Below are 57,671 nucleotides of genomic sequence, written 5' to 3'. Positions count from 1 at the left end.
CGAGAATAGCGGAGAGTGGAGGAGGCCATAGCATTTGCCTCCATCATTTATTATAAAATCTTGGCCAGTTTAAAGGACAATTAGCGTCATGTTACCTTTCACCTTCTTAGGGCACTGCTTACCAACATGTAGCTGTCAAACAGCAGGGCTGGTCTTCGACACGCCTTTTCTATTTAATACACACCTGTGCAGGTGTGTATTCCACCTGCTTTTCTTGAGCAATATATAGCCCCTCTTCATCTAATGGAGTAAATTCCCGAAATTTTTTCAATTGTTTTCCGTAAACATGGATAGTGATAGCAGGTTTATTCCCTATCCCTTCTAAGATGTGACAGTCTGCTGGGGGCAATAATTTTCCTGTCCCCCGCTCACCTACAATTGTAGTATCTACATGCTTTAACTGAACAATTTTGCCCCCTGATAATTCCTTTAATCGTATATAATTAGTCACTTTGATCTGACCCTCGATGACTCCTTCTGCTCCCCATGTATTATCGTGATCATGTAGAGTGGTCTTCTGACCGGGTTTCCAGACTAGCGCTATCACTTCGAAACGATCCTCTGGATCACAGTACAGCAGATGTCGTGCGTATCCCTTGTCACTGGGTATTTTCTTCTCGGAAGAAAGCCACGAACTTGACTGGATTAGTTTACCAACCAATCTTTCTGCTTCAATAACACATTCATTATCATTATGACACCGTTCAACCATAACGGTCATCTCACGAACAAAATCTGTGAAATCATATTCATTAGTTTGATTCATCATTCATTCCTCCTCAATGTTATTATGTTTTACTTTTCTATATGGGAAAGTTGCTTGACCGCTTGCTCTAATTGGCGTAGAGCTTTGTTTAACGTAGAACGGGGACATGCGATATTCATTCGCATAAAGCCTTCTCCCCCTTGACCAAAAATGTGCCCTTCATTTAAGGCCAATCTTGCTTTATGCAGCATAAATTGGTCTAATTCCTTCACATCAAATCCGAATTCTCGACAGTCGAGCCATAGCAAGTAAGTCCCCTCCGGTTCGATAAGTTTGATTTGAGGGATATGATTTTTCAAATAGCTCTGAAGAAAATCAACATTTCCCTTTAAATAATCAATCAGTTGTTCTAGCCATTCTTCTCCGAATCGATAGGAACTTTCCAAAGCAGTTATACCAAATGGGGTCGCCCATCCAATTGCCATACTGTTGATTTCACGATTATAGAGTTCTCTCAGATCACTATTTGGAATAACAACAACAGATGTTTGCACTCCCCAAATATTAAATGTCTTACTTGGCGAGAAGCACGTGATGGTCTGTTTAGCTAGCGCTTCTGAAATCGAGGCGATTGGGACATGTTTATACTTTTTGTACACAAGATCAAAATGAATTTCGTCGGAAACAATCAATATATTGTTTGCTAGACAGATTTCCCCAAGACGTGTGAGCTCTTCTCGTGTCCATACCCTTCCCACTGGATTATGCGGGCTACAAAGGATTAACATTTTAACTGACGAATCAATCTGAGCCTCTAAATCTGCAAAATCCATGGTGTATCGTCCTTCCTCAAAACAAAGAGGGTTGTTCACAACCGTTCTTCCTTGAGATTCAATCACTCGGAAGAAGTGATGGTAGACTGGTGATTGAACGATAATCTTATCACCTGGCTGGGTTAATGAACGTAAGATAAATGCCAAAGCCGGGATAACACCCGGGCTATGGGTAATCCATTCTTTCTCAATTGACCATTGATGTCTTCGTGACACCCATTCCATAATGGCTTCAAAATACGTGTCTGGGCGATAGGTATAACCGAGTATCCCATGCTCTACCCTTTCCTTTAAGGCTTCGATAACAGCAGGCGGTGCCATAAAATCCATATCAGCCACCCACATTGGCAGGACATTATTCACACCAAAGCGCGTCTCTAGATCATCCCACTTTTCGCAAGCCGTTTTCATCCGGTTAATTTCCTGATCAAAGTTGTATTTCATTTTATTCCTCCTTTTAAACTCCTTCGTCAAACTACATTGCAAAAATCGTGCCAATTTAAAAAGACCCCCTTAAGCAATTAGAATAAGAATGTCTTTTGTTGATACAACAATATTTGATCATGTGAATCCAATCGGAATTGCTCTTTGCTCTTGAGCAATTTTTTAGCAAATGTGAGAAATTTATCGCACATCCGAAAATGGAAGTATGAAATCTTCAATCCTTAAAAATCTGAGTTTATAGACGAAGCTAAAAGTTTATTAAAATATAGGGAGATATTAATAAATTACTTCATCCCTATTTCAGCTAAGATTTGAGATTTGTCCTTCCCTAATAACGAACTCGTCTAGTAAAGGAAGAAAATTGAATTTATCAGATCAGAACTCAGTTCTATATAAATCAAATTCCACTACAGGACAACTTAATGAAAAAATTAAAGAATAGAGATTCGATAATCGCTTGGGATAATAAAATGAGATAAAAATAAGGAGAAAATAAAATAACTACTAGAGGAAATTTTTGAAGTCGGGGTTAAATAGAAAAAGATAAATGAAAACAAAAAGCTATCTTGACAATTCCACACCTAAATGAAGTTACTTGCTAGCCTAAAATTAATCCTTCCTTTTTACTTAAAATAAAGGAAGGATTAATACATTCTAATAACGCAGCATGAATTAACCTACTCTCGATTCTCAAAATCACATTCTGTAAGAGGAACAACTTTTGTTTTATGAATAATTTTATAACCAAGCCAAAGAATTAAAAAAAGAATAATGCCGCTATAATTGGCTATTGTCATTCCCCAATCAATCTTCCCGTTTGTAAACAAATTTTGACCAAGGACTAAAACAATAAGAAATACAAACGTGATAATGGGACCTAATGGAAATAATTTAGCTTTAAACGGCAGTTCATTAAGATCTCTTCCTTGAGCAACATAGGCCTTTCGAAAGCGATAATGACTAAACGCTATTCCGAACCACTTAATAAATCCAGTCATTGCGGAAGTGGCCACTAGCCACATAAAAAAGGAACCGCTTCCAAATATAGAGGATAAAAATGAAATAAATCCAAAAATTACTGATACCCATAATGCAGCCATTGGAATACCACGGGAATTAATCTTCGCAAATATGCGGGGAGCTTTTCCTTCTTTTGCCAATGCCCAAAGCATCCGTGAAGATGCATACATTGCGGTATTTGCTGCCGATAAAATAGAGGTGAGAAGAACTGCATTCATAGCCGAAGCAGCAAACGCTAATCCTGCCCGTTCAAAAACAAGGGTAAATGGACTTACAGAAACATTATCAATACCCGTTTTGAGAAGTTTGGGATCAGTATAAGGAATAAGCAGGCCGATAATCAATATCGTAAATACATAGAAAATAAGAATTCGCCAGAAAATTGTACGAATGGCCTTAGGCACGCTCTTAGATGGGTTATTCGTTTCACCAGCTGCAGTTGCGATCACTTCAGTCCCCTGAAATGCAAAACCGGCAACAAGTAAAACACTAAAGATCGTTAAAAATCCACCGTGAAAAGGGGCATCCCCTTTTGTAAAATTACTAAAACCTCCAGCATGTCCTGTCATAATTCCAAAAATCATTGCCGTTCCGATAACTAAAAATAAAATAATCGAAACTACCTTAATACCCGCAAACCAATATTCACTTTCTCCATACCCCTTAACTGATAATAAATTAAGAGCTAGTAAAAATACCAAAAAGATAGTACTCCATAAGAGTGCAGATGAGTTTGGAAACCAATATTGCATAATAAGAACAGCAGCTGATAAATCGGCCGGAATTGTAATGGCATTTGTGTACCAATAATTCCATCCTAAAGCAAATCCGAATGCAGGATCAACATACCTTGTAGCATATGTTTCAAATGACCCCGGTACAGGTAAAAATGATGCTAGCTCCCCTAAGCTATTCATTACAAAATAAATCATTATTCCTACCAAAACATAAGCAACTAGTGCTCCACCAGGTCCTGCCGTACTAATAGCTGATCCACTTGATACAAACAATCCCGTTCCAATTGCACCACCTATAGCCATCATTGTTAAATGTCTAGACTGTAGACTTCGATGCAACTTTCCGTTTGGTTTCTCCTTGTTTGGAATAATATCTAATTTAGATGCCGGTTTCCCCATAAAAATTACCTCCAATTTTAAAGAATTTTTTGTTAATGATCAAAATGTTCGAAAAATTCTTCTGCCATTTAGCGATTTAAAAAAATGAAATTATTCAAGTTGAATTAAACTCCATTTCGCGAAACTATTAGTCTATTAATATCCATAATAATCCCAATTACTGTCTTGTTTAACAACCTTTTATTTTTATTAGTACATTGTTAACCTCCATCGGTAGGTAAGAAAGCACAATCCGGAACCAGGAACTAAGAAAACGAAAATCAGAACTCTGTCTTTACTGCACCTGGTATCACAAACATTATTGCCGGTCTCCATAGAATATAGCCTGTAAGTACATGAGGTGTAAAATTCAAGAAAGTGTTGTTTGAAACGGCAAGGGCAGTACTACCAATAACCATATGCAAATCTTATACTTCCACTACATAAAGCATAGAAGGTACAGCTAAGATTGAAAAGCTGCCAACGAGACCAAAAGTGACGCCGACAATTCCGACTGAGGTAACAGCAGGAATCCCCTGTTCAATCGGCATTTATGTTATTACCACCTTTGAGTTTTTACAATGTATGGAAGTACACTTCTTTACTAAGTTACAAACATCAGTACTATTCAAATTACTCCACCTCCCGCTTTCGCTTATCGTTTTTAATATTGCAAGAGTTGTGCCAACTTTAAAACCTTGTTAATTCAACATTTCTCTTTCCTTCCAAGTTCAAAATTTATCAACTTTGCAATCGTGATGATAAAGACTTATTAATAGGGCTTTTTTCATTCCTAAATTCGATAATTTTTTTCCTACTTATCAGACGAAATGTTGTAAAACAATCTAAAATGCACAATTTGTATTTAATTGTCTAACGTGTTCAGAACCAGTCCGCCTAGAAGCTTTCTTCATCCATAAGACTAAGTGTTCTACAAATAGACTGGTAAAGTTCTTTATGACCCTCTCCGCTACTCATAAATAGTTTTACAGCATTTAATTAGAGAGAATATGGCAACAGGAAAAACTACATAATGGGTCAAAATATAACATTTGTTGTAAAAGTTAGCGACAAGGTTGTTAGCTTTAGCGATTTAACACATAATGGGCACTTAGATAAGCTGTATGTTCACAAAAATTATCAAAGTTAAGGTATCGTCACATCTTTGGTTGATACATTTAAATCCAAGGCAAAGAAATTACATCTTTTAGCATTTGATAAAAAAGCAAGTATTACAGCTGAGTCATTTTTTAACATCGGGACTATAATATTGTTTATTCAAAAACTGCAAAGAGTAAGGAGGTAAAACTAATCCTAAAATAATAACTTTGATGATTCTGACTAGGACACTAGCGAAATAAAGGATAGCAAAATAATCAAACTTTACTTTAAAGCTTCACTGAAAAAGAACGAAACTCCACTTATTAATTTGCCCTAAAAAGGACGTACAGAGATTCTCTGCACGTCAGATAATATCGATCTTTATATTTAATGTATTTTTTACGTTGTGCTCATAACCTTACTCGCAGATGGTTGATTTACGGGTTTCTTTTTTTGTTTTTCCATTTCAACCAGCAAATCTCCTGTCAAAATAGCTTCACCGTTTTGAACATAAATATTTGCTACAGTACCGGAAAACGGCGCTTGGACCGTTGTTTCCATTTTCATCGCTTCGGTAATCATCAAATGATCTCCCTGGACGACTTTCTCTCCTTTTTCAACGAGCACTTTAATGACTGTTCCTGGCATTGTGGCGGCCAAGTGGCTTTCATTTTTCGGATCCGCTTTGATTTTAGACGCCACGGAAGATTTGATGCTTTCATCTTTAATCACCACTTCACGCGGCTGCCCGTTTAATTCAAAATAGACTACCCGGGTGCCGTCTGTTTGGGCCTGTCCGATCGATACCAACTTCACAATCAGTGTTTTTCCTGTCTCAATCTCAATTTCGATTTCTTCGCCCAGTCTCATGCCGTATAGGAATGTTGGTGTATCCAGAACAGAGACATCGCCAAATTGATCAATCGTTTTCATATAGTCGGTAAATACTTTTGGATATAAAGCATAGGCAATGATGTCCTGTTCGGTCACTTCGCCTTTCAGCTCCTGCTGGAGCTCTTCACGCAGCGCCTGGAAATCTACGTCTTTCAACAGCTCTCCCGGACGAACCGTCAGCGGCTCTTTCCCTTTTAAGATCACTTTCTGCAACTGTTTCGGGAAGCCGCCATATGGCTGGCCTAAATACCCTTCAAACAGCTCGATGACGGAATCCGGGAAGTCGATTTTATCGCCTCTTTCCAGCACCTCTTCTTCCGTCAGATCATTTTGTACCATAAAGAGCGCCATGTCGCCCACGACTTTAGAAGACGGCGTCACTTTCACAATATCGCCGAACATTAAATTGACGCGGCTGTACATGTCTTTGACTTCTTCCCATCGTTCGCCAAGCCCAACGGCTTTCGCCTGCTGCTGGAGATTGCTGTACTGCCCACCCGGCATTTCATGCTCGTAAATTTCAGTATGCGGTGCCTTCATGCCGCTTTCAAAGTCCTGATAATAGTGGCGAATTCCTTCCCAATAACGGGATAGCTGTTCCATTGCTTCTACGCGGACGGATGGTTCGCGCTCTGTGCCTTTTAAGGCATAACAAAGGGCATTCGCACTCGGCTGGGAAGTGAGGCCCCCCATGGAACTGACCGCCACATCGACGATATCCACCCCTGCTTCAATCGCTTTCGCATACATGTAAATACCATTGCCACTCGTGTCATGCGTATGCAGATGGATCGGCAGATCCACAGTGGCTTTTAATTCCGAGATTAAACGGTACGCCGATTGCGGCTTTAACAAGCCGGCCATGTCTTTAATGCCAAGAATGTGCGCCCCCTGCTGTTTCAGTTCTTTCGCCATATCTTTATAATATTGAATGTTGTATTTCGGACGGGCCGGATCGTCAATGTCTCCTGTATAACAAATAGAGGCCTCAGCAATTTTTCCTGTCTGGCGAACCGCATCAATCGCCGTTTCCATCCCTTTAATCCAGTTCAAGCTGTCAAAAATCCGGTACACATCGATGCCGGCAGCGGCTGATTGATCCACGAACTCCCGGATCACATTATCCGGATAGTTGGTGTACCCAACGGCATTGGAAGCCCGAAGCAGCATTTGGAACAAGACATTCGGCACTTTTTCTCTTAATGCAGTCAAACGCTTCCACGGATCTTCTTTTAAGAAACGGTACGAGACATCAAAGGTTGCGCCGCCCCACATTTCCAAAGAGAAAGCCTCTGGCAGCAGCTTTGCGGTTGGTTCGGCAATCCGAAGCAAATCATGAGTCCGCACACGGGTAGCGAGCAAGGACTGATGAGCGTCCCGGAATGTCGTATCGGTTAACAGCACTTCTGAGCGAGATTTCACCCAATCGACTAAACCATCGGCGCCTCTTTCGTCTAAAATTTGTTTGGTGCCGACGGCAGCTGGCTCTAGACTGCTCACTTTCGGAACCGGCGGCTGGTCAAAAAGAGGTTTTTTCTTTTTCTCAATTCCTGGAAACCCGTTGATCGTCACATTGCCGATATAATTGAGCATTTTCGTTCCGCGGTCTTTGCTTTTCGGAAAGACGAATAGTTCCGGCGTCGTATCAATAAACGATGTATCGTAGTTCCCTGTAATAAAGTTTTCATGCCGCATCACGTTCTCAAGAAACGGAATATTTGTCTTAATGCCGCGAATCCGGAACTCCTTCAAATTCCGCAGCATCTTCGAGGCCGCCTGCTCAAAAGTCAGCGCCTGTGTGGACACCTTCACAAGCAACGAGTCATAATAAGGCGTAATGATCGATCCTTGGAAACCGTTTCCTGCATCCAAGCGAACGCCAAAGCCGCCACCGGAGCGGTACGCCATAATTTTGCCTGTATCCGGCATAAAGTCATTCAGCGGATCTTCTGTCGTAACGCGTGATTGAATCGCATAGCCATGGATCGTAATGTCTTTCTGCTCCGGAATTCCCACTATTTCGCTGTGTAAAGAATGGTATTCTGCAATCAAGATTTGCGACTGAACAATATCAATACCGGTCACCATCTCCGTAATCGTATGTTCCACCTGAACACGCGGGTTTACTTCAATGAAATAAAACTTGCCTTCAGCAACAAGAAATTCAACTGTCCCTGCGTTTAAATAGTCAACATTTTTCATCAGTTTGACCGCTGCTTCGCAAATCTCATTTCGCAAATCCTCAGGTAACGAGACACACGGCGCCACTTCTACCACTTTCTGATGACGGCGCTGTACGGAACAATCCCGTTCATAAAGATGAATAATATTCCCTTGGTGATCCCCAAGGATCTGCACTTCAATATGTTTCGGGTTTTGGACAAACTTCTCTACATATACTTCGCTGTTGCCAAAAGCCGCTTTTGCTTCAGACTTTGCTCTCTCATAGGCTTCTTTTACCTCTTCAATACTATGAACAATCCGCATGCCGCGTCCGCCGCCACCGAGCGCTGCTTTAATCATAATCGGAAAACCGTGCTCCCTCCCGAAAGCTACTACTTCTTCGAGATCAGAGACAGGACCGTCTGTCCCTGGGATAACCGGTATACCCGCCCGCTGAGCTTGAATTCTCGCTTTGACTTTATCGCCAAACATATCTAAATGCTGGGATTTTGGGCCAATAAAAATAAGTCCTTCCTCCTCGCAGCGTTTAGAAAATTCAATATTTTCTGACAAGAAACCATACCCCGGGTGAATGGCATCTACTTCTGCCTGTTTGGCAATCTCAATAATGTTTTCAATATCAAGATAGGCCTCAATGGGTTTTTTGTCTTTCCCAACAAGGTAGGCCTCGTCCGCTTTGTAACGGTGATAAGAGCCTGAATCTTCCTTTGAGTAAATGGCCACTGTACGAATCTGAAGTTCTGTACAAGCACGAAAAACGCGAATAGCAATTTCTCCTCTATTTGCAACCAGCATTTTACTAATCTTTCTCATGTTTTTCTCCTTTGCTACATATAAGATAAATTATCATAAAAGGATCAACTCTACCGATAGTAGAGTAAATAAAGACTTTCCAATATTAATAGGGTTTTATATATATTGCTCAAGTTATTCAAAGTTTTTACGCTGACACCTTTGAAAAATCCGTTATTATTACATGCCATATAAGCTAATTAAATTGCTGACGAAACATCGCTTTTAATTTCGCTTTTATATACTGATGTATTTAATTGTTTTGTTACTTTACTCGTCACTACCCCTGCTGTCATGCTACCGCTTACATTTACCGCTGTGCGTGCCATATCAATAAGCGGCTCTATAGAGATAAGCAACCCAACTATGCCAACCGGTAAATTCATTGTAGATAAAACAATAAGCGCGGCAAAAGTAGCCCCTCCACCTACACCTGCAACACCAAATGAACTTATTGCGACAACAGCAATTAAATTCAAAATGAAAGAGACAGATAAGGGATCAATTCCTACAGATGGTGCAACCATTACAGCAAGCATCGCAGGATAAATACCTGCACATCCATTCTGTCCGATAGTTATACCAAAAGAGCCTGCAAAGTTAGCAATCCCTTCTGGAACTCCTAAGCCTTCCTGTTGTGTTTTGACATTCAATGGCAATGTTCCAGCACTGGAACGGGATGAAAAGGCAAATACCAAGACAGGCATAATTTTTCTTATATATGTGAGAGGATTTAATCCAGTCAGTGAAATAATAAGTAAGTGGATACCGAACATGACAAGCAAGGCTAGATAAGAAGCAACAACAAATTCGCCTAAATTCCATATCGCATTTAAATCACTGGTCGCAGTCACCTTTGTCATTAATGCCAGAACCCCGTATGGAGTAAGACGTAAAACCAGCGTGACAACCCTCATGATGACGACATGAATCGCATCAGTTAATTTGGAAAACATTTCACCTTGTTCAGGATTTTTCCTTTTTACCCCCAAATAGGCCATCCCCAAGAAGGCAGCGAAAATGACTACCGCAATCGTTGAAGTAGGTCGTGCTCCTGTTAAATCCAAGAATGGATTGCCTGGAAGAAGCTCTAATATTTTTTGTGGCATTGGTAAGTTTTCAAGATCCCCCATAGTCTGTTCTAACTCGGCAATTTTTGTATTTTCTGCTTCACCCTTTGGCATTTCGATTGATTGCAAGTCAAAGGACAAGGAGGCGATAATACCGACTGAAGCAGCTATGGCAGTTGTTCCAACTAACATTGCAATGATAAATCCACCGATTTTTCCAAAGTCATTTGTTATTTTCGCTTTTGTGAAGGCTGAAAGAATTGAAACAAATACTAGCGGCATTACGACCATCTGTAACAGCTTAATGTATCCATTTCCAGCTAAATTGAACCATGCTATTGATTGAGTCACCACTTCGGATTCTGGACCGTATATGAATTGCAATGCAAGCCCGAAAACAATCCCAACGCCTAAACCTAAAAATACTCGCTTAGAAAATGAAACAAACTTTTTTTGCATGTAGAACAAAACTGAAAAGAATACTAATATAATTAATATGTTTAATATGGTCTGAAATGTAGTCAATGAAATTCCTCCATCCCACTAATATTAATTTTTAATCACATTTTGATTAACTGCCTTCTCAATTCTATTTAAGCCTTCTTCCAATAAAGCGCGGGGGCATGCCATATTCACTCTGGTAAACCCTTCTCCCCCCAGACCAAATTTATATCCTTCATCAAATGCTACTTTGGCTTCCTTTTGAAAGAATTTCTCAAGAGCCCCCGCATTCATTTCCAATTCCCGACAGTCTAACCAGGCAAGATACGTTCCTTCTGGTTTGATTACTTTAATTTTACTTAATTTGGTTTCAATAAATTTTATTAAATAATCTAAATTTCCCTCGACATATTCTATTAGAGCATCCAGCCATTCATCTCCAAATCTATAAGCACTTTCTGCTGCCGTTAAACTAAGTGTGTTTGATGATCCCAAGTGAAGGGCATCCACTGCCTCTGTAAACGCTTCCCTTAATGGAGCATTAGAAATAACGACATTGGAAATTTGTAGACCCGCGATATTAAATGGCTTACTTGGGGCTGTACATGTGATGGAATTTTCCGAAAATTCATTTGATATACTTGCAAAAGGAATATGTGTATGACCTTTATAAACAAGATCACAGTGTGCTTCATCCGATAAGACAAGAACATTGTATCGCATACAAATTTCACCTAACTTAACGAGTTCTTCTCGCGTCCACACTCTTCCCACAGGATTATGCGGATTACAAAGAAGTAGCATTTTTACACCGGAATCTATTTTTCTCTCTAAATCTTCGTAATCCATTTCATATTTTCCATTTTTCATTATCAGCGAACTATTGACTGTTTCTCGTCTATTGTTCTTCACTATATGAGGGTAGGGATGATACACTGGCGTTTGTATCAATATCTTATCCTCCGGTTCTGTGAATTTTTGTATTGCTAAGCTAATTGCAGGCATAATCCCTGGCGTACAACGAATCCATCTTTTATTAATTGTCCAATTATGCCGCCTTTCCATCCAATTAATGAATGCTTCAAAATAGCTATTTGATCTCACTGTATATCCAAAAGCTCCGTGATCCACTCTCCTTTTTAAAGCATCAATGACAGGAGGTGGGCTTGTAAAATCCATATCTGCTACCCACATTGGAAGAATATTTTCGTCTCCAAACAGCCTTTTTGTTTTGTCCCATTTTAATGAATCTGTATCATATCGGTTAATCTTCTGGTCAAAATTATATTTCACTATTAAAACCTCCAAAAAGTTATCATAGCTCCTACCATACTGTTTTCTTCCTTAAGTAACCGATCTTGGCTTTGTAAAAGCAAACTTGACAAGAGGTTGCAAGTGTTATGCAAACCGATTAATTTTTTCTGCAGCAAATAAACTAGCGAAAGTTTGCACACCACTAAGTGGAGGAGAATAAACATGGAAAGTAATCAATTTCTCCTCAGTATTATTTGCCATCGTATGAATATGCTGCTCAGGTATTAAAAAAGAATTTCTTTCAGCCACTTTAGCTTCTTTAAACTTTTCAGGGGCTTCTTCTTCTTTTAGTTTATATGAGGTTTCTGTTAATTCTCCTGAAATCACCTTGCCGCACCCAATTGATTGGCCGTGATCGTGAATAGCAGTTTTTGATTGTGCAGGAAAACAAAGGACAAGAACTTCAATTACATCGGATTGAAAAATTACGTTTCTACCATATGGCAAGCCGTTCGGTTCTGTAATATAAGGGGAAACATCCTCTAAAGATAAAGCAAGTGATTCCATTTCTTCTTGAAGCTCTGATAATGATAGATTATGTTTGTGGTTAAATTGTGTTTTAATTCTTTCTAAAAGATCCAATTCATCTCACCTCATATTTATTGGTATTATTACCAAAAATTTTTAAAGATAAGTCTTCTTGCAGTTCTAAGCATGATATACAGTCCCGGCTTACATGTTAGCAATCACTCTAGAAAAGTAGACATGTATTATTTACTAACCACCCACTGATATTTTAATTCCCCCTCCCTTTTACTCTTTCATAGCAAGTAGTGTGCCAATAGCAAACCCTTATTAAATAAGGGTTCTCCATCGCTGTTTTTCTAAAAATTATTAGTGTTGCGAATCAACTTTCAATCAACTTGATGATATAGACATCTTCTCCTTTTGCATTAACGCTACTTTTTTTTCGGATATGACAAATTTTCTGTTATCTCATTTGGAATCTATTGCTATATTAAAAATTATAGTTATAAACTTTTTATCAAACGGAATTAATACAAAAATAATACCGGCCTTCCATATCGATAGATAGAAAGCCGGTATTATTTAATTATACTTTTTCTTAAAAATATGATTTATCCAAATTAAAGTTGTAACATGTCCAGCAGTCATTCTTAAAAATCAATGTTTATTTTTTAGCAATGGCCTCTATTTCTATCATTACGTCTTTAGGGAGACGACTTACCTCTACAGTAGAACGTGCAGGGTTATGCTCCCCCATAAACTGGGCATACTCTTCGTTTACATGAGAGAAGTTATTCATATCATTTATAAAAATAGTAGTTTTAACAATATTGGTAAGTGAATAGCTCTCCGTTTCCAAAATGGCTCGAATATTCTTTAAAACTTGTTGTGTTTGCAGTCTAATGTCATTTTCAATTACCTCTCCTGTTTCGGGATCAATCGGTATCTGTCCTGAAAGAAAAAGAAAACCATCTACACTAATAGCTTGTGAATATGGGCCAATTGCTTTTGGTGCTTTATTTGTTGATATAGTTTTAAACATAATCATCATTCCACCTTACATGTATTTTCTTATTAAGTTTGGTTTGAAACTCTAAAGCGTACTAGCTTTTTACTGTCATAAATTTCTCTTGCGACCATTTATCAAACCCGCCTGTTAAATTAAGGATTTGTTTAAAACCATTTGCTTGTAATATACTGGCAGCAATAGCCGATCTAGCACCTGATTTACAATTTACGAGAATTGGCTTATTGTGCGGAATTTCCTTTATTCTATCTTCTAAAGTTCCCAGCATAACATGATTGGCCTGGGGAATATGTCCTTCCTTCCATTCACTATCGGTGCGAACATCCAGAATATAAAAATCATCTATCTTATCAATGATCTCTTTTGGTTCTACTGATCCGTAATCCAACACATCAACAGCATTCATTTCGAGTTGATTAATAAAACTGTCATCCATTATAGCACTGACTTGATCAAGCCCGATTGATTGTAAAGCTTTCAATATTTCAGACTCTTTTTCTTCACTGACCAACAAATATATAGGCCGATCATAATCAAGCAGCCATCCAGCCCAGGTGACAAATGATTTATTGTATGGAATATTGATGGTTTCTGCTATATGTTTCTTCGCGAAGACCTTTGCTGGTCGTGTATCTACCACAATGCCTTTTTTGGTCCACTCTCGAACTAGCGTTAAGGAAGGCTTTCTATGAATTACAGGCTCAATTTTTTCGAGTAAGCCAGCCCCTTGCTTATTTACTTTTTTCATTATTTTAAAATACTTGGGAGGTTCAGGCTGTCCGGCAAGTAATTCCTCTATAAATTGATCTTCCTGATTATGTTGAAATGCCCAGTTAGCTAGCTTTTCATAACCAACCGTAGTAGAAGGCACTGCTCCCAGTGATTTACCGCACGCGCTGCCTGCTCCGTGTGCTGGCCAGACTTGTAAAAAGTCCGGAAGTTGTTTAAATCGCTGCAAGGACTTAAACATACTCTTTGCCATGTGATAAGAGGAACCGCTTACACCCACAGCTTTTTCCAACAAATCTGGACGACCCACATCTCCGGCAAAAACAAAGTCACCAGTAAATATGCCAAAAGGGGCTTGAACTGCTGATACCCCGTCAGTCAATAAAAAGGAAATGTGTTCGGGTGTGTGCCCTGGAGTATGAATAACTTTAAATTGTAAATTTCCAATAAAGAAATCATCTCCATCCTTCAGCAGTTGATGATCAAACTTATCTGCAAACTGATACTTCCATTCATCATCTCCCTCATCTGACAGGTAAAGTTTTGCCCCTGTTTTTGAAGCCAACTCCCGTGAACCAGAAATATAATCTGCATGAATATGTGTCTCCGCAACACTAGTAATCCATACCCCTTGTGCCTTCGCCGCTTTTAAGTAGGGAGTAATATTACGAGAAGGATCAATGACAATGGCCTCTCCCTTAGCCTGACAGCCTACTAAATAAGACGCATGGGCCAATTTGTCATCATAAAAATATTTAATTATCATGTGTGAACGCCCCTTTAGCAACTAATAAGCTATAAATTATTTTTGTTCATGTTTAGATATACTCGTTAACAAGGCCTTGACAAAATGAATATTTCGCTGAATAGCAGGTTCTTTTATTAATCTGATCAATGTAAAGATCGTTACTTGTGAACGGTCTCTTTCCGTTTCTTTCCGTGCCTTCTGCAACATAGTCTAGCCATTTTGAACCTTTTGCTGAATCGGCTCTACAACTTCGTGAGCACCTTCAAATAAATAATCGACTGCTTCCTTGTCACTAGATACTGATAATAGAAGATCAATTATTAGTTCTGCCAAAGACAAATATTTAACATACTTAGGCAGATTCATAAATTCAAGGCTTCAGCATTTATAATAATCATATAAATGGCCACAGTTATGACAATCGCAGAAAACGTATAATTGAGAGCTTTTCGTTGCTTACTTAAACTCTTTGCCGCCAATGTGCCAAATATGCCTCCTATAAACCCACCGCCCACAAGCGCCAGTACTACCAACCAATTTACTAAACCTGAGATACTGTAATTTATTGCCGTTGTAAGTCCAAAAGTTCCTACGGAAAACAAAGAAGAACCTATTGCTTCAATCATTAACATATTTGTGGTTGCCATAAGAGATGGAACAATTAAAAACCCGCCACCGATGCCAAAAAAGCCAGATGCTAAACCCGTCAGTCCACCAGTGATCGTTAATTTTCTTCCATTGTATTTATCCATTTAAATCAGATCCTTGCATTTCAAAGTTTGCTTTTTGTTTTATATTTCTTTTAGGCAAAATCATTTTAATGGCCATAATAATCATAAGTAAAGCAAAGAGGAATAGCAGTTGTTTACTCGGAATAAGCTTCCCAAGGGTCGATCCCCAGAAAGCGCCTATTGCACCAGGTATAGCAAATATAATTGCCGGTTTCCAGTGGACATGACCAGCACGCGCATGAGGTATGAGATTTACAAAGGCATTAATTGAAACAGCGAGGGCAGTACTGCCAATGATCATATGCGGATCTTTCACTCCAACTAAGTAAAGCATAAGAGGTACCGCTAAAATTGAACCGCCGCCGCCAATCAGGCCCAAAGTGAAACCGACAATTCCGCCTGAGGCAACAGTGAGAATCCATTGTTCAATTGTCATTTCATATCATTACTCCCTTTTAAATTCTGTGACACATATGCGGGTGCTTCTTTAATAAATTACAAACATCAAAACCATTCAAATTGCTTCACCTCCCATTTTTCTGTGTCGTTTTCTAATATTGCAAGAGTTGTGCCAACTTAAAACCCTTGTTAATTCAACATTCCTTTTTCCTTCTAGGTTCAAAATTTATCAACTTCGCGATCGTGAGGATGAAAGCCTATCGTCATGGCTTTTTTTCGTTCCTAGATCCGATAATGATTTTCTCAATTTTTAAATACATGACCTCCCACAATTCCAATAAACAAAAAAAAGATTGCAAATTAAAATTTGCAATCTCAAAATACTATTTATAAAACTTTTAGATTGTATTTTTCCATCTTGCGATAAAGAGTTGATAAACTAATTTTCAATTCATCAGCAACTTTTTCTTTATCTATTCTATTCTTTTCAATTAGAAAGAAGCTTTGTATAACCGATTTTTCATATTCAGCAACCATCTCTTCCAAACTTAATCCTCGGGTATTTATAGGTGTTTGCTTTTTTTGGTAGAGATAATCTGGAAGGTCTTGAAAGCCAATCACTTCAGATTCTGCCATATTTACCATGTATTCAACAACATTTTCTAACTGTCTAATATTACCTGGCCAATCATATTGTATTAACCATTGTTCTAATAGCGGATCAATGCTTAAGTATGGACGGTTTAAAGTTGAGCAATGTTTACAAATAAAATACTGAAGAAAAAACGGAATTTCATCCCGACGGTCTTTCAATAACTTTGTATGAAGCGGAATAACATTTATCCGATAGTATAAATCCTCACGAAATGATCCATTTTGAACCATTTCTTCTAAATTGCGATGTGTAGCCGTTATCACTCTAACATTAACAGGCAGTGATTTATTTCCCCCAATTCTTTCAATCTCTCTCTCCTGTAGCACTCTTAGAAATTTAGGCTGCAAAGAAAGAGGTAAATCTCCTATCTCATCGAGAAAGATAGTTCCATTATTAGCCAGCTCAAACTTCCCCACTTTTCCTTCTCGATTTGACCCAGTAAAAGCTCCTCCCTCATAGCCGAACAATTCGCTTTCCAGCAAATTCTCAGGTATAGCAGCACAATTAACTGCAACAAAAGGATTGTTTTTCCTATCACTCTCGAAATGAATTGCCTTTGCCAATAATTCCTTGCCTGTTCCAGTCCCTCCTCTAATCAAAACATTTGCCGGGCTGTTTACTACACGCTTGGCTTTATATATAACATCTTGCATATCCGCATTTTTACTAATTATACTTTCAAAGGTAACAACTTTACCTGATTCTAAAGTGTCTTCATATAAACTGCATTTGGATTGAGATCTACACTCCTGCGAAACCAACTTGCTTTCTAATATCAAACTTAGATGTTGTAGAAACCTCTTAAGTGCCTCAGCATTCTTAATCATCTTTTTCTTTTGTTCAACAGAAAAACCCATGAGCCCAATGACTCCTAGAGTTTCTCTCCCCTTTACTATCGGAAAACCTATAGTTGCTGTTTCTTTGCATTGCTTTAAAAATTTACAGCTCATACACTGGGATTCATTTTTTATAACATCATAGGTCAATTCGGGTCTGCCTGTTTTCATCACAGCCCGTAACAAGGAGCCGTCAGGTGCAGGTTTGCCAATTTGTTGCTGATAGCTGCCTGTGCCACTTACCCGATTACCGTTTTTATCAAGTATTGTTATATCAAAACCAAGTACTGCTGTAATGTTTTCTGAAAACACTTGAATAAATTCCTGATTTTGAGTTATACTCGTCACTTTTTCTCCCTCCTACGAGCTAGAGCCCATCTAAATGATCTATTGTTTTCTAAACATCTTATTTGTAAATGTTGCTTATTAGATAATAGAGAACGTTTACAAAATCGTTTCGAGTAGGCTAATTAAAGTTATTATAACCCTTCTTAAGCTGGTAACGTACTATTTTTTCAAGTATAAAATATTAACCGCTTGTTGAATTTGTTGTAAGCTTTTTTAATATTAGACGAGGGCAGCCAATATTCATACGTATAAAGCCTTCCTCATTTCCCCAAAAAATTCACCCTTCATTCGTAGCGACACCTGCATTGACAATGCATAAACTGATTAAGTTCGTTTACTGTTAGCCTTAGTCCCATGCAGTCCAACCAAACAAGATAAGTTCCCTCTGGTTTAACAGGCTTTATTTTTAGAATTTTCCGTCAAAAATCTTCGCCAATAAATTTAAGTTTCCTTGTAAATAATTCATCAGTTGCTCCAGACATTCCTCTCCGTCTTTCCACATTAAAACGCTCCTTTAGTCCATTTTTCATAATTATTATTTTATCGGTCAACTAGTTCATTTGGGTTTCAAATCTCCACTGGTTTTCTCTTGGCTTACATGTTTCTTTATGCAGTTTTTATGCCAAATTAAAAATCTAGTAAAACTAAGGACTAAAAGAGGAAAAAATCTGTTGTTTTACCAATTTTGCTATTCCTCTTCTGTAAAACTTATATAAATAAGCATAAATCGTTCGCAATATCGAAAAATAATTTCTCAATATCGATAAAACCCTAATAATATGCTACTTTAAAATAAAGTTTGACCAGAAATAACGTATAAACCTGCATTTCCACAGCAAATTAAAAGAATCCATTTTGAATAAAGAAGGAACTTTTATAAAAAAGTTTGATCCTTTCTGTAATCCGCATCCTTTTCTGAAATAAACAATTGGTTCGGCATTTTTATATTATAGAAGAATGTTCAAGCCAGCTCACACTTATTGAATGATAGTGTGTATTACTTGAATAGATAGAAAGTACAAGCTCAAAAAACAGAATAAAACTTTGACATCTTTCCCCCTATATAAGGCAAATAGTTTTGATACCATCGTTTTTCATTTCGCATCCTCATCTTCTTTGAATTATTATGTGTTGATTAGGGAACACTGCCACAATCACACCATCCATATTGTTTCCTGATATCTCATTAAGTGTTATTGTATTATTGTATTATTGTGTTTTTGTGTTTTTGTGTTTTTGTGTTTTTGTGTTTTTGTGTTTTTGTGTTTTTGTGTTTTTGTGTTTTTGTGTTTTTGTGTTTTGTGTTTTTGTGTTTTTGTTTATTTTTCCATCACAGTCCCAAGTGTTCTTTGCAGTGTTGAAATTGACTTTTTCTCCTGTTTTGCTTCTTGTTTATTGCCTACTTTCTTTTTTAACTCATCGTTCCAGTCTTTTCGTTATTAGGAATGCCGGTCTTTAACATATCAATATTTACTACTTGTCTAACCTTCTTAATAAATTCTTTACCTGCTTTATCATTATCTACTGCCAGAACGACATTCTTAATGTTTAAGCCCTCTTTTTTAGTTTTAAGATAAGATTGAAAAACTATTTTTAGTTTTAGTCCATTCATGCTTACCATTCGGTCGTCTTTGAGTTTTTCTTGCTTAATGCTCCAATAAGAGAGTAGGTCAATGGGGTTTTCAAAGAAGTAAATGGTATCAGGCCGACCTATATCTACTGTAAAACCTGAATGTTCCTTCCCATTTTTCAAGATTTACTTAAATGAACCTCTCCTATTATCTGTCTTAATTGTACCTTACCGCTCTGCACCAACGATTTTTCTTTGCCGCCTGTTTCTCTTCATTTAAATATGACATTCTTTTTTTGGTCTTGAGAAATCAGTTCTTTCTGGGCTAACCAATTTACCGGACGCGAATCTATTTTGCGGTCATTGGTTAAATAATCTCTAATAGCTAATTGATCGTTTAGAGGTAGCGTCAGGAAAATGCGGATTTAGAACGTTAAGGAAATTTCAATATTAAAAAGCCTGATTGCTAAACTAATCTTGGACGTTATTTTTAAGTTCTAAAACCCTCCATTTTCAGTATAAAATTCAAATTCTTCAAAAATCAATACAAGTTAAATTTAATAAAAATGCACATAATAGCCCACTAACGAAGCTAATTATGTGCAATAAACTATTTATGTACACGATTAAAATAGTAGCTATATACATATGTACCAATGGATCGGATATAAAAATTAATTAAGCACACATGTTTTTATATAGATATAGTGCCAATGCTATAGCCGCTTAGAATGGAAGCAAGCATCTCCTCTCCCTCTTCACTCTCTCCACCTTTGCTGCCTTTTCCGCAGGTTTCCATGACCCGAAGCAATGTTTTTTCGATATGAGGCTTCGGAGGCTTTGTCACATGGGACGATACATCTTGCTTTGTTATATCCACATGCTCATTGATTGTAACAGCTGGTAACAGCGTATCCTTTGATTCAATTTTTTCGAGTTTTTTCCACCCAACGACTGTCTGGACTTTTCCTTTAGAAATAAACACACCTTTTATTTCGTTAACATTTGCTTTAGTCGTGATTTTCGTTTCCTCGTATTCCGCTATCGGCATAAACTGAACAATAAAGCGGTTTTTAATGGCCGTATAAACCATCTCTTCGTCTTTCGTTAACGACTTAGGAACCAAATAAGTGGGAATAATCGCACTATGGCTCTCCACCTTTGCGTTATTAAATATCCGTTTCGTTTTTTGAAATTTAATTTCCTCTTCAAAAGGCAGCCCCTTTTTTAAAACGTCCAGCACTTTAGCTGCTTTGCCTACAAGGCTTTCTTCTAAAGCCACACTCGCTGTTCGAGGGTACGTGATCAATTTTTTCTCGTAAAGGGACTGGGCGACTTTCAGTACTTTGTCGGACGTCCAGCCTTTATACTTACTTGTAATGTACCCTTGTAAATTTGAGAGATTAAATAAATAAGGCGGAAACTCCTTTTTCCGTTCGACCTTTTTATCAATCACTGTGCCGCTTTGATTGGCTAGGATCTGCTCGATTAATTCGAGAGGTTCTTTACTTTTGAACTTTTCCCGCCCCTCTTCGAAATAAGTCCCCTCATACTCTTCGCCGTCTTTCGTTTGAAAAGTAGCCGTTAATTTATAATAATCTTCCGGTACAAAATTCTCGATTTCCTTATCGCGGTCGTAAATAATCTTTAAAGTTGGCAGCAAGACCCTTCCGATATTTAAAGCCTGTCCTCTTCCCTTTTGGTACTTTAATGTAGCAACTGATGTTAAATTGATGCCAATCAGCCAGTCTGCCCACTGGCGGCTCAATCCGGCATCTTGAAGAGGCTTCATTTCAATATTAGGTTTAATATTTTTTGGAGACCCTTTAATACTTCCTCAGGGGTCCACTCGTTCAATAACAATCTGTATACTTTTTTCTGGGACTTGAGATTATAGATAATTGTGTCACCAATAATTTGACCCTCACGGTCATAGTCACAAGCAGACACTATAGTCTCCACGTCATTTCGTTTAATCAAAGAATAGATAATCTTTAGCTGTTTCTTTGCTCCAAGGTCTTCTTTCTCCCTGTTGCGTGGATCGCTTTTTACCTTGTACCGGAAATGCGACGGGATAAATGGAAAGTTTTCCATGCTCCACTTTTTCAATTTCTCATCATAATCTTTCGCATCATACAGCTGTAATAAATGCCCAAAAGCCCAGGTGATGATATAGCCATTGCCTTCAAAATAACCATCTTTTTTCGTTTTTATTTTTAACGCATCAGCAATATTTTTAGCTACAGATGGCTTTTCTGCAATAATAACCTTCATTCTGTTAAACTCCCTAATCAGTGTAATGTAAAATATTATATCTCTTTCTCTTTGTAGTTTAAAGGAATGGTTCTTTAGAATTTCGAATGAGTAATAAAACTACGGTTAGAGGGAATGAAAGGAGTTTAAAAGCTATTGTTCATGCACAATAGCTTTTCATGATAAATTTTTTCCCCTTGTCTACTGTTCATTATCTTTTATAGTAATATTTATAACGTCATATAAACCATCATAGAACTGCAACCCACTCCTATAAAGGAAAAAGCCTTACTGACGAAAACTGTGGTTTTAGGAGAGGCAAAATTATGGTGGAAAGCCCTTAGAATTTGAGAATTTTTTATTTCAAAACTTATATCAAAGACTATATATCTTAAAGGGCTATTTTTGATGGTAGGAAGAAGACTAATTTCCTTCTATTTACCCTTTGTTATAGCGGGATTAAAACCTCAACTGCACTGTTCCTTTAGTAGAAGAAGAACCCGCAAAAGTTTTAAACTGAACTTCTAAAGTAAATGTTAAATAGCGAGGAATAAAACTTGGTTACTTATTTTGATAAATAAGGTTTTAAAGTCATATACTTAAAAAGGTATAATACCTCAATATTCGAGGAATTATACCTTTTTGCTGTTTTTGATCTTATAGAAAAGGAATAACCGCTTTTTATTATGTGGCAGTCAACGGGTTCTGTTGTTTAATCTCTTGGATGGATAAATGGATACTGTAATTCCCATATTCCAGTAGTTCATTAAGAAAAAGATTTAATTGGTCTTGAGATGTAACTTTTATTTTTAAATGGTAACATCCTTCTCCCGATACTCGATGAGCTTCAATTACCTCATTTCGACCATAGATAAAACGTATAAACGAATCATGATCTGCTGTTTTCATATAAATAATGACAAACGCTGTATAAGTAAGTCCTAATTTCATTTCATCGACTAGTAGAGAGTAAGCTTTAATCACACCACTTTCCTCAAGTTTTTTTATACGGTTCCCTACTGCTTGTCCCGTCATATGAATTTGATTACCTAAGTCTTTCCATTGAATACGTGAATGTTCAGATAGTAACCGAAGGATCTTAAAATCAATGTTATCAAGTTCCATAATAAATTCCTTTCACCATGAAATGTTTTGATCTAAAAGTGTTTCGCCAAAGTATCGATAAAAATCAAGATGTTATTTATCATTATATTGTAATTAAAATTTTAAATGAGGTGAAAAAAATGAGCTCAGCTTTAATCATTGTCGATATTCAAAATGACTATTTTCCGAATGGAAAGATGGAATTAAGCAATCCTGAAAAAGCAGCCGCTAATGCGGCTAAAATTCTTGATTGGTTTAGACAAAATAACAAAGATAATATTTTTCATATCCAGCATGTCGCAAGTAGTCCAGAGTTAGGCTTCTTTCTTCCAAATACGAAGGGAGTGGAAATAAATGAAGCTGTTCTACCGTTAGAACACGAAAGCATTATTATAAAACATTTCGCTAACAGCTTTTTAAAAACTGAATTAGAAAGCAAATTAAAAGAAAAAGGAGTAACCAAGCTAGTAATTGTAGGTATGATGACGCATATGTGTATTGATGCCACAGTTAGAGCCGCAGTGGATCTAGGCTTTGAAGCTACACTGATTGAAGATGCCTGTGCGACAAGGGACTTATCTTATCAAGATAAGGTCGTTCCAGCAGAACAGGTTCACTATGCGTTTGTCAGCGCACTTAAAAGTATGTATGCCAATGTAATTTCAACCGAGGATTTCCTGCAACAAAACTAATACAGTCTTGAAGAATATATCATTCTATATAAATGGGAGTTTGTTTAAAAACAAGCTCCCTTCTTTTTTCGTTCTTATTTTTAAAGCATCAGCAATGCTTTTAGCTACAGATGGCTTTTCTACAATGATAACCTTTATTCCATTAAACTCCTTATCTTAATCACTATAATCTTAAACATTCTATCTATTTCCTATCATGGTTTAAAGAAATGATTCTTTAGGATTTTAAATGAGTAATGAAACTGCAATTAGAGAGAATGGAACGAATTTGAAATCATGATAAGTTGCTCGTGTACAATGAAGTTTTATGATAAGCCCTTTCTACATCTCTGCTATGCATTCGTTATTCTTTAGTTGTAACCATATCGCTAGCACCGCTGTAAACAGCAGCAGAACCGCTATCTAAATCCACATACACATTCCCCCCAAAAATCATGTTTTTGAGAGAAGACAAATTGATAATTAAATCCCTGTCACTTTTCATTTGTTTTGTCATAGCCACCTGATTTAAAAACTTTATTAATTTTTAGCAATAAACGCTTTTTCTCCTGTATATCCATCTGTTTCTAAATCGGTTAAAGCTCTATCTATAAACTACTCTATTAAACCTATTATTTTTTAATTTTCCAAACGTACTTTTTCCTGCTCCTATCCCGACTTAGAAGGACTATAAAGCGGCCGTTTATCTTCTGTGTGAAAAAGGGACAAGTGACAACGCCTGCAAGTTTTTCTTAATCAACATCCACACGAGATTTAAATTATGAATAATAACATAAAATATGCGTTTTGGAATAGTTTCGGAATGATTTTTTCGGTTTCTAAAGGCTAAAATCATCGCTTGCGCTAATTGGTATAAAATTTGCAATATTCTTAATATTAGTCGAAAAGGAGGTTGTTAGATGTCAGAAACTAAAGAGATGAAGAGGACATTGACTCTGTTGCCTGTTGTCCTTTTTGGATTTTCCTTTATGGCATTTGGGACGGTTTTTAGCACATATGGAGTGGCAGCGCAGATTTCACATGGAATGGTGGCGGGTGCTTATATTCTAGCCACGATTGTTATGCTATTTACAGCCTACAGTTATGGGCAAATGGCTAAAGCCTTTCCAGTGGCAGGATCCGCCTATACCTATACCCAAAAGTCGATTAATCCCCATGTCGGTTTTTTGGTAGGATGGTCGCTCTTAATGGATTATCTACTTATTCCTATGGTGAACTATTTACTATTCGGTATATTTTATCAGGCGGCCTTTCCGTCCATTCCTAGTTACATATGGATTTTATTGATGTTAACGCTGGTAACCATCGTCAATGTCAGAGGGATTAAATTAGCAACTGGCGCAAACATATTAATCACTATCTTTGGTGTAGGGTTCATTATCCTCTTCTGTGTTTTGGCCATTCGGTCGATTTTACAAGGGGAAGGAACAGGAGAACTGTTTACAAGCCTTCCTTTTTACAACCCAAAAGAATCATTCTCTTTCATTATTGCTGGAGCTGCGTTGCTTTGCTTTTCCTTTCTTGGCTTTGATTCGGTTACGACTTTTGCTGAGGAAACCATTCAACCTGAAAAGAATATTCCACGGGCTGTGTTCATTATTACGATAGTTGGCGGCTTAATTTTTACAACCGTTTCTTATATTGCACATAATGTTTGGCCAAATTATATGTCTTTTAAAAATGCCGATGCCGCCTCACATGAAATCATTCTGTTAATTAGCGGGAATTTTGTAGACGCGCTCTTTCTTGCACTTACTGCAGTTGGTATTTTTGGGTCAGCTATGGTATCCCAAGCGAGTGGGGCTCGTGTTCTATATGCTATGGGCAGAGATGGTCAATTGCCGAAAAAGTTTTTTGGAAGCCTGCATCCTAAGTTAAACACCCCGGTTAACAACATTCTTGTCATTAGCTTGATTTCCTTATTAGCCTTGGTGCTGAGTTTGACAATTGTCGCTTCATTCATTAACTTTGGAGCCTTTCTTGCCTTTACATTTGTTAATCTTTCGGTTATCGGTCACTACTTTATCCGAAAACAACAGAGAACCATAAAAGGGACAGTCCTCTATCTTATTGTGCCATTAATAGGGGCTGTTTTAGATATATGGCTGTTACTAAATCTAGATACTTACTCCAAAGTTTTAGGGAGTATATGGGCTTTGGCTGGTGTTATTTATTTAACTTATCTAACAAAGGGATTCAAAAAGAGGCCGCCAGAAATGGATTTATCCGCATAGTTTACTAAATACTGTATAATTGGAGGGTTTAAAATGACAAAAGCAGATATCATCCTTTCGAGCCAAGCAGTTTTTACAGGTTTAGGGGATCATCCCTCTCCTGCATCAATTGCCGTAAAAGGAAACAAAATTGTGGCGGTTGGCGACTCAAACGAGATGCAACCCTTTATAGGGTCTGACACAAAAAAATTAGATTTTGGAGATCAACTTATTACAGCAGGGTTCCATGATGCTCATCTTCATCTATTGAGCGGAAGTTTGACTAATGATTTCAGTGTTAACTTACAGTCTGCACGCTCTGAAGAAGAAGCCGTCATGATGGTAAAAGAGTTTGCTGAAAAAAACCCTGCAGATGAATGGATTATTGGAAACGGCTGGGATAGCAACAATTGGGAGAACCATCAGTTTCCCCACCGTTCTACGCTTGACAACGTAGTGAAGGATCGTCCAGTCTTTTTATATCATGCGGAATTTCATTATGCATGGGTCAATAGTAAAGCTTTGGAAGTAGCCAATATTCATAGTCAAACGAAGAATCCCCCATACGGAATAATTGAAAAAGATACGATGGGAGAACCGACCGGGATCCTCATTGAAAAAGCGATCTCTTTAGTTTCAGATAAGGCAATGGCATTTCCTAGGGAAAAACAAGAGGAATTGCTAGCGTCTTTCCTTCAGCACGCTGCTAAACTAGGTGTGACATCAGTAAATGATCTGTATCCTAGCCTGAATGAAGGGTTTGATCTTTTTAAAAAATTTGATGACGAAGAAAAATTAACGGCACGTATCCATCTCTATCCCGCTTTAAATGGAGAGATGGAAAGAGCAAAAACATTACGTGATAGCTATCAATCAGAAAAATTAAAATTTACCGGATTAAAACAATTTATTGATGGAGTAGTTACAGGTCATACGGCTTATATGCTTGATCCTTATGTAGATAGACCAGATACAAAAGGAGAAACCGTTTTTTCTGTAGAACAGTTGACAGAATGGGTGTTGGAGGCAGATAAGGAAGGGTTTCAAATTCGCTTTCACGCCATTGGCGACGGAGCTGTTCATATAGGATTGGATATGTTTGAAGAAGCACGAAAAGAAAATGGAGAAAGAGATTCTCGCCATGCGTTAGAGCATATCGAGATTATCCATCCAGGTGATATAAAGAGATTTAAAGACTTAGGGGTCATTGCATCCGTGCAGCCTTCTCATTTAGCCCTCATGCCTATAACTAGCCATACGACCCGAGTAGATGAGAAGAAATACCCTTATATTTATCCTGGCGAATCCTTAAAGAAAGCAGGGGCTGATGTAGCTTTCGGGACGGATTTTCCAGTTGCGTCCTTAGATCCTATGAAACAAATCTACCATGCGGTTACCCGAATGGATCACACAGGTGAACATGCATGGAATGAACAAGAAAGTTTCACCGTGGCTGATGCATTAAAAGCCTATACACAAGGATCTGCTTATAGTGTGTTTAGAGAACATGAATTAGGCACATTAGAAGAAGGAAAATTCGCAGATATCATTATCCTGAATAAAAATATTTTTCAAACCCCGCCAGATGAAATTCCAAACACTAGAGTAGTAGCAACGATGGTCGATGGGAAATTTGTTTACAGTCATTCTGAAAGCCCTCACTTGTTAACGATTTAATATGTTTTACAAATCATTTTAAGAGGCTGTCCATAAGTCGGGATAACTGACTTATGGACAGCTCTTTTAATACAAAAAATCGCCCGTCCGCTATAATGTCGATGACCAAACAAAAAACAGACAAATGGAGGCAATTTCTTCGAGTAACTATTCAGCTGCTTTTATTGAATATCCTTCTTCTATTCCCCTCTATGTCCCCCAACATGATTGGATCTTTTCAGGAAGGTTCCTCCTGGCAACAGGCTATGCGCCCAAAAGATTGAACTTTTCCCAAAACGGAACCTTATTTCGTCCATGGCCTCATCAAGTGCATGTTTTTTTTCCAGTTCTTCATTTGTACTAAATAAATCCATTTGTTCATACAAGGCCGGTTCCAATTTGCCGCATCCCACATAAATTTGCCGGATCGGCTGTCCTCTCCAATATTTTTTAAACAGTTTTTCAAATTGAGTATTCAGGTCTTTCGTGCAGTTTGTCTGTCTAGGCAGCTGTGTTTGATGTGTAAATCCCCTTTCTTCAATGTCCCGAGAATAGCTAATAGCAAGAGCGATTTTCCCGGCTGCTACGTGGTGCAAACGAAGTCTCATCGCTACTTCATCCACCATTTCATGAATCACAATCATAATCTCTCGTTCGTTGTAATAATCACGCAGTAATATCTGACTTTTAGAAAATGATTTTTCTTTCGCTTGGGGCTTTTCAGATAAAATGCTATAATCTACTCCCCATGCGTGGTAGTGAAGTTGTAAGCCCATTAGGCCAAGCCGGTCTTTCAGCTTATGTTGATCAGCATGAGCCAGATCATAGACAGAATGAATCCCTAAACGATGTAACCTATGTATGTACCCTGTCGATATTCCCCACATATCTTTCAATTCGATCTTCCAGATCGTTTCACTGACATTCTCATACGACCAATAAGCAAGCCCATTCGCTGCATTCTTTGCTTCATTGTCGAGAGCTAGTTTTGCTAAAAGAGGATTATCGCCAATTCCAATCGTGACGACTAACTTTAATTCTTTAAAAACGACTTTCTGTATGGTGCGAGCCACTTCAAATTTGTTTCCAAACAGCTTTCTGGAAGCTGTCACATCAAGGAATGCTTCATCAATACTGTAAATATGCAAATCTTCATCTGCTACAAAACGTTTAAGGATGTCTATGATCATTTTATTTACTTTTAAATAAAGCTTCATAGACGGTTCCACCAGTATGAATCGTGGATCATGAGGGATTTCAAAGGCTCTGGAACCCGTTTGGATGCCAAATTCCTTTTTCACTCGTGGAGAAGCAGCTAATACCACTGAACCAGACCTATTTATATTGGCAATCACAATAATATAGGCATCCAGAGGGTGTATTTTACGCCTGACAGCTTCTACACTGGCAAAGAAAGATTTAACGTCTATGCAAAGAATAGAACGTTTAGGGAGCAACGTATAATCAATATCCATCTCCTTCATCCTTCTTATTCGCAAAATCTACCGCCACTATATCCTTTGTGCATATCACTCCCTTTCCTAAAACTTTCAAGTGATTAGGTTTGTGATGAAAGGATTGAATGACACCCGTTACTTCCATATACGGATAACCAAACGTATTTAAATGAACCGTGACAGGCAATTGCTGATTATAGGCATAACGTAAAACTCGATCAAACACTTCTTTTTGCTGTTCATCTATCGCTATTTCTTTTACAACAGGTTTAGTTTCTTGGAGCTGTTCTGTATGTTCCGACAACATAAACCCCTGCCACTTTAGCATTTTTCTATCTTCATATAACATTTGGATACCTCCATATAGGAACATTAGTTCCTTTTTAAAATAATTATACGAACTTATGTTCTTTATATCAATGTGTTATGCACTAATTAAACCGATTAAACAACCAGACGGTATATAAGAAAAACAAAGTTAAGAATGTAACATAGTGGTAATTGTGTTGTTTCTGTAACGAAGCATCCAGAAGAATTATTAAATTTTACGAGGGGCTCTTATTAAATTAAATGAAAAAAATAAATAAGCTTAACTATCTTAACTCTAAATGGTAACATAATCATAAAATGGAAGGTGGTGGGATTAAATGAGAAAGCTTTGGTTCGTTCCGTTTCTAGCTGTTGCAGCAATCGCTGTTGTAGTTACTCCGTTTCTAACAAACTCTGAGATACAAGGCAGTCTTTCTCCAGAAAAATTTGTAAAAGAGTATATAGAGTTAGTTAAAGCAAAAGACCATGAAAGTTTGGTTGATTTAGTTATTGATGATCGTTTTAATGATGATCGCGAAGTGAAGCTAAAAACATATAAAACACTTGAAGAAGGTGTTTCACCATTAGAGGACTATGAAATTAAGAATGTCAAAAGTGGAACAAAAGATAAAGCAACCGTTATTACAGTAATAGAGTACGAGGATGGCAGCGTTGAGCAAGTACCTATGCATCTTGTAAAGAAAGATAAGGCATGGAAATTGTATATAAGTAGGGGAAATGCACTTGATGATGAAGATTTTAAACTAATCAAACAACCGGATGGAATATAAAATAAACAAAGTTGTCAATGCAACATCAGGGTTATTATGCTTTATTAGAGATGCCCGATCTTTAGAAGTTAAAACTGACAGCTTTTTGGTTTGGTGTCAGACTCAAAATTATAGGCTGTTTCTTCTTTAGTTAGCCAAGTAGATTATTCAATAAAAATAGAAAATTTATAATAACGAGAAGGTGTAAGACTATGTATGAAGAATCAAACGGAGAATTAAAATCACCAAAAGAAGCGTGGAGAAAACAAATGGAAAAATTCAGTGAACTACCTCACATGAAACAACACGAGTTAAATAATGGTTGGAAATTATACACTAATGCAGAGTTCTCACTTTGGAATAAGGCCCCTAATTATTTAATTGTTGATGAAGAATTAGACACGGCGTTTGTATTTTACTTTAAAGAAGATGTGATTAAAGTTAAAAAGTCTGGTTGGGACATAGAGTTTACTTTTAACATGAAAAAGCAACACATCAAAGTATTTCGCAAACCTTCCGAAGACTAATTCAGCTGATACACGTACCAGCCGAATTAAGTGAGTTTTAAATTCTGAGGTATTTTACTATGTGTTCCCTGAAATCGACTCGTGAGAGACAAGCCACAGAGACACTAGTAAGTTTTGTGAAATAAAGGAAGTAAAAAGAAAACAGCTCTCTCATTGAGGGCTGTTTTCTTTTATGCGTCACTGATTACATTTGCTGTTTTTTACTATCAAATAACCAACTCAAGATTCTTACAAAAGCTAATATAAATAAGGACTTCAAAAAGTTTTCGATCCAATTGAGCTCATTAAATTTGAAGTAATCATATAAAACAAAAAATATAAAAAGCAAGAGTATACCTGTTGAAAATATAGTTATTTTTCGAGGATTTATCTTCATTAAACGCCTCCGAAATATTTTATGCTACTTAGGTCTTTAAATAATTAGATGAACTCATATTATTGCTATCTATTTAATTAAAATATAACATATTCAACTTTCCTACCTTTTTTGCATATATGGAAGGATATAAAAACACGAATGCAACATAATAGCGATTGCGTCGCATTGTATAGTCGTACTAAATGAGACATAATCCATCTTTTATAGCAACTGGAGGCAACCTTTTATGACGACGAAACAAGGACAAAATAGTGTGGAACCGATCCAGAGCCCAGAAAAGATCCTGATGATTAAGAAGTGGTTGTTGCACAAACCGTATCGGGATTATTTTTTATTTACGTTTGGCATCAATTCTGGCTTGCGGATCAGCGATATTCTGCCGTTACGGGTTATGGATGTCCGAAACACAGGACATTTGCGGATTCGCAAGAAAAAAAGGAAAAAATCAAACAAAAAGCCAGCAATAGAAATCATTTTTGCTGGCTTTTCTCTATTAATTTTTATTTAATTTGTTCAGCATTCGATAAAGTACAACAGCTGTTTCCGCTCTTGTTGTATCCTTTTTCGGTTCAAACTTGCCATTTTTATAACCATTAATAAGACCAAGCTCTACAGCTTGTTTGACAGGCACCCTGGCATAATTATTTATGCGGTTGTCATCTTTAAATGATTGGTTTAACTTCAATGAATCTAGCAGTTGCGGCTGCTGATACTCAATTGCACGAATAATCATAGCAGCCATTTGTTCACGGGTAATATTGGCATCAGCATCAAATACTCCTCCCTCTTTTCCGAATACTATCCCTGCTCGATTGGCTGCTTCAATTTGAGCAGCTGCCCAAGTCTTGCTTTCTGGGACATCTTTAAAAATCCCCTCGTATTCTTTCAGCGGTACTTGCATCGCACGAACTAGTAAGACAGCAAATTCTGCTCTTGTTAACTTTTGTTCTGGAGCGAATAGCTCCTCCGTTTTTCCGCTTGTAATCAGTTTTGAAGCAAGGGAATGAATTTCCTTCTTTGCCCAGTGCTGATTGGTATCTTTAAAGACTTTATCACTGGAAAGTACGGTGAATCTAGAATCTTGTCTTATCGGGATGACCCAATGTTCCCCTTGCAAATAGCCCCCGGCATACTCCCACTTCTGTGTTTTCTCGTTATAAGAAGCACCTGTTGTTTTATCTTTTTCAACGGAGCCGTTCAACTTCATACTGAATAAAAGCGGTGTCGGTAAATCAGAAATAACGTTTTTTTCTCCAGCTAAAATGGATACCTCTACAACCTCAGATTTGAATTGGGGAGCAGCTGCAGCTTTGGCCACTTGCGCTTTTTTGGACACTTTAACATGAATCATTTCGTCGTCTTGCTCCTGTAAATAAGTGAGGTTTTCTGATGAAAGTATCATATCATGATCTCCATCAAGAACAACCTTCATTGGCTGCTGGCTAGCGGCTAATTTCTTCACTAACTCTTTTGATAGGACTAAACTCATCCGTTCGGCCTTCTCTTCTTTCATATCAAGCCGCCATTCATGTGAACCCGCTTGGATTTGCTCTTCGTTGATTTCGATAATTTTCTCTTGGCCATTAGGCATCTCTGGTTTGCTAGGTGGCTCTGTTGTTCCGCCACCGCCACCGCCTGTTTCCTTTGCTTTGGTTGTAAATGTCCATACGTCTGAACGCACTTCTCCTTCAAATTGATCTTTGACGGTGACATACCAGCCATGCTCTTTATTCGCCTGAAGGTTATTCCAAGAAACCTCTGGTGTTTGTTGATCTTTCACACCTGTTTGTTCACCGATTTTCTTATCTGTGAATACATTCGCTTCAAAGGAGTCGGTAGCTACTACTTTTTCCTTTGGTGTCAAATCCGTTTCAATGACAAACTCATCTTTTCCTGGATACTCCGTCGTATTATAGTAATTAAATTTATCAAGGTAAGGGGAGTACGTTTTCATGTAAATTTTGTTTTCAACGGGATTTACTTGCATAATACGCAGAAACCCTTGTCCACCTTCTGGTCCCCCTTGGTAATCAGCTAGCATTTGATATACTTTTCTATCGGGCTTGCCATCTTTATCATCATCAATTTCATCCACTAACGTTTCACTATCATGATAATGACCGGATAAAACAGCAATAATATTTTGATTCGGAAGAACCACTTCATTATACACTTTATCACCGATTGGACTGCGATTTCCTGACACAAGTAAGTATTCATGGAAGCTTAGAATTGCTTTCCTCTCAGGGTATTTAGCCAGTACTTTATTCATCCAGGCAATATCTTCGTCATTGATCCCCCATCCCATATACAGCATGATAAAATCATTGCCATTTGAGCTAATCAGATCATAATGACCACGGTTATTTTTATAAGATTCCCCGTAGTAATCTTTGTCTTTAAAACGAGCTTCTCCAAAGTATTTTCCATATTCATTATAATCACCTGTTTTATGGCCAACATCATGATTACCGGCCAACACGCCATACGGGACATTCCCTTTATCTAAATATCCCATATATTCGTCAGCGTGTTTCCACTGATACTCCTGGTCAGCCTCATCTACAAGATCTCCCGTATGAAAGGCATATTTAATATTCATCTCTTCTTTTTGAGCAACGGTCCACTCAGTCATTTTCTTAAAAATATGTGGATAGCTTTCAGAGTAATATTGTGTGTCAGACATCCAAATAAAGGAATAATCAAATTGAGTTGTCGAGGCAATCTCATCTTGAACCATTACCTGTACTTTCTTATCCTTCACATAATCGGAACCCTTCACACTACCTTGTAACTTAAAGTTCTTATCATCTTCAGCCACTTTCCACTCTGTTAGTTCCCATTTGTTCGCTTTGTAATTCCATACATACATGGACACTTTACGGCCAATTAGTGATTTCCCTTCCCAGTTCAGCTCAATTTCATCATTTTCACTAACCTCTTCGTCTACTTTCACTTCAAAGCGCTGGTATGGAAATTGATCGGTTGACTTCGTTGTCACATACTGTTGATCAGCCGCTGCTAACTTGTCAACATCTGTTACAGGCTGTTCTCCAGCAGGGATCATTTCCTTTGGCGGTTCACGATCCACGTTGTTTTCGTATACAGACACATGATCTGCTTCATTCGCTTTATACTGATAACCTTTCATAAATGACACATCAAGAGCATCTTTTGTTGGGTCAGACACTTTCACTTTTAATTTTGTAGAAGTAGAAACATTCTTCGCACCATCTTTTGGATTTACTGCTTCTGGCTTATACGGCTGCTCTTCAGCAACATGAAATGTAACAGTTTTAGCCGCTTCATTTCCTACCTGATCGACAGCTGTTATTTTTAGCGTATGTGCACCCGGTTTTAGTTTGGCGGAAGATGTTTCAAGCGGAAGGCTGATTTCTTTTCCATCAAGTTCTGCTGTTACTTTGTCAACTCCTGACAAATCATCCTTTGCCTCAACATTAATAGAGATCGGACCTTTATATTCCTTCCCCTCTTCTAGAGTGGCTGTCAAGGCTGGCCCGCGATTATCAACAATGACGTTTGCCCGGGCTTTTTCCTCTCCGTTTGTTGCCTCAACAATGTGAGTGCCTTCCTGCGCTTTCGTTGTGTCCCATTTATAAGCTTTTGCAATAAATTTCTCATCTGGCACTTTAAAAGAGAAATCAATGACTGGTTTGGCTGACGCTCCGTCTCCTACTGAAATTTCTTTATCTGGATTGCTGTAAGCAGGATCGTAAATGATCGTTCCATCTTTTAATACGAGCCGGACGTTTTTTACGTAAAAATCATCTCGGTTTTCCTCGGATTCTTCATCAAAAGGAGATACCTTTGTTCCGGAGCGGATGGAAATAATAGCATCCTTTCCTTGTTCAAAATATTTGGGATCGACCGGAACAGTTTTTGTTACATATGTATCGATCGTATCATCAAAAATATGTAATGTTTCATCGCCAATAGTGACACCATTTTTAAAATAAAGGTTTACCTTCTTTACATCGAAAGCAAAATAGGCCGGTTCTGCTAAAGCTGGTGTGGTTTCCGCTGTTACATCCTTGCCATCAATGGAAAGCTTCGTATTCGCAAATTCTTTTGGATGGGAAGCTTTAATTAAAGCTGTTTTATTTAATAAAGAGTCATCTTCTACATTCAAACCGATCCCGGTTTGTTGCTGATCTTGTAAAATAGAAATCTTCTTCGCCTCTGTCTTTGTCTCATTCACTCCGTCCGACACAACCAGATAATATTCAACCGATTGTTTGCCTATTAAACTAGGAGAGTAAATGGCATGGTGGTACAATTTATCATCATAGTTTTCTGTTAAATCAACAGATTGATAATGAGAATCTTTATTTGTTTTGTAAAATAAACGGGCTGTTTTCACAGCATGATTGTCTTTTAGATCAAAAGTTAGTTGGATATCATTCATTTCAGATACGGGTGTTTGATCCGTAATATCCGATACGACTGGTTTTTCATTATCAATTGGTAATTTTACCTTTTGAGCTGGCTTTTGACGGTCGGCTAGTGTTCCTGGTGTTGCCATATCCTTGCCGCTGCTGTATTTCTTCATTACCGTATCACCCGGTGTTGTCGGAAATGTATACAAGATGCCTTTGTCAGCTATCGTATCATCTTTCGTTCCTTCATCATTATAATAGCCTACTGAAACGTCTTTCCCTGTATTTGTCGCAATTGAAATGCCGCGAGCGCCGCTATTTGCCATTCCATCAGAAAATACCTTCACAATATTCTTGTCTTCTATTAAATCAACATTATAGTGACTGTTAAAGTCAGCTACTGTTTTATCTTGATTCGCTCCATTAATGATCCAAAATACCATTGTTCCACCTGATGGCAAAAGGATGTCTTCTTTCTCTGGTCCCCAAATCAAATCAGCGCCTGGGCCTTCTGCTGGATAACGATAACGAATCTTATAGTCTTTCAAGTTCACCGTTTCTGTCGTATTGTTATACACCTCGATAAACTCATACCCATCAAGACCGCCAACATTAGCGGAATCAGGTACAAGTTCCGTCATTAACAGCTGAGGAACTTTCTGCGAATCGTATGTATGCCCTTCTACTGTTACTTTATATTCTTCTGTTTTTGCTATATTCACTCCATCAAATGCATGGATTTGATAAAAGATTTCTTTTCCTACCATCTCTTCTTTAGGAATTACTGTCGTATATGTATTAGGCGTCTGTGCATCAGCTGACATATTTATTTCTGTCGAAGGGCTATCTTGATTCAATCGATACGTGACTTTGACATTTTTCACCGTTGTATCATCTGTCACTTGAGCATTCAGCTGGACATCTTCACCTGCTTGAATAGAAGCTACAGGAGTATGTTCGATCACAGGAGCTACTGTATCCTCAACAACATGCACAGGTTCTTCCGGCACTTGCTCTGGCAAGACTGCTCCTGGTGTTGCCGGCTCACTAAAATGGATGACATCCATCTTTTTTTGATCAGCCGATAATTGATATTGAATACCTTTATTTTCTTGCACTTGGTCTGGTGAATAGCTTGCTTCTGATAATTCGTTAGTATATGTATCAGCAATTGCTAATGTCCGTGCAGCTGTATTCGACATTCCTGCTGATTCTACCGTCGCTAATTGATCTTCCGTCAATTGACTATTGAACTGCTTGTTAAAGTCAGCTAATGTCAAATCTGCATTGGCTTCATTTTTCACCCAAACTACGATCGTGCCTTGTGCAGGAATCGTTTTATTTTCTTTAAATGTCCATGTTGCATCTCCTTTACTTCCATCTGGATAGCGATAAATTAATTGATAGTTTTTCAATGGCACAGGTTGATCGCTATTGTTATATATCTCAATAAATTCGTAGGCATCGGTTGAACTGCCAGGTACATTAGTTGTATTCGGAACCAACTCAGTAATAAGTAATGAGGGGTTTTTTTGAACATCTAACATGGGTGTTTGTACAGACTCCGTCGTCCCTTCGGCAGATATTTCTGAGACAAATGTTGAAACAGATAAACAAGTGGCAAGTGCTAACGTATAAACAGACCTTTTCCCCATAACTTCCTCCTTATTAAAAATGCTTCTTTTACATTTTAAATAAAGATTGTACTTTTACTGTAAGTACATTGTTAAAAAGGCGTTAATTTTCAAAAAACAGGTTTATAGACCAATTGTTCAAAAAGAAACTATTTGTATCTATTTCCTTTAATTTAAATTAGGGTATAAAGACGCGGAGTTAATATAGTTTCGTGGACACCGTTTAATTAAGCCCCTGGAATTATTTTGAGAGGATGTGGCCGGATTAGAAGATAAACCTGCAGGCGAAAAATATAATGATGACTTTAAGAGAATGTCGATTTGTATCGTTCCGGGAGCCCGGTTAAAGAATTAAGCAGCGATATGGCGTGCCAGAAACAACGATTTATAAATGGGTGAAAGATTTTACATTCATCCATTCAAAAAAGTTACTGATAGGTATTCTTTTATTTTTGAAAATCTTTTTTTAATGAAAATGCATAGATATTTGTCTTTTAAATTTAAGTGCTCTTTTTTTAAAAAATTCTACAGCTTCATCTTTAGCAGAAAAATTAACAGCTTTCCAACTACCTAAATCCCATAGAAAACTATCTACATAAATAGCATCTTTTTCTTCTTTAGTTACATGAACGGCGAAGGCATTTTCTCAGGACTTATGTAAATATCCCCCATTTGGGGATTTCTAAAATTCTTGACTCTCTTCTAAAGCTCATGTTTATTCTCCCTAACTGACTTTTTCCTTATATTTATGGTTTAAGCATTCAATATCCATTTCGCTTATCAGATCTCCTTTTTGATCAAGGAATTTCATGCTTTTTATGAGGCGGCATTTCATTTCTAAATCATCGATAGTTCCCAAACGCACGATCCCTTTCCAAGCGTTGGAACTAAGACCCAGACCTGCGCCAACCACTTTTAATTCTGTACTGCGCTCAAGTACCTTGACCAAATCCCCTTTCAGTGTTAAGTGTTTTTGGACACTGAAAGGGGTATTCAAGATAAGCTCTGGAAGTAGGTTATCGCTTAAAATATCCTTTATCTTTATGAGATTATTTGTTTTTAATCCGATGCTGGAACGACAAAGTTGCTATAAATACAGTTACTCCCCACAAGAACAATCCTCCATACGTTACCACATACACCCAAGTGGCTAACCCTTCGGTGTATCCTTTAGGAAGCACTCCCAAAAATTGAAGAGCTGTCAAGAAGCTAACTAGAACTGTCAACACCCCAACTGACCACCCTGATAAGATTAATAACCATTTTGGCAGTTTCTCCCCCAGGAAGTCACAAGAGCTAAAGCAAATGAAGATGCCAGTATCGCTAAGACAGCGGTGAAGTCTATTCCGATGGTATATAACGTAAATAGAAAAGCAGGTCCTTCCTTTAAGGTATCGCCAAATCCTGCTACATCTCGTATAGCTTGTTTTGTTTCAATTCCTACCGTTGATCCCCATGCCCAAAGCGATTTTAAAATTGCATACGGCAACAGTGCAAGAGCTGCAGTATAGCCCCATCCTTTAGTGAAATAAGTTTTGTCAGCTATTTCTGACTTTAATTGTTTCTCATGTTTTAAGTTCAAAAGACATTCTCTCTTCTCATTCTCATTTTTTGAGTACTCATCTCCATTTGAACACAATCCTTTCTATTTGTTATTTATAAAAAGGATATACTGCAAAGGTGTTCATTAAGATGACTTCTTGTTTAAGTTTTGTTTAAGTTTTCATGCCCAAATAAATGCTGGTTCCCTCCGAGGAAGTGGCAATTTCCCAATCTAAATTCATTTCCTTCATCATAAGCGAAACAATTGATAGCCCAATTCCGGCACCTTTATCTTCAGATTCATGATTAAACCCTTCCCCCTGTCCCTAATGACAATGAAAGTGGAGCCATGACATTCAACCGCCTGAATTCCAATATATCGCCCTGAACGAGCATGCCGAGTAACATTTTGAATTAAATTATCCAAAATACTTTTAAACCAAATAGGGTCTACCTTCCATATCAGCGATCTTTCCGGTAAATCAATATCTATGTCAAACTTATACCGTTCCAATATAGGATACCATTCCGCTATAACTTTCCGAACTTCATCCAATATATCCGTGTCTCGCATTTCAATCGGATGTTTACCAGCTGAAAGCAGTGTATAAGAAAGAAGATTGTTGATCATTTTGTCCATATCATCCAGTTTGTTTTCAACAATTTGAAGTGATTCTATTACTGCAGAGGATGCTGGGTACTTCTTTGCGGAATATACGTGCTGTCTCATGACTGTTAAGGGTGTTCGCAAGTCATGAGACATATTGGCGATTAGCCGTTTCCTAAGATTTTCTTCCTCTTTCTCTCTATCCCTGCTGCATTTCAACTGGTTGATCATCTCGTTAAAAGCACCTTCCAGCCTTCCAATCTCGTCCATTTTTCTAATCCCGACTTCATCAGGGATACCTTCATCTCCCGTTTCAGACATCGCAAATTGAAGCTTAACAAGCCGGTTGCGTATATTAAAGAAGAAAAACCAAGAGATTAATAAAAAAGCTCCACTAACAGAAATAAAAATATGATAAATGGAAAGTCTTTGTATAGAGAAATACTGCCAAGGTTTGTATCAGTAATTGGAACTTGAAGAACCATTATCCCTTGTCTAGGATCGTTTCCTATTAATGCCGTAATGGTATATACATTTTGAGGGTTTTTATTTTGTAAAAACGTATCCACATGAAACTTGCTTTCCTCCATAAATATAAGAGAATCGGTAAATGTCCAATTTTCAGGAATATCGGCAGACCTCTTTCCAATAAATCTAGATTCGCCACTTCCATTTACCCAGAAAACCTTAGCCTTTGGATACTTATTTTTTATAGACTGAAGACGATGATGAATTATCTTCGCTTCCTTGCCATCTAATTCAACTGCCTCCCGCTTCCATATAGCTTCTATTTCCTTTGGATCGTATAATCCTTTATTGAACAGAAGAGGGGAATAATAAATGGCTGGAATAAGAGGAAAAAGGACGAGGGCAAATAAAATAAGAAACAAATATCTCGTCATTAAAGATTGTATGATATTCATGATTTCATCCTATATCCAAGCCCTCGGATTGTTTCAATGATTTGCGGATTGCTTGTGTCCAACTCAATTTTTTCACGCAAATGGCGTATGTGAACCATTAATGTTTTATCCCCTTCAATATAAGCATCTCCCCACACTGCTTCGTAAATTTGTTTTTTCGTCAATATTTGATTCAAGTGGTCTAATAAATACATAAATATATGAAATTGTTTTCCCGTCAAAATAATATCTTCCTTAGAAATTGTATTGATGATCCGATTTGACTTCTGATCAATTCGTAAATGCATAACCTCGATATTTTCTGGTGCAATAACTCCTAATCGCCTTACTAGTACTTGAATACGGGCAGCTAACTCATTAGGATGATACGGCTTTGTCATATAATCATCCGCGAAACTGAGTCCCTGTAACTTATCTTCCATAGAAGTTCTTGCCGATAGCATCATAATTGGTGTATTCGGGTATTTCTTCTTCAGACGCTGACCGATTGTATAACCATCTAACCCCGGCAACATAATATCCAAGATAACAAGATCAGCCCGTTCCATATGCTTCATTGCCTCATGACCAGACGTAATCCAAATGACTTCATATCCACGTTCTGTTAAAAATTTGCTTACCCATGAGCCAATTTCTTGATCATCTTCTATATGCAAAATTGTTAGCTTCATAAATTAGGTGCCTCCCCTCATTAATAAAACAGGAAAATTACACCTAATTTTACCATGCCAGCCTAATGACTTATCTAATTACTTTAAAATTGCGCTATGAATATCTTGTATCCAATTAAACAATAATAAGGCAGACAAGATGCGTAAATATCAGCGCATTTTGCCTGCTTTTTAAATTGATTCAAAGTATACTGAGCAAAAAGAGGTGTATGTATGTCTATATATATCCAACCGATAATGACCGCCTTTATTATGTTTGGTGTATTGGGTTATCTACTTGTCATTCCCTGGCTGGTATATAGCTATCGAAAGTATGGATATTTTAGTATTTGGGCTTCCATTGTTGTTTACTCATTTATTTTCTATATGCTATCAGCACTATTTTTAGTTCTCCTGCCGCTTCCGTCAACTAGGAATACTTGTGCTTTTCAATCACCAGATACCATTTATTATTCATTAAAGCCATTCACCTTTATAGGAGATATTTTTAAAAGCAGTTCAATTATTTGGTCACAACCGAGGTCGTATATTCAGATATTCAATCAAAGTGCCTTCTGGCAGGCAGCATTTAATTTTCTATTATTACTTCCTTTTGGCGTATATTTGAGATACTTTTTCAAAGAAAAACAATATTGGAAAAAGGCATTAGCTTTAGGATTTGCCCTGTCTCTCTTTTACGAAATAACACAGGTTACTGGAATTTATGGAATTTATAAATGCCCCTATCGTTTATTTGATGTTGACGATTTAATGTTAAATAGTACAGGTGCGCTCTTTGGTTTTCTTGTGGCTCCAGTCATATTGGCTTTATTTCCTTCCAAGGAAAAACTATTGGCGAAAGCGGAAAAAATGCAGAAGAGCCCTCTAGTGCCGCCGCTGTCGCAATTACTTGCTGTACTTATAGATTATATTGTCATTAAGTTAACGTTTACTTTCACAGTCGGACTATTCACATCAAGTGGATTCGCAGAAATGATATATACAACAGTTGGCTTTATGGTGCTATACTTTGTTTTGCCTCTTCTATGGGGAGGAAAAACAATCGGAACAAGTATAATGCGATTTAAACTTGCGAATTTGGAGGGGGATATCCCTTCATGGCAAGCTATGCTAAAAAGAACCGTTGCCTTATATTTACCTTGGCTGGCATCTATGTCACTTAACCTTCTCGATCACATTAAATTAGAAATAGAATCTCACTTTTACGCTATTCATGTATGGGTAACAATGACTATCTTCACGTTTGTTAGCATCATGTGGCTGACTTTATGCATTCATGCCGTTTTGGTCATGTTAAAAAAAGGGAAACGCACCTTCTACTTTGACCATGTTGCAGATATTGTCCCAAGAAAAAATAAGAGAATTTCTTAAAACAGGCTTTGCTTCATTTTTTAAGATTTATTCGCGGAACCAACACTGGATCAGCACATAGAGGATCCGGACTAAGATTGGGCATGGCCAATAACATCATTAAAGTTCATAATGGAAGAATCACTATTCATCGCGAGGTTGGCTATAGAGCAACGATTGACATTTAAATTTGATCGATGATGCGTCTTTAAACTTAACTAATTCATATTAGAAAAGCCATTCACAAAAGGTGAATGGCTTTTTGTATTGGTTATAAAACTAATAAAGAAATAATGGTTAGCAGGACTGAAAATCCTAAAATTGTTCCCACTACAATGGTATGGCGTTTACGTTGCATCACGACAATGGCAATATACTCGCGGATCATGGCATTTGGCCAGTAGTAGAGTGCAGTTTTTGAACCAATTCCTTGGCTCTTTAAACCTGCCTTTTTTGCATACAGGCTAGCCCTGAATAAATGGAAATTGTTTGTAGTAAAGATGCTGTTATATTTGTCTCCTTTTACTGAATCCATTATTTGTTTTGAGTAAAGCATATTCTGAAATGTATTAACTGAACGTGTTTCTGTTAATGTATGCTCAAAAGGAATTCCTTTCTCTATAGCATACTTTTGCATGGCTTCCGCTTCAGAAAGGTTTTCATCCGGTCCTTGTCCGCCTGAGAAAAGGATAATAGGCGGGAAAGCGGCATCCGCTTGTTTCCAATAAAAATCAATTGCCTTATTAATTCGACTGGCCAAAAGCGGCGGCACTTTATCGTTAATTAACCCGCTGCCAAGCACGATGATAAAGTCTTGGTCATATTTCGGCTTATTAAATTGATACAAAAAATAAGCAGTTAAAAAATTGGTTAAGTGTAGAAAGAAATAAACGATTATTAAAGAAGCCCCAGCGTATAGAGGTCGAAATTCAGCAGATAAAAAACGCTCAGGATTCATGGTTCTGAATAAGAACAATAATAAAAGAAAGATCCCTGAAATGAGGGTTAAACTGTTGGAGAATCGCCTGCTTTCTTTTTTCATCAGGATTCGTCCATTTAAAAATAACCCTATACTTAAAGCGAATAATCCGAATGTTGAGATAAAGAGTAGAAATACAAGTGGAATAATAGCAATTATCATAAAAATCCGATTACCTGAGCTGAACCCTACATAACCACAAAAAGTAAGTAATGAACAAAAAAACAGGTTAAATAGAAAACCGTTTATCATTCTTCTAGGATCTGTTAAATAAAATCCCAGGAAAACAACAAATAAAGCAAGAGTAATAAGTCCAAGAATAACCATTTTATACCTCGATTTCTTAAAAGATTGCCCAATTCATTATACATGATAGTAGTATCAGTTTATAAAGCCTTTTTTATTTTTTCCTATTTTTTTAGTTTACCATCAAAAAACCCCTTTCCTTTCCAAATGATTTTGTTATATTTATAAATTCACCCTGCTTTTTTTATCATGTATAATCATGCCTAGAAAACTAAAATTATATACTCAGTATTGAAAATTTCTAGCGCGGAAATTAAAAGATTCGAACAGCTATGATAGCAAGCTAACTTTCGCTGTATGCCCAGCATACTGATCATTACAATCCCAATGTTGATATCATCAAACATCCTCTCAATACTTCAATGCCTGGCAGTTTTAAACGATTTACTCCATCTACAATCGTAAGATCAACCTTTTAACCTATCATAATCAAAATGTTGTAAAAAGAAGGTTTTTAAACCCGAATGTTTCACTGCTTTTTAGGAGATTGTATTAAAAAGTCCTGCGGCCAGTTTGAAAATTAGCTGACCGCAGGGCTTTTCTTTTTTTGTATGATAACCTAATACCTCAATGAGACCTTTACTGTCTCATCACCAAGTTTTACTTCCATATACTGTTCGGAATCGCTTAGCATTTCAAAGCTAATATCGTGAACAAGCACGTTTTCTTTAATTAGGCTCTCAAAGCGCTGAATTATTTCTTTCGCCTTAGCTGTTGCTGAAATATTGACCGCTATATACATCTCAACAGGTAAACCTATTTTTTTGCGAGTGTCTTGTATCGCTCGAATTAATTCTCTAACTTGCCCCTCTTCTACTAATTGAGGGGTAAGTTTTGTGTCCACTATTACCTTTAGCTGCTGATCGCCCGCCATCTCAAAACCAGAGGAAACTGCATACTCAACGTTGATATGCTCCTTCTGTAATATTACCGTTTGCCCCTCTATATTGATTTTTATTTGACCGTAATCAAGTAATGTATTCTTCTCAGTATCAGTTAGTTGATCGACATATTGTTTCACCGCATTTACCAGTTTACCAAACGTTGCACCTGCTGTTTTAAAATTCAGTTTTAATGTAGTGGATTCATATTGTGATAAATCTTTCGTATAAATAACATTTTTAACATTCAGTTCGTCTTTAATAATGTCTGTGTAATCTTGCAAAAGGTGTTCCCCTTCACTATTCCATACGATTATTTTCTGCAAGGGCTGCTTAACCTTAATGCTTTGGGCGTTACGAACACTTCGGCCCAATTCTACTATCTTCAAGATCGTTTGCATATCTTCCTCTAAATTAGGATTAATCATCGACTCATTAGCTTTTGGATAGTCTTGTAAATGAACACTTTCTTGATCTAATTTCAAATAGATATCTTCTGCAACATATGGAACAAACGGAGCTAACAAGCGACTGATCGTAGCAAGTGCTTCAAATAGCGTTGAATAGGCTGCTTTTTTATTTTCTGAAAGCCCTGACACCCAGAAACGAGTTCTTGACCGTCGTACATACCAATTGCTTAATTCATCAACTAACATGGCAATTTCTCGTGTAGCTTGAGTGAATTGATAGTGATCCATATAACGATTAACGAGTTTAACCGTATTATGAAGGCGTGAAAGTATCCACTTATCCAGGGTTGTTCTCTCACCTGTTTGCTTTCCATCATATACGAACCCATCTGTCTTCGCATACATGGCATAAAATTTGTAAGTATTATCTAATGTATCAATCAATTTTGATTTTGCATCTTGCACATTTTTCTTTGAAAAACGCTTTGGATTCCATGGTGAACTATCAACCAGAAATGCCCAGCGAAGTGCGTCCGCACCGTATTGCTTTATAAGCTCAACAGGATCTAAAGCATTCCCTTTGCTCTTAGACATTTTTTGTCCGTTTTCATCAAGTACGTGTCCAAGTGACAAGACGTTTTTATATGGAGCTTTTCCCGTAAATAAGGTCGAAACAGCAAGCAGGCTGTAGAAGAAACCTCTCGTCTGGTCAATCCCCTCAATAACGACATCTGCAGGAAATTGCGACTCAAACTTTTCTTTGTTTGCAAACGGATAGTGATGCTGTGCGAATGGCATAGAACCACTATCAAACCAAACATCAATGACTTCAGGCGTTCGCTGCATTACGCTCTCACACTTCGGACATATACACTGTACTTTATCAATATAGGGCTTATGCAATTCCAGCTTGTCTGCTAGCGGAGCCCTGGCTATTTTTTGAAGTTCTTCTATACTGCCAGGCGCTTCTTCATAATGACAATTTGAACATATCCAAACATTTAAAGGGGTGCCCCAGTATCGATTTCTGCTTATGTTCCAATCCATAAGATTTTCAAGAAAGTTTCCAAAACGTCCGTTTTTAATGTGCTCTGGGTACCAATTAACAGCTGAATTGTTCGCAAGCATCTGATCCTTTAAAGACGACATCTTAATGAACCAACTATCCGTTGCATAGTACAGTAAAGGAGAATCACATCTCCAGCAATGCGGATAGCTATGCTCATATTTTTCCTTGTGAAAAAGGATGCCTTGTTCAGAAAGCATTTTGATAATGTCTACATCACAGTCCTTCACAAACTTCCCTGAAAGTTCTGTAACGTCGTTTGTATAACATCCTCTTTGGTCGACAATATTGACAAAGGATAAATCATTTTGCTGGACGGTTTTATAATCTTCTTCACCGTAAGCGGGAGCAATATGAACAATACCGGTTCCGCTATCCTCAGTAACATAATCTGCTAATACGACATGATGACCTCTCTTAACTGTTACATAATCAAATGGTGGAGCGTAATGTACTCCCTCAAACTCATGACCACTATGTTCACTAAGTATACTTACCTCATCACCAAGTACCTTTCCTACTAATGATTTGGCCAGTATATAAATTACATTTGCCTTTCGAACACGCACATATGTTAACGTTGGATTCATGGCAAGGGCAACATTTGCAGGCAATGTCCATGGCGTTGTTGTCCACCCTAAGAAATATTCTTCATCTGCATCAAGGCGCTTAAATTTTACCGTTGCTGATAAATCCTTTACATCTTTGTAGCCTTGCGCTACTTCATGCGAACTCAGAGAAGTTTGACAGCTAGGGCAGTATGGTGACACACGATGCCCTTTATATAATCGCCCATCTTTGTGAACCTTACTTAAAATGTTCCAAACACTTTCGATATATTTATTGCTTAGTGTCATATAGGGGTGATCCATATCCACCCAATAGCCTAATTCTTCCGTAAACGATCGCCATTTCTTCTCGTAAGTGAATACACTTTCCTTGCACTGATTAATAAAAGCTTCTATACCGTAGCGTTCAATCTCATGTTTTCCTGAAATACCGAGCTGCTTTTCAACCCCCAGTTCTACAGGAAGACCATGAGTATCCCAGCCAGCCTTTCTTTCTACTTGAAAGCCTTGCATTGTTTTGTATCTTGCCACTACATCTTTAATCGTTCGACCAAAGGCATGCCCTACATGGGGTAGACCGTTGGCAGTGGGAGGCCCTTCATAAAAAACAAAAGGCGTTTTGCCTTCTCTTAATTGTACAGATTGACGAAAGGTATCTGCTTCTGCCCAATAATTCCGTATTTGTTTCTCCCGCTGTACAACTGTTTCTTTACTTTCTTCATTAGAGTTCATAGATATCGCTCCTAAAATTTTTTAAAAGCACACAAAAACCCCATCCCTAGTAAGGGACGGGGTTAACCGCGATACCACCCTAATTCTATTGATCCGATCAATAGCACTTAGCAACGTACAATCATACGTGTTCCTTGTAACGGTAGACGCCCGGCTAGACTTACTTTAAAATTCGGTCTAGCTTCTCAGAGAGGATCTTCACGTAACACTCGAACACTGACTTGCACCAAAATGTCAGCTCTCTGTGGATCAAGACGAAACGCTACTTTTTCTCATCAACGAATTTGTATGCTTTTATTAAAATTTATCGTAACAGATGCAAAAGAAACAGTCAAATATCTCTTATAAGAGGAATAGCCCTTTTAGGCGTCATATTTCATCAAGAAAAACGACAAATCAAATAAAAGCGACAAATCAGAATCTCTGTGTTTTATTGGTGTCTAAATCTTTTAGTTCTTGTTAAACAATCCCTCTTTTCAATTTAAGTATAAATCTTTACAAAGTTAAAGTAAAAAGCCGAAATTCACTTTGGAAAACCGGCTTCTTCTTTATATGTTAACCGTATCAAATGATAAAAACAGACTACCTGCACTATATATACATGAATATAAATGTCTTCTATTAATTAGGAATCTCTATTTTATTGTTTTTATAAATATCTTCCGTACCGGCTTCCAATGCAGTTTTGTAATATAGGCATTTATGCTCAATCAGTTTCATTGTTTTCTTCAATTCTTCCATCTGTGCTTCTGCATTAGCCTTTCTTTCCATAAACATGTCATACCTTTGTTGCAACGTGGAATCCCCTTCAGAACACCAATCAATGAAGTTTTTAATCTCCTTAATAGGCATTCCGGTGGATTTTAGACATTCCACGATTTTTAAAGCATCGATATCAGACTCCTTAAACAAGCGTGTTCCGCTAGCTGTCCGTTCTACAAAAGGCATAAGTCCCTCTTTGTCGTAATAACGCAAAGTATATACTGTCAAATTTAATTCTTTAGCCACTTCACTGATAGAATATGTCTTCAATATTACTCTCCCTTTCTTAATATCATAGACCTCGAGTTAACTCTAATATTATAAGGAGATGTTATCTTAATGTTTGCTGAATGTCAAAGTCCTATCAAAGGAAAATAAAGACTAGCTTGATTAATAGAGATGAACATATTTTCAAAAAGACATGGCTAGCTCTCAACTAAATTGATAGCTGACTTGAAATGTGTATGGTTAAGAAGCGCTTTAAAAAGTATAAATCAATCACTTGACCTAGAGTTAACTATAGGTATTAACATTGTTTTGCAAGAGAAAACTGCTGGGATAGAAATGAATGAAGAGGAGCTTGACCTGAGTGATTCATTTGCCTGATACAAGCACATTCTCTTGGAAAGTATAAATCATTAGGAGGCTTTATGAATGATCATCGCTAAAGCAAGAGCTGTTGATGGGCCAGACAAACCGTTTCGAGCAGCTGAAATTAAACGACGCGACCTTGATTTGCACGATGTTCTAATTGAAATTGAATACGCAGGAATATGCCATTCTGACATTCACACCGCTCATGGCGAGTGGGGACTAGTGAATTATCCACTCGTCCCAGGACACGAGATTGCAGGAGTTGTCACAGCAACAGGACCTAATGTTACAAAATATAAAGTCGGTGACCGGGTAGGGGTCGGATGTATGGTTGATTCCTGCGGTGAATGCGAAAACTGCCGCAAAGGAGAAGAACAATACTGTCTCAAAGGAAATATTCAAACCTACGCTGGTGTTGATAAATACGGAGAACCTACCCAAGGCGGCTATTCTACCCACATTGTCGTACAGGAAGATTTCGTTCTCAGAATTCCTGATAGCATAGAAATGGACGCTGCAGCACCATTACTTTGCGCAGGCATTACGACCTATTCTCCATTAAACCATTGGGGTGCGGGGCCCGGGAAGAAAGTGGCTGTTGTAGGTATGGGCGGCCTTGGTCATATGGCTGTCCAAATTGCACACGCTATGGGAGCTGAGGTCACTGTTCTATCGCAAACATTGAAGAAAAAGGAAGATGGTTTGCAGTTAGGAGCAGATCATTACTATGCCACAAGCGACCTAGAAACATTTGAGAAACTTGCCGGAAATTTTGACTTAATTATTAACACGGTCAGCGCAAAGATTAACCTGGATGCCTATTTAGGACTGCTCACTCTTGATGGCACGCTGGTAAACGTCGGTGCTCCTGCAGAACCGCTGTCGCTAAACGTGATAAATTTAATCGGTCATCGCCGCTCATTTGCAGGGTCGATGATCGGAGGCATCCGTGAGACTCAGGAAATGTTAGACTTCTGTGCAAAACATACTATTGCTCCTAAGATTGAAGTTATTTCAGCCGATCAAATTGACGAAGCCTACGAACGAGTATTAGCTTCTGATGTGAAGTATCGATTCGTCATTGACACGAGCACAATATGAATTTGGTTAAGGAAGCACCGGTTTTGTGAATAAAAATGGGATACCTTATTTTTCTCAATAAAGCGTCTCATTAGAGAACGACTAAGACAAGAACAATGTCAAAACAATGGAAAATCGCTAATAACACTGAGCTATTTAAAATCATTAACTCCCTCTCTATGCTCCTTCTCATGGGATGGAGCATAGAGAAAAGAGTTAAAAACTAGACGATAGAAAACTATCTGAAAATATCGCAGCAAGGATGGATAGTATAAAAGTAAATGATTTATCCTACTTTTGATGAATCCATGTGTAAGGCGGAAAGCAGTCAACTTTTAATCGTGGAATGATAAATGTTTAACAATAGTAAAAAAGGCAGGTGATTTTTAAAATGGACATGCAAGAATTTATTGACTTTTGTAAGAAAGGCCATCCAATTTCAGGTGAGGATAAAGAATTGCACGGGCTGTTAACTCAATGTAGTTATGAAGCCCAAAAGATAACGATGGCATTGAATACTTCCTATCATTCACAAGAAGAAATTGTAGAGATTTTTAGTGAGCTGACAGGTGAAAAAGTGGATTCGTCTTTTATGTGTTTTCCGCCCTTTTACACAGACTTTGGTAAAAATATTACGATTGGAAAAAACGTATTTTTTAACACAGGATGTTCCTTCCAGGACAGAGGCGGAATTGCGATTGGAGACGGTTCGCTAATAGGAATGAATGTTACGATTGCTACACTTAATCATGGATTACCCTTAGAAACAAGAAACACAACATACCCTTCCCCGGTCGTGATTGGCAAGAATGTGTGGATTGGTTCGAACGCCACCATACTACCCGGTGTGACGATTGGAAACAACTCTGTTGTCGCGGCAGGTGCAGTCGTAACGAAGGATGTCCCTGAAAATACTGTTGTTGCAGGAGTGCCTGCAACAGTGTTAAAAAAAGTGAACAATCATTTAGAATGAGTTTACGGGCTCTTTCATTTAAACAACTTTACCGTGGTATTTTTAAGTATGGCAAAGTTTTTTACATCAATAATTAAATACACAAAACCACGATCTAAAAGCAGAACGGGGTTTTGTGTATTTGAGATTTTGAAAATAAATAACTTTATTGTCACTTTACAAATCTAATTAACCCGTATATTTTTTAAGTCTCTTTTGGTTATTATTGAAAAACCTATGTGGCGATATAACCTTTGTCCTCAAAATCTCCCTCTTTTTTCGTTCTTATTTTCAAAGCATCTGCAATGTTTTTAGCTGCAGACTGCTTTTCTGCAGTCATGCCCTTCATTCTGTTAAACTCCCTATTCAGTGTAATGCTAACTATTATATCTATTTTCTTCTAGAGCTTAAAAAAGGATTCTTTAAATTCCTAAACATATGACTTCTCTCCCCTCGCTTAAACAAAAGAAACTTATTTTCCCTTTTTAACTTCATGAAGCAAATCTGGGAAGTTCGTGAACATTCCTGTCACACCCCAGTTAATTAACAGCTTCATTCTTTCTTTATCATTTACTGTATATGGATGGATTTCAAGTCCCTTATTAACGACCTTTTGTACGTATTCTTTATTTAAGTATGTATGGTTAGGGCCTACTCCAATCGCATAACCCTTAATGGCTGCTACTTCTTCATCTGTTATTACCGCATTTGTTTTATAAGATAGTAATTGAATTAGCTTCACAGATGGATCGAGCTTGTGCATAATTTCTAAGCTTTGCGGGCTAAAAGATTGAACAAGAAGTGTCTCTTTATCTATGCGATACTTATCGATGAGACGTAAGAGTTCTTTTTCCATGCCCGGGTAAATGTCCGGTGACTTTGTTTCAATATAATATTTGTTGTTTTTCCCAAATTTCCGGAAAATTTCTTCAAGAGTTGGTACTTCTAATCCTACATAATCTGGATCAGCGTATTGTGGATATTGTTCGTTAAACCAGCTTCCTGCGTCTAATTGCTTGATTTCCGCTAATGTGTAATCCTTAACAAGGCCTGTCCCATCTGTCGTCCGATCCACTTTCTCATCATGCATGGCAATTAATTGTCCATCCTTGGTCATTTGCAAGTCAATTTCAATGTAGTCCCCATGCATTTTTTCTCCTCTGTCATAGGATACTAGTGTATGTTCTGGAGCGTACCCCGACGCCCCGCGATGGGATACATTCAAAATATCCTTATGTTTCTCTTTTGCAAGGACCGTCCCTCCTCCAGTAATGACCCCGATTCCTAATACAAGAGCACCAAAAGCAGGTAACCATTTTCCTCTCAATCTCAACATCTCCTATAATTTCATTTATTTGAGTAGATTTCCTATTAAAAATAGCAATAGAATATTAATTTTTGAGAGGATTGATGTAAAAAGAATATAAAATTTTGTAAGGGTGATTGCCTACACTTCCTGGAAAGCTCTTCACCAAAATAGCAGGAGAGCTAAAACCACCTCAGCATTGACAAATAAAGGTGCAAAGACTCCTGCGGGATTAGCGGGACAGTTGAGACCCCGCAGGCTCTTTCGCGGCGAGGAGGCTCACCGCTCGCTCCACGGAAAGCGAAGCGCCTGGAATGGAAATCAACAGCCCCCATTCACAAGCAAAATAAAAAAGACTACCACAATAAGTGGTAGTCTTAACTGTCTATAAAGAATGATTTGTTCCCTATGGGAATCATTTAAGACTTCTTACGAAACATGCCCTTCATTTCAACTTGATTAATTATCTGCACTAGGCTTCACTTCACTTAAAGAATCCTTGGCTTGCTTCTTCCAGAAAAATGTAATAGCGATTCCTAGAGATAGGATCACCGTCGCAAAGTAGTAAGGGTAATTAATGTCTATATCAAATAATATCCCCCCTAGAATCGGACCGCTAATGTTCGCTAAACTTGTAAACATAGAGTTCATCCCCCAACGAAGCCTTGTTCGTTCCCGGCGACAGTGGAAAGGTATGACGTAACTGCTGGCCGGAATAGGTCAAACCCTACAAAAACAATAAATGTAACAAGCAAAATGGAGAAATATGAATGGGCAACAGTCATTAAAAAGACAAGCAAGGCCGACAATATCAAGCTATATCGGATCAATTTAATTTCGCCCCAAATTCGTGTAAGCTTATCAAATAGAATGACCTGTGAAACTGCACCGAAAATCGCCCCACCTGTAATAACAATCGCTATATCAGATGGTTTAAATTGAAATTTATGATCCACAAATAGACTAAAGAACGATTCAAAAGCGGCTAAACCAAATGAGGCAATAAAAATTAAAATAAACGCAAGGAAATATTTTGGGGCCATAATACGCTTGAAGCCAGCTTTGCCATCCGAGGCTTGTTCATTATGCTCTTCATTACGGTCCGGCTCAGATAGTAAAATAATGGAGAGTATAGCCGCAATTACACCAAGGGCTCCTGCAAAGAAGAAAGGTATGCGTGTTCCAAACTCCGCCAAGAACCCGCCAATACCTGGACCAATAATAAATCCTGTGCTGATCGCAGCTGACATATAACCTAGTGCTTTCGCGCGGGTATCTAAAGTTGTAATATCCGCAATGAAAGCTGTGACAGCCGGCATAATGAACGCCGCACTAATACCGCCCAAAATACGAGAAATAAATAAGATTTTAATCTCCGTACCGATACCAAATAAAAACTCTGAAATCCCGAAAATAAACAAGCCAGTTACAATCATAATTTTTCTGCCGAATTTATCTGCCGCTTTTCCTGCAAATGGGGAAACAATCAATTGAGCAATGGCAAACGTTGCTGTTAAATAGCCAACCGTTGCTCCAGTAATGCCCAATTCATTCATCAGTGTAGGTAATACTGGAATGACAAGACCAATTCCCAAAAAAGCTATGAATAAGTTCATTAATAATAATCCTAAGGTGACTTTATGAGTCCTCATCTTTTACATTCTCCTTAACAAACTAATTACCGTCATTACAAACTAATTTGTATGGTTTTTCATCTTTTACAATTTCCATTTTAGTGTATATAGTAACTATATAGTCAAGAACGGAGCTGTAAAAAATGAATAAAAAAAACGGAAAATATTTAACTACAGGGGAATTCGCGAAGCTTTGCAAGGTAAACAAACAGACACTCCTTTATTACGATCAAATCGGGCTTTTCTCCCCAGAATATAAGAACAAAAAAGGTTATCGTTATTATTCAATTCGCCAGATAGAACTATTTTCTGTTATCGATTTATTAAAGGATCTCGGTATGTCGCTAAGTGATATTCAACAATATACGCAAAATAAATCACCTGAAAGCTTTTTGTCCATCATGTATCAAAAAAAGGCAGAGATTGAGAAAAAACGTCAGGAAATCGAAATAAAGGAAAAAATTATTGACACAAAAATAGCCTTAATGGAGGAAGCATTGCATCTGGATTTTCATCAAGTCAAACTTGAACAATTGCCAGAAGCCACGCTTTATTTAAGTAGAAATATTGAAAATATAAACAATGAGGAATTTGTAGAGGTCTTTTCGGATTTTATTAATGAATTGGACGTATTACAACTTGATACGGGTTATCCAATAGGTGTAATAACGAAACGAGAGCAAGTATTAAAGGGAGAATTCACTAATTATAGCTATTTATATATCGAGCAGCCAAATCCGAAGGAAGGACATCTGTATTTTAAAAGTGTAAAGGGTGAGTTTCTCAGCGGATATCATATAGGAGATGAGAAAACAATACATAAAACATATAAGCGACTTTTCTTGGAGATGGATCGTTTAAATTTAGCCTTAGGTGATTATGTTTTTGAAGAATATATTTACGATACAGTTGTCATGAACCATAAGGAACATTATGTCACTAAAATCATGATACAAGTCAATCAAATAAAGAGTTAATTTTGCATAGATGAGCTTGGGAAAACTTAACCTAAGCTTTTTTATTTTGACATTAAGCCCCCCTGTTAAACGGTCCTTTAGCTTAATTATATTTCTTCGCAATCTTGATACAGTATACTTTATTGAAATCTATATTACACGTAGATTTTATACGCATAATCGAGTAACTAAAAATATTAGGAAAGTCCCTTCCTCCTCTTTCTTCATCCAACCATTGTTCACTTACTATATAAGATAGTTTAATATGAAGGCTCTATTAAGTTTCGTTGTTGGTTTTTGTGCAAAGCCAAAAAGGGGTACTCCCCCTTTTGATTACTTCTCGTTAACATAACGCTACCTGCTGTAAGTGTTGATTCCTTTCCAAGGACATTTATAGTTTCCGAATTCTATACTAGAATCAGGTGCATCCGCCTCCCCTATTGTCGGCTGGTTTTCAATGGGTGGATGTTTTTTACACTGATTCCAGTTTCTGTCACAGTCTCTTTTTCGCAATTTAAGAATAAAACAAGTCCAACGATAGCCGCGAAAAGAATCAACGTAGCAACCACGATCTTTTTATTGTTTTTCACAGAGCACTTCAAATTGTTTTTATTTTAACTTCTTATTTGGATATCATGCATTATGTACTCAGCGTCATCTCCCACTCCCTGAAGGAGCGCAGACCCCCGACGATGCTGCCAGGGCAAGCCTAAAAAGTAAAGACCAGGTATACTTGTCTTCCCTCTATGATGAATAGGCTTTCCTTTATCATTAAACCCATCTTTAATATCAAGCCAGCTATAATCCGATATAAAACCCGTAGCCCAAATAATATTTTGTGCTTCAAGGGCAGATTGATCTTTGAATTGCAGGATGGTTTCATTGCCATGAACCGTTCGCTCCTTAAGGGTGATACGTCCGTTTCCAATTGCTTCTTTTAATTCAGAACCAAAAATCGTGTCCCCCATTGCCTGTACTCTTCGAGCAATCCAAGAATTATGGGAAGCTTTCAATATACCAATCTTATCTAACCACCAAAAAATGCTTTTGTTTCCTATTTTCAACGGCAAAAATCTCATCTTTTGACTGATCGAAAGATAGGTTTCCCTCTCTTTCGAAAGTTCCACTGCTATTTGAGCACCACTATTTCCACCCCCAACGACCAGCACAGTCCCCTTTTGAAGATCAGCTGGGTTTTTATATTGAGAAGAATGGAGCTGAATAATGTCCACCGATAGATTCTTCGCAAAGTCAGGGATCCTTGGTTTCTGGAAAGGCCCCGTTGCAACGACCACATTTGTTGCCTTGAATTCCTCACGATTGGTTTTAATGGAAAAATGGTTATTTTCCTTCCGTACATGCTCTACTTCTGTGTTCAACTGAATAGGCAAATCAAAAACACTTGCATAGGTGTTCAGGTACCTTGCTACCTCATCTTTCGAAGGAAAACCTTGTGATTCACCCTCCATTCTCAAACCCGGCAAAGAGCTGTATCCCCTTGGTGTGAATAAGACTAAAGAGTCGTATCTCTTGCTCCACTCTTCCCCCACCTTTTGGGCTCTATCCAAAATGATAAAAGGTTGTTTCAGTTGTTTTAAATAATAACCCATGGCTAATCCTGCTTGTCCGGCCCCTATTACGACTGTATGGTACATATTATCTCACCCTTAACAAATATTAGATGAAGCATTTATCTGTATACTATTTGGTTCTATGGTTTAACTAGCCAACATGACTCGAACTAAAAGGTATGTAGAATTACATGTTAATCGTTGACTATTTGTCCAACGACTTGAATAAGAATAAACTATCTTTTTTAATAGGAGGCAACTATGAGTACAGCTAATTATTTACTTAGTTGTTATATTTTTTTGGGAACTAGCTTTGGAGCGCTTGTTGCTTTGTTCCTTTATAAATTTGCCAGAATAAAAGTACAGCATTTGTATCTTCTCTGTGGAGGAGTATTAGTAGGATTGATTATGTTAGAGCTGGTTCCACATTCTGTTACAGAATTTGGTTTAATTAGTATTGTGCTTGGTACTTCATTAGGCATACTGCTATGCATCTGTCTTCACAATTTTTTCGATCAATTGCCTTCTTTTCGTTACAGATCGGTAGTATTCTTAGTTACTGCAATCACTGTTCATAATATTCCGACTGGCTTAGCTATAGGTTCAACTCTGGATAATCAACTACTGTCTTCATCTTTCGTAACAGCTATTTTGCTGCATCAAGTACCAGAAGGGTTAGCGATTATGGTCTCCTTATTAAATTCAAGAAGACAGCAATTTAATTTTTCCCTCTTTCTTTCCATTTGTTTAATCCTATCTGGCTTTTTTCTTTTATTCTCGATTATGGGCAGCTTTTTAGATCTGACACTCAAATTGAATGGGCTTATTTTGGGCATTTCTATAGGTTTTTTAAGTTTTACCGCTGTTTGGGAATTTATTATCGCTACTTACAAAAAGGTACACTTCTTCGCTTCTTTTTTTCTATTATTGCTGGGTATCGGTATTATTTACTTATTCAGTCACCATATTTAAGTGTTGAAGTGCAGTATTCTTGTGATCATTCTTTTAATAAATACTCAATATTAATGCCCAGTACATGGAAATAACCATGACAGCCAGCTTTTTTTATCTTTTGAAAACCAGCCGACAACTAACAACACATCTGTCCAACTACTGGCGGTAAGAAAATGAATAGAGTGAGAACTAAAGCAGGCCGCTTTAGTTAAAGATGCAAAATGTCCTGCCCAGTTCCATGTATGATAGAGGGGAATCCTATCCCTTCTATCTAGTTTTTAAGCTGAAGCAACCTCATGCTGTTTAAAATGACTAGTATAGCTGCACCTGTATCACTCATCACAGCCATCCATAACGTAAGATCACCGGTGAAAATTAAGATAAGCGCAGCGAGCTTTGTCAGTAAAGAAAACCATATATTTTGTTTGATAATGTTCAAAGCTTTTCGGCTTAACTTCACGGTATGAGGAAGTTTTTCTAAATTATCAGCCATGAGCACAATATCTGCTGTTTCCATTGCTGTGTCTGTTCCAGCTCCCCCCATAGCAATCCCTAGATCAGCTGTCGCTAACGCCGGGGCATCATTAATGCCATCGCCAACCATTGCTACGATTTTCCCTTCATTTTGAAGCTGCTTAACGGCGTTAACTTTGTCCTCGGGCATTAATTCAGCAAAGAAACGATCTATCCCCGCTTGAGAACTGATTTTTTTGGCGGTTCCTTCATTGTCACCCGTCAGCATGACAACTTGTTCCACCCCTACACTCTTAATACCTTTTAATGCTTTTGCTGTAGAATTCCGAATGGTATCAGCGACTGCAATCATTCCAAGGACTTTCGAATGTGTGCCTATAATTACTAATGTATTCCCCTCATCCTGCAAAGATTGAATCCGACTTTCCATGTCTCCTAATGAGACGCTCAGTTCTCGGAATAATTTCGGATTTCCGGCAAAATGGTCGATTCCATTAATATTTGCTTTCGCCCCTTTTCCTGCAATCGCCGTGAAA

42 protein-coding genes, 3 pseudogenes and 1 other annotated feature (1 of these 46 running past the window's edge) are annotated in these 57,671 nt (G+C 37.7%); of the genes and pseudogenes, 11 read left to right on the top strand and 34 right to left on the bottom strand.

The window, feature by feature from the left end:
- Positions 1-169 precede the first annotated feature (169 nt).
- From CJ483_RS22095 to CJ483_RS22030, 18 genes and pseudogenes are all read right to left on the bottom strand, one after another.
- Positions 170-769 carry a cysteine dioxygenase family protein gene (locus CJ483_RS22095; protein WP_120037654.1) on the bottom strand — a complete coding sequence of 200 codons (600 nt, stop codon included), beginning with the start codon at positions 767-769 and terminating at the stop codon, positions 170-172.
- 26 nt (positions 770-795) lie between these two features.
- Entirely contained in the window at positions 796-1,983 is a 1,188-nt protein-coding gene (locus CJ483_RS22090) for a MalY/PatB family protein (RefSeq protein WP_120037652.1), read from the bottom strand.
- A gap of 677 nt (positions 1,984-2,660) precedes the next feature.
- A complete protein-coding gene (locus CJ483_RS22085; protein ID WP_120037650.1) occupies positions 2,661-4,139 on the bottom strand; it encodes an amino acid permease in 1,479 nt (492 codons plus the stop codon).
- A 407-nt stretch (positions 4,140-4,546) separates the two neighbouring features.
- A complete protein-coding gene (locus CJ483_RS25260; protein ID WP_259455755.1) occupies positions 4,547-4,669 on the bottom strand; it encodes a hypothetical protein in 123 nt (40 codons plus the stop codon).
- A 949-nt stretch (positions 4,670-5,618) separates the two neighbouring features.
- Positions 5,619-9,110, bottom strand: a complete 3,492-nt coding sequence (gene pyc, locus CJ483_RS22080; protein WP_120037648.1) for a pyruvate carboxylase — start codon at positions 9,108-9,110, stop codon at positions 5,619-5,621.
- A gap of 179 nt (positions 9,111-9,289) precedes the next feature.
- Positions 9,290-10,684 carry an L-cystine transporter gene (locus tag CJ483_RS22075; protein ID WP_259455754.1) on the bottom strand — a complete coding sequence of 465 codons (1,395 nt, stop codon included), beginning with the start codon at positions 10,682-10,684 and terminating at the stop codon, positions 9,290-9,292.
- A gap of 24 nt (positions 10,685-10,708) precedes the next feature.
- Positions 10,709-11,893 (bottom strand): MalY/PatB family protein, encoded by a 1,185-nt coding sequence (locus CJ483_RS22070; protein ID WP_120037646.1) that lies wholly within the window; start codon positions 11,891-11,893, stop codon positions 10,709-10,711.
- Between the two features lie 105 nt (positions 11,894-11,998).
- On the bottom strand, positions 11,999-12,496 hold the full coding sequence (locus tag CJ483_RS22065; RefSeq protein ID WP_120037644.1) for a cysteine dioxygenase: 498 nt from the start codon (positions 12,494-12,496) through the stop codon (positions 11,999-12,001).
- Between the two features lie 550 nt (positions 12,497-13,046).
- Entirely contained in the window at positions 13,047-13,424 is a 378-nt protein-coding gene (locus tag CJ483_RS22060) for a RidA family protein (protein ID WP_120037642.1), read from the bottom strand.
- 61 nt (positions 13,425-13,485) lie between these two features.
- Positions 13,486-14,904, bottom strand: a complete 1,419-nt coding sequence (locus CJ483_RS22055; RefSeq protein WP_120037640.1) for an MBL fold metallo-hydrolase — start codon at positions 14,902-14,904, stop codon at positions 13,486-13,488.
- A gap of 192 nt (positions 14,905-15,096) precedes the next feature.
- Positions 15,097-15,252 carry a hypothetical protein gene (locus CJ483_RS24690; RefSeq protein WP_182917135.1) on the bottom strand — a complete coding sequence of 52 codons (156 nt, stop codon included), beginning with the start codon at positions 15,250-15,252 and terminating at the stop codon, positions 15,097-15,099.
- Positions 15,249-15,638: a TSUP family transporter gene (locus tag CJ483_RS25255; RefSeq protein ID WP_259455753.1), complete on the bottom strand. Its 390-nt coding sequence runs from the start codon at positions 15,636-15,638 to the stop codon at positions 15,249-15,251. Before CJ483_RS25255 ends, CJ483_RS24690 begins: the two co-directional genes overlap by 4 nt.
- Entirely contained in the window at positions 15,631-16,053 is a 423-nt protein-coding gene (locus CJ483_RS25250; protein WP_259455752.1) for a sulfite exporter TauE/SafE family protein, read from the bottom strand. Before CJ483_RS25250 ends, CJ483_RS25255 begins: the two co-directional genes overlap by 8 nt.
- A 350-nt stretch (positions 16,054-16,403) precedes the next feature.
- Positions 16,404-17,855, bottom strand: coding sequence for a sigma-54 interaction domain-containing protein (locus tag CJ483_RS22045; RefSeq protein ID WP_120037638.1), 1,452 nt, complete (start codon positions 17,853-17,855; stop codon positions 16,404-16,406).
- Positions 17,856-19,266: 1,411 nt separating this feature from the next.
- Positions 19,267-19,608 carry a toprim domain-containing protein gene (locus tag CJ483_RS25245; protein ID WP_259455751.1) on the bottom strand — a complete coding sequence of 114 codons (342 nt, stop codon included), beginning with the start codon at positions 19,606-19,608 and terminating at the stop codon, positions 19,267-19,269.
- An 89-nt stretch (positions 19,609-19,697) separates the two neighbouring features.
- On the bottom strand, positions 19,698-19,778 hold the full coding sequence (locus tag CJ483_RS25240) for a hypothetical protein (protein WP_259455828.1): 81 nt from the start codon (positions 19,776-19,778) through the stop codon (positions 19,698-19,700).
- Between the two features lie 353 nt (positions 19,779-20,131).
- Positions 20,132-21,699: pseudogene (locus CJ483_RS22035) on the bottom strand (DNA topoisomerase); the annotation flags it as partial.
- A gap of 663 nt (positions 21,700-22,362) precedes the next feature.
- A complete protein-coding gene (locus CJ483_RS22030; RefSeq protein WP_120037636.1) occupies positions 22,363-22,803 on the bottom strand; it encodes an Lrp/AsnC family transcriptional regulator in 441 nt (146 codons plus the stop codon).
- Positions 22,804-22,922: 119 nt separating this feature from the next.
- Between CJ483_RS22030 and CJ483_RS22025 the strand changes: the two genes are divergently transcribed.
- A complete protein-coding gene (locus tag CJ483_RS22025; protein WP_120037634.1) occupies positions 22,923-23,474 on the top strand; it encodes a cysteine hydrolase family protein in 552 nt (183 codons plus the stop codon).
- Between the two features lie 343 nt (positions 23,475-23,817).
- Here CJ483_RS22025 and CJ483_RS24685 read toward each other — a convergent pair whose 3' ends face one another.
- Positions 23,818-23,970: a hypothetical protein gene (locus tag CJ483_RS24685; protein ID WP_182917134.1), complete on the bottom strand. Its 153-nt coding sequence runs from the start codon at positions 23,968-23,970 to the stop codon at positions 23,818-23,820.
- Between the two features lie 403 nt (positions 23,971-24,373).
- On the opposite strand from CJ483_RS24685, the gene CJ483_RS22020 reads away from it, so the two are divergent.
- Together CJ483_RS22020 and CJ483_RS22015 are read left to right on the top strand one after the other, a co-directional pair.
- Positions 24,374-25,708 carry an APC family permease gene (locus tag CJ483_RS22020; RefSeq protein WP_120037632.1) on the top strand — a complete coding sequence of 445 codons (1,335 nt, stop codon included), beginning with the start codon at positions 24,374-24,376 and terminating at the stop codon, positions 25,706-25,708.
- Between the two features lie 33 nt (positions 25,709-25,741).
- On the top strand, positions 25,742-27,364 hold the full coding sequence (locus CJ483_RS22015; RefSeq protein ID WP_120037630.1) for an amidohydrolase: 1,623 nt from the start codon (positions 25,742-25,744) through the stop codon (positions 27,362-27,364).
- A 179-nt stretch (positions 27,365-27,543) separates the two neighbouring features.
- On the opposite strand, the gene CJ483_RS22010 is transcribed toward CJ483_RS22015, so the two are convergent.
- Both CJ483_RS22010 and CJ483_RS22005 read right to left on the bottom strand, forming a co-directional pair.
- Complete coding sequence (locus CJ483_RS22010; RefSeq protein WP_120037628.1) at positions 27,544-28,818, bottom strand: Y-family DNA polymerase; 1,275 nt, start codon at positions 28,816-28,818, stop codon at positions 27,544-27,546.
- Positions 28,808-29,149 (bottom strand): YolD-like family protein, encoded by a 342-nt coding sequence (locus CJ483_RS22005; RefSeq protein WP_182917133.1) that lies wholly within the window; start codon positions 29,147-29,149, stop codon positions 28,808-28,810. The genes CJ483_RS22010 and CJ483_RS22005 overlap by 11 nt, the downstream gene beginning before the upstream one ends.
- Positions 29,150-29,447: 298 nt before the next feature.
- On the opposite strand from CJ483_RS22005, the gene CJ483_RS22000 reads away from it, so the two are divergent.
- The 3 genes from CJ483_RS22000 to CJ483_RS21985 all read left to right on the top strand — a co-directional run bounded on the left by CJ483_RS22000 (position 29,448) and on the right by CJ483_RS21985 (position 31,293).
- A complete protein-coding gene (locus CJ483_RS22000; protein ID WP_120037624.1) occupies positions 29,448-29,900 on the top strand; it encodes a DUF4878 domain-containing protein in 453 nt (150 codons plus the stop codon).
- Positions 29,901-30,091: 191 nt separating this feature from the next.
- Positions 30,092-30,406, top strand: a complete 315-nt coding sequence (locus tag CJ483_RS21995) for a hypothetical protein (protein ID WP_120037622.1) — start codon at positions 30,092-30,094, stop codon at positions 30,404-30,406.
- A 605-nt stretch (positions 30,407-31,011) separates the two neighbouring features.
- Positions 31,012-31,293 carry a site-specific integrase gene (locus tag CJ483_RS21985; protein WP_182917132.1) on the top strand — a complete coding sequence of 94 codons (282 nt, stop codon included), beginning with the start codon at positions 31,012-31,014 and terminating at the stop codon, positions 31,291-31,293.
- Here the strand turns inward: CJ483_RS21985 and CJ483_RS21980 are convergent.
- The 6 genes and pseudogenes from CJ483_RS21980 to CJ483_RS21960 form a co-directional block, all read right to left on the bottom strand.
- Positions 31,279-36,837, bottom strand: a complete 5,559-nt coding sequence (locus tag CJ483_RS21980) for an S-layer homology domain-containing protein (RefSeq protein ID WP_120037618.1) — start codon at positions 36,835-36,837, stop codon at positions 31,279-31,281. The genes CJ483_RS21985 and CJ483_RS21980 overlap by 15 nt on opposite strands.
- A 703-nt stretch (positions 36,838-37,540) precedes the next feature.
- Positions 37,541-37,765, bottom strand: coding sequence for a hypothetical protein (locus tag CJ483_RS21975; RefSeq protein ID WP_120037616.1), 225 nt, complete (start codon positions 37,763-37,765; stop codon positions 37,541-37,543).
- Positions 37,766-37,865: 100 nt separating this feature from the next.
- Positions 37,866-38,398: pseudogene (locus CJ483_RS21970) on the bottom strand (hypothetical protein).
- Between the two features lie 210 nt (positions 38,399-38,608).
- Complete coding sequence (locus CJ483_RS25235) at positions 38,609-39,286, bottom strand: sensor histidine kinase (RefSeq protein ID WP_259455750.1); 678 nt, start codon at positions 39,284-39,286, stop codon at positions 38,609-38,611.
- Between the two features lie 56 nt (positions 39,287-39,342).
- Complete coding sequence (locus tag CJ483_RS25230; RefSeq protein ID WP_259455749.1) at positions 39,343-39,888, bottom strand: hypothetical protein; 546 nt, start codon at positions 39,886-39,888, stop codon at positions 39,343-39,345.
- Entirely contained in the window at positions 39,885-40,559 is a 675-nt protein-coding gene (locus tag CJ483_RS21960; RefSeq protein ID WP_120037614.1) for a response regulator transcription factor, read from the bottom strand. Before CJ483_RS21960 ends, CJ483_RS25230 begins: the two co-directional genes overlap by 4 nt.
- Positions 40,560-40,772: 213 nt before the next feature.
- On the opposite strand from CJ483_RS21960, the gene CJ483_RS21955 reads away from it, so the two are divergent.
- Positions 40,773-41,930, top strand: a complete 1,158-nt coding sequence (locus CJ483_RS21955; RefSeq protein ID WP_120037612.1) for a VanZ family protein — start codon at positions 40,773-40,775, stop codon at positions 41,928-41,930.
- Positions 41,931-42,180: 250 nt separating this feature from the next.
- Here CJ483_RS21955 and CJ483_RS21945 read toward each other — a convergent pair whose 3' ends face one another.
- The 3 genes from CJ483_RS21945 to CJ483_RS21935 form a co-directional block, all read right to left on the bottom strand.
- Positions 42,181-43,215 (bottom strand): YdcF family protein, encoded by a 1,035-nt coding sequence (locus tag CJ483_RS21945; protein WP_120037610.1) that lies wholly within the window; start codon positions 43,213-43,215, stop codon positions 42,181-42,183.
- A 538-nt stretch (positions 43,216-43,753) separates the two neighbouring features.
- Positions 43,754-46,852 carry an isoleucine--tRNA ligase gene (ileS, locus tag CJ483_RS21940; RefSeq protein WP_120037608.1) on the bottom strand — a complete coding sequence of 1,033 codons (3,099 nt, stop codon included), beginning with the start codon at positions 46,850-46,852 and terminating at the stop codon, positions 43,754-43,756.
- Positions 46,853-46,901: 49 nt separating this feature from the next.
- Positions 46,902-47,140 (bottom strand) — a binding site (T-box leader).
- 333 nt (positions 47,141-47,473) lie between these two features.
- Complete coding sequence (locus CJ483_RS21935) at positions 47,474-47,884, bottom strand: MerR family transcriptional regulator (RefSeq protein WP_120037606.1); 411 nt, start codon at positions 47,882-47,884, stop codon at positions 47,474-47,476.
- A gap of 384 nt (positions 47,885-48,268) precedes the next feature.
- Between CJ483_RS21935 and CJ483_RS21930 the strand changes: the two genes are divergently transcribed.
- Positions 48,269-49,309, top strand: a complete 1,041-nt coding sequence (locus CJ483_RS21930; RefSeq protein ID WP_120037604.1) for an NAD(P)-dependent alcohol dehydrogenase — start codon at positions 48,269-48,271, stop codon at positions 49,307-49,309.
- A 370-nt stretch (positions 49,310-49,679) separates the two neighbouring features.
- Positions 49,680-50,261: a sugar O-acetyltransferase gene (locus tag CJ483_RS21925; protein WP_120037602.1), complete on the top strand. Its 582-nt coding sequence runs from the start codon at positions 49,680-49,682 to the stop codon at positions 50,259-50,261.
- A gap of 451 nt (positions 50,262-50,712) precedes the next feature.
- Here CJ483_RS21925 and CJ483_RS21920 read toward each other — a convergent pair whose 3' ends face one another.
- Together CJ483_RS21920 and norA are read right to left on the bottom strand one after the other, a co-directional pair.
- The gene (locus CJ483_RS21920; RefSeq protein WP_120037600.1) at positions 50,713-51,576 is read right to left on the bottom strand and encodes a glycerophosphodiester phosphodiesterase; all 864 of its coding nucleotides are present in this window, start codon (positions 51,574-51,576) and stop codon (positions 50,713-50,715) included.
- A 429-nt stretch (positions 51,577-52,005) separates the two neighbouring features.
- A pseudogene (gene norA, locus CJ483_RS21910) lies at positions 52,006-53,198 on the bottom strand (multidrug efflux MFS transporter NorA).
- 125 nt (positions 53,199-53,323) lie between these two features.
- On the opposite strand from norA, the gene CJ483_RS21905 reads away from it, so the two are divergent.
- Complete coding sequence (locus tag CJ483_RS21905; protein ID WP_120037596.1) at positions 53,324-54,157, top strand: MerR family transcriptional regulator; 834 nt, start codon at positions 53,324-53,326, stop codon at positions 54,155-54,157.
- Between the two features lie 593 nt (positions 54,158-54,750).
- On the opposite strand, the gene CJ483_RS21900 is transcribed toward CJ483_RS21905, so the two are convergent.
- Positions 54,751-55,791, bottom strand: a complete 1,041-nt coding sequence (locus CJ483_RS21900; RefSeq protein WP_120037594.1) for a flavin-containing monooxygenase — start codon at positions 55,789-55,791, stop codon at positions 54,751-54,753.
- A gap of 177 nt (positions 55,792-55,968) precedes the next feature.
- On the opposite strand from CJ483_RS21900, the gene CJ483_RS21895 reads away from it, so the two are divergent.
- Positions 55,969-56,679 carry a ZIP family metal transporter gene (locus tag CJ483_RS21895; protein WP_120037592.1) on the top strand — a complete coding sequence of 237 codons (711 nt, stop codon included), beginning with the start codon at positions 55,969-55,971 and terminating at the stop codon, positions 56,677-56,679.
- 253 nt (positions 56,680-56,932) lie between these two features.
- Here CJ483_RS21895 and CJ483_RS21890 read toward each other — a convergent pair whose 3' ends face one another.
- On the bottom strand, positions 56,933-57,671 hold the final stretch of the coding sequence (locus CJ483_RS21890) for a heavy metal translocating P-type ATPase (RefSeq protein ID WP_120037590.1). 1,913 nt of this gene lie beyond the right edge of the window; the window shows 739 of its 2,652 coding nt (coding positions 1,914-2,652); the start codon falls outside the window, past its right edge; it ends in the stop codon at positions 56,933-56,935.

This window comes from Bacillus sp. PK3_68 (assembly GCF_003600835.1).
GTDB lineage: Bacteria > Bacillota > Bacilli > Bacillales > Domibacillaceae > Pseudobacillus.
The sequence above is the reverse complement of the archived record's forward strand: the minus strand, read 5'-3'. Positions and strand labels throughout refer to the sequence as shown.

Coding starts and splice junctions, on each gene's coding strand:
- CJ483_RS21960 (WP_120037614.1), bottom strand. CDS start 40,559: ATGAAGCTAACAATTTTGCATATAGAAGATGATCAAGAAATTGGCTCA.
- CJ483_RS22060 (WP_120037642.1), bottom strand. CDS start 13,424: ATGTTTAAAACTATATCAACAAATAAAGCACCAAAAGCAATTGGCCCA.
- CJ483_RS25235 (WP_259455750.1), bottom strand. CDS start 39,286: ATGTCTGAAACGGGAGATGAAGGTATCCCTGATGAAGTCGGGATTAGA.
- ileS (WP_120037608.1), bottom strand. CDS start 46,852: ATGAACTCTAATGAAGAAAGTAAAGAAACAGTTGTACAGCGGGAGAAA.
- CJ483_RS21905 (WP_120037596.1), top strand. CDS start 53,324: ATGAATAAAAAAAACGGAAAATATTTAACTACAGGGGAATTCGCGAAG.
- CJ483_RS22020 (WP_120037632.1), top strand. CDS start 24,374: ATGTCAGAAACTAAAGAGATGAAGAGGACATTGACTCTGTTGCCTGTT.
- CJ483_RS21955 (WP_120037612.1), top strand. CDS start 40,773: ATGTCTATATATATCCAACCGATAATGACCGCCTTTATTATGTTTGGT.
- CJ483_RS21920 (WP_120037600.1), bottom strand. CDS start 51,576: ATGTTGAGATTGAGAGGAAAATGGTTACCTGCTTTTGGTGCTCTTGTA.
- CJ483_RS22055 (WP_120037640.1), bottom strand. CDS start 14,904: ATGATAATTAAATATTTTTATGATGACAAATTGGCCCATGCGTCTTAT.
- pyc (WP_120037648.1), bottom strand. CDS start 9,110: ATGAGAAAGATTAGTAAAATGCTGGTTGCAAATAGAGGAGAAATTGCT.
- CJ483_RS25250 (WP_259455752.1), bottom strand. CDS start 16,053: ATGACAATTGAACAATGGATTCTCACTGTTGCCTCAGGCGGAATTGTC.
- CJ483_RS22085 (WP_120037650.1), bottom strand. CDS start 4,139: ATGGGGAAACCGGCATCTAAATTAGATATTATTCCAAACAAGGAGAAA.
- CJ483_RS22005 (WP_182917133.1), bottom strand. CDS start 29,149: ATGTTATATGAAGATAGAAAAATGCTAAAGTGGCAGGGGTTTATGTTG.
- CJ483_RS22000 (WP_120037624.1), top strand. CDS start 29,448: ATGAGAAAGCTTTGGTTCGTTCCGTTTCTAGCTGTTGCAGCAATCGCT.
- CJ483_RS25260 (WP_259455755.1), bottom strand. CDS start 4,669: ATGCCGATTGAACAGGGGATTCCTGCTGTTACCTCAGTCGGAATTGTC.
- CJ483_RS21900 (WP_120037594.1), bottom strand. CDS start 55,791: ATGTACCATACAGTCGTAATAGGGGCCGGACAAGCAGGATTAGCCATG.
- CJ483_RS22025 (WP_120037634.1), top strand. CDS start 22,923: ATGAGCTCAGCTTTAATCATTGTCGATATTCAAAATGACTATTTTCCG.
- CJ483_RS22015 (WP_120037630.1), top strand. CDS start 25,742: ATGACAAAAGCAGATATCATCCTTTCGAGCCAAGCAGTTTTTACAGGT.
- CJ483_RS22030 (WP_120037636.1), bottom strand. CDS start 22,803: ATGGAACTTGATAACATTGATTTTAAGATCCTTCGGTTACTATCTGAA.
- CJ483_RS22090 (WP_120037652.1), bottom strand. CDS start 1,983: ATGAAATACAACTTTGATCAGGAAATTAACCGGATGAAAACGGCTTGC.
- CJ483_RS21995 (WP_120037622.1), top strand. CDS start 30,092: ATGTATGAAGAATCAAACGGAGAATTAAAATCACCAAAAGAAGCGTGG.
- CJ483_RS21985 (WP_182917132.1), top strand. CDS start 31,012: ATGACGACGAAACAAGGACAAAATAGTGTGGAACCGATCCAGAGCCCA.
- CJ483_RS21895 (WP_120037592.1), top strand. CDS start 55,969: ATGAGTACAGCTAATTATTTACTTAGTTGTTATATTTTTTTGGGAACT.
- CJ483_RS24690 (WP_182917135.1), bottom strand. CDS start 15,252: ATGAATCTGCCTAAGTATGTTAAATATTTGTCTTTGGCAGAACTAATA.
- CJ483_RS22095 (WP_120037654.1), bottom strand. CDS start 769: ATGATGAATCAAACTAATGAATATGATTTCACAGATTTTGTTCGTGAG.
- CJ483_RS21980 (WP_120037618.1), bottom strand. CDS start 36,837: ATGGGGAAAAGGTCTGTTTATACGTTAGCACTTGCCACTTGTTTATCT.
- CJ483_RS21925 (WP_120037602.1), top strand. CDS start 49,680: ATGGACATGCAAGAATTTATTGACTTTTGTAAGAAAGGCCATCCAATT.
- CJ483_RS25255 (WP_259455753.1), bottom strand. CDS start 15,638: ATGGATAAATACAATGGAAGAAAATTAACGATCACTGGTGGACTGACG.
- CJ483_RS22010 (WP_120037628.1), bottom strand. CDS start 28,818: ATGGATATTGATTATACGTTGCTCCCTAAACGTTCTATTCTTTGCATA.
- CJ483_RS21945 (WP_120037610.1), bottom strand. CDS start 43,215: ATGGTTATTCTTGGACTTATTACTCTTGCTTTATTTGTTGTTTTCCTG.
- CJ483_RS25230 (WP_259455749.1), bottom strand. CDS start 39,888: ATGAATATCATACAATCTTTAATGACGAGATATTTGTTTCTTATTTTA.
- CJ483_RS24685 (WP_182917134.1), bottom strand. CDS start 23,970: ATGACAAAACAAATGAAAAGTGACAGGGATTTAATTATCAATTTGTCT.
- CJ483_RS21930 (WP_120037604.1), top strand. CDS start 48,269: ATGATCATCGCTAAAGCAAGAGCTGTTGATGGGCCAGACAAACCGTTT.